The following is a 56885-nucleotide window of genomic DNA, read 5'->3' as shown; positions in this document are numbered from 1 at the left end:
TGGCGCACTCCTCGGCGTCGAGATGTCGCAGCAGGCAAATGTGGTCATTGCACTCGGGACGATCTTGTTGGCGACGCTCGCAAACTTTGGCGGTACAAAGCTCCTCTCACAAATTGCATTCTGGGGATTTGTCGCCGAGATCGTCGCAACGATTGCAATCGGCGGGTGGCTGCTGTTTGCTGCGCGCAAGCACGACCTCTCGGTGCTTTTCACCGACTTCCGCCCGGCCGATCTGCAGAGCGAGCAACCTTTCATCATTCCCTTCGCGCTCGCAGCATTTATGGGCATCTTCCTCTTCTACGGGTTTGAAGCGTGTGGCGATGTCGCGGAAGAAGTGAAGAATCCAGGCCGGACGATTCCACGCGCCATGCGCATGACGATCTACATCGGTGGAATCGCGTCAATGTTCATCGCCATTGGATTGGTGCTTGCGATCCCGGACTATGCCGCGATTCTCAATGGCACGGCAGATGACCCGATTGGCGAGCTGTTCCTTGCGGTGTTTGGCCCAGTGGGCTTCCGCGTCGTGATGGCGGTCGTGTGTATCTCATTCGTTTCGTGCGTGATTTCGCTGCAGGCTGCCGCAAGCCGACTGTTGTTCTCGATGGGACGCGACCAGGCACTGCCAGGGTGGAAGCTCCTCGGTACGTTCAATGAGCGCTTCCGGGTTCCGCCGTACGCGCTCATCGTTGCTGCCGTCATTCCGGCTGTTGTGATCGTCGGTTCGCTTCTCTCCGAAAACGCGCTGCTTGCGATCATCTCGTTCGCCTCGTTTGGGGTCTACCTCGGGTTCCAGATGGTCGTCTTTGCTGCGCTCTATGCCCGCACGAAGGGCTGGGCGGGACGCGGCAAGTTCAAGCTCGGTGCGTGGGGCTGGATCGTCAATGTCCTCGCGCTTGCGTGGGGCGTGTTCGGCATGGTGATCCTCGCCTGGCCTGCAGGTGACGAGACGACACCGTGGTTCGACAAGTGGATCGTGCTCGTCTCCGCCCTCGTCGTTGTCGGTGTCGGTGTCATCTATCTCGTGGTGGCAAAGCCGCACCTGCGCTCGACCGCACCGCACGGCGACCACCACACAGGGCAGATCCCAGTGCAGCGCGCAGACTAGGGCGGGCTGAGCCCACTCGTGGCGTCACTGCTGTGCGCTCGAGAGATACGTTGAAACGCCGCCAAGGTAGGTGGCCTCGACCGTCGCGTCGTCGAGCGTTGCGGTGTCGAACGGGGATGCGCTGAGGACGACGAAATCCGCGAGTTTGCCCGTCTGGAGGGAGCCACGATCCGCATCGACACCGCACGCCACGGCGGCATTCACCGTGTACATCTTCACCGCCTCATGCGGTGAGACACGCTCGTCGGCAGAACCGAAGACAGTGCCCTCATCCGTGAGACGGTCAACGAGCGATCGAATGGCTCGCAGCACATCGTTGTCGGCGACCGGAAGATCGCTCGACCCGGCAACGAGCACACCTGCCTCCACGAAGGACTTCGCCCGGTACAGGTAGGGGGTGCGCTCTGGCCCCATCCGATCCATGAACTGTGTGCCGAGTGGGCCCGTGAAGGATGCCTGGGGCGTAACGGCAATGCCGAGCTCCGCCAGTCGCGTCACCTGCTCAGGGCGGGTGACGCCTGCGTGCTCGATACGGTTCGGCACCTCGCGGCGGCCATAGCGCTCCTGTGCCTCAGCGATGATGTCCATCGCCACGTCCACCGCTCGGTCGCCGATCGCGTGCATGGCGATGTTCCAGCCGGCGCGGTACGCACCCAGGACGCGCTCGCGGTACTGCTCGGGGGTATCCAACAGATAGCCGCGCCCGTGCGGATGCCCGCAGAAGTCCTCCGTGACCGCCGCCGTCGCGCCGATCAGCGAACCGTCCGTGAACACCTTCACGTGGCCGAGCGAGACGACCTCGTCGCCAACGCCCGACTCGAGGCCAAGATCGAGACCAAGCGCCGAACCTTCGCCCGCGAAGTCATCCGCATTCGCGGACACTTCGTGAAGCGCGTCAAGCACCGGCATCAGTTGCGCGCGGGCGTGGAGCCGGCCACTCCGGGCCGCGAGGCGATACGCCTGCAGCTCCATTGGCGAGTGCCCGATCCAGCCGCCGCCGACGCCCGCCTCCGTGAAGCTCGTGATGCCGACCGCCGCATAGCGTGTGGTCGCCCGGTCGAGCGCATCCGCGATCGTCTCAGCCGAATAGGGGAGGAGGAGCCCCTGGATGACCTCCTGCGCAGTCTCATCCACCACCCCAGTCGGCTCGCCCGCGGCATCGCGCACGATCTCGCCGCCCTCAGGGTCGGGGAACGATGCATCGAGGGCGCCGGCCAGCTTGAGCGCGGCGCGATTCACGATCGAGCGGTGCCCAGAGCAGTGCCGGATGTAGACGGGATGCCCCTGCGCGGCCTCATCGAGACGGTCGATGCTTGGCAGCTCGCCGCCCGTGTGCTTGTGGTTGTAGCCCGTCGCGTGAATCCACGCGGTGTCGTCGTCGAGGCGCTCGGCCTCCGCCCGGATGAGCGCATACAGCTCGTCGAGCGAGCGCACCTCGCCAAGATCGACCGCCGCAAGGCCCAGGCCCCACCACGTCGTGTGGCAGTGCGCATCGATGAAGCCGGGGACGATGACTTTCCCAGGCAGCGAGATCGTTTCGCGGGCGTCGATGCCGTCGAGCTCCGAGTCGAAGCCAATGATGCGGCCGCGCCACACGCCCATGGCGCTCGCGGTGGGCCGCTCCGAATCCATCGTGTGGATCTCGGCATCACGAACAATGAGGTCGATGAGCATGATCTTCCTTCCTTGCCGTCGACGCTGACGGCAGCTCTGAGGAGTCCACCCGGAGTGCGGGGATGCATACGGGCGGGGACGACGTCGGGCAAGCCCCAACGTCGTCCCCACCGTATCGAGTGACCCTGCGTGCCTAGTGTTTGAAACCCGGCAGGGGAACCGAGAGGCGCGGGATGAACAGGCCCGCGATCGCCGTCGCCGCCGAGACGAGGAAGAGCATCGTTGCGGCCGGCCACCAGTGGTCGCCCGCGCCAGCAACGAGCGCCGTCGCGATAAGCGGGAAGAAGCCCGAGAGAACGCCCGCGAGGTTCTGTGCCATGCCCGCACCCGTGTAGCGCAGCTTCGCCGGGAAGAGACCCGTGAGTGCCGTACCGGATGCGGCGTAGGGAATCGAGAGCGCCGAGACGGCGACCGCCATGCCGATGATGAGCAGCACCGGGTTCATGCTCTCGATGAGGAGGAAGCACGGCCAGGACAGCACCGTCGAGACGACGGCACCCCAGACGATGACCTTCGTGGCGCCAAGCTTCTCGGCGACGCGGCCGCCGATGACGAGCGTCGGGATCTCGAAGGCTGCGGCGACGATCGTGCCGAGAATGAGGAGGTTCTTGTCGTAGCCGAGGATCTTCGTGCCGTACCAGGTGACGAAGCCCGCGACGAGGTAGAAGCCGCCGACACCGAGAAGCGCGGCCATCGCACCGACGATCGTGTGCTTCCAGTAGCGCTTGAACACCGAGCGCACGGGCGTGAGCTCAACTTCACCGGTCTCGAGCAGCTCCTGGAAAACGGGCGACTCCTGTAGCCGTGAACGCAGCCACACCGCGAGGAAGAGCAGCGGGAAGGAGAGCAGGAACGGGATGCGCCAGCCCCAGGCGTCGAAGGTGTCCGCGCTCATGAGGACGCCGACGACAAAGAAGCCGCCCGAGGAAAGGATCGTGCCGATCGGTGAACCAATCTGAGGGAGTGCGGCGTAGCGGGCACGCTGGTGAACGGGTGCGTGCTCGACGACGATCGTCATTGCGCCCGACCACTCGCCGCCAACGAAGAGGCCCTGCGCGACGCGGAGGAGGACCAGCAGCATTGGCGCCCAGAATCCGAAGACGGCGGCCGGCGGGAGGAGGCCGATAAGGCCCGTCACGAGGCCAATGCCGATGACCGTGATCATGAGAGTCTTGCGGCGGCCGATGCGGTCGCCCATGGCGCCGAAGATGATGCCGCCGATCGGGCGGACAATAAGGCCGATGCCGAAGGTCGCGAAGGATGCGAGCGTCGCGCCGACCGGGTCCTTCGTGTCGAAGTACTGGACGTTGAAGACGATGGCCGAGGCGACGGTGAAGAGGAAGAAGTCGTACCACTCCATCGCGTTGCCGATGAGGGCGCCCATCGCAACCTTGCGGGCTTCGCGTGCCGTGAGTTCGTGGTGGCCCTGGGCGACGTGCTGCTCGGCGGCGTTGACCGAGTTGGCACGGCGCTCGCCCGGCGCCGCAGTCTCGGTGACGGGTGCGGGGAGATGCTGTGTCATATCGTTCCTCTTCGTTGAAGAAGGTGGCAGATGTGGGCATCTGCCGGTGGGGTTGAGGCAGTTTGTCAGGTCTTGGCCTTGAAATTCAAGTTTTGCGTGTCATTTCGGATTGTTTTTGTGGGGTTTGAATGCAAAATGACCGACGGTTATTTCTGTGCTGATGAGAGCGTAGCCTCGAGGCATGCGATCGATTTACAAGCGCCCCGAAGATATTGCCGCCATGGTTCCCGCGGGAGAGCTCACGCGGAAGGCGCTCGACGCTGTCGAAGCGGCCATCCGCTCCGGCATTACGACACTCGAGCTTGACGCGATCGCCGAAGAGACAGTCCGCGCCGGTGGTGGCATCCCGAACTTTGCGCTCGTGCCGGGCTATCGCCACACGGTGTGCGCCTCAGTGAATGACGCGGTCGTCCACGGCATTCCGAACCGTCGGCCGCTTGAACCCGGCGACCTCGTGAGCATCGATGCTGGCGCGAAGCTCGGTGGTTGGAACGGCGACTCGGCCCGCACCTTCCTCGTCCCGGGCGGCTCGCCGGAACGTATTGCTGAGGCGACGCGTCTGAGCGATGTGACCAAGGCGAGCATGTGGGCGGGCATCGCCAAGCTTGCGAGTGCCAAGCACCTTTCGGAAGTGAGCGGTGCGATCGAGGACGTCATCGTTGCTCGCGAAGACGAGGATGGGCTTCCGCTCGGTATCCTCGAGGAATATGCGGGCCACGGGATCGGCCGAGACATGCACGAGGCGCCGGAGATCCTCAACTACCGCACGCGCGGGCGCGGGCCGGTCGTGAAGCCGGGGCTCTGCGTGTGCATCGAGCCGATGGTTACGAGCGGCTCCGAAGAAGTTGGGGAGGACCTCGACGGCTGGACTGTGCGCACGCTCGACGGCTCCCTCGGCGCCCACTGGGAGCACACGGTGCTCGTGCACCGCGATGGGATCTGGGTGTCGACGGCGCCTGAGGGTGGCCGCGAGGGGCTCGCGCCGTTCGGTGTTGTGCCCGTGTTGCCTGCTGGCGCCTGAGGCCGTGTGCAGAAATGGCAAGATTTGGGCCTTCGAGGCGCACCACGCCTCGAAGGCCCAAATACTGCCATTTCTGCACAGTTGCGGCCGGGCCCCCGTCGCGCGCGACCGGCCGCGAGCGTTACGAAAAGGGCAAATTTTGGGGGGTCCAAGCTTCACTGAAGCTTGGACCCCCCCAAAAAAACATTTGCCCACAGAATCGGCTGCGCTACTGCTCGCGCTCCGACTTCGGGATGTGACGGTGGCTGCCGTTCGGCTTCTGACGCTTGCCGTCGTGCTCGGCGTGCCACTTGGCTGCCTCAACCGCAGGTGTCGTCGCGATGATCGGCATGACGCCGGTGAAGCCCTCACGGACCGCGGCAATCTCGTAGACGCGCTTGCGTACGAGGAACCAGCCGCCGATGAGGAGCGGGATGACGAGCAGCATCGACGCGAGCGTGTACGTGCCGACCGGGTAGTCGAGCGCAATGAGGACCGTCACCGCGGCAATGAAGGCAAGTACGAGCCAGTCCGTCGCACGGCCGCCCCAGGCGCGGTACTCCGGCCGCTCGTAGAGGCCGCGACGCGAGAGCGCAACGAACTTCTGATGGGCGAGCGCAATCGCGGCCCACGCCGCCATCGTGCCGATCGCAGCAATGTTGAGGACGATCTCGAACGCCTCTTCCGGCACGAAGTAGTTGAGCGCGACACCGAAGACCGACACCACCGAAGTGATGATGACGCCACCGATCGGGACACCGGTCTTCGTCATCTTCTGCGCAAACTTCGGCGCCGAACCAGCCACCGACATCGAGTGCAGGATGCGGCCAGTCGAGTACACGCCAGCGTTCATCGAGGAGGCTGCGGCCGTGATGACGACGAGCTGCATGAGCGGCGCCGCCACATCAACACCGATGGAGTCGAAGAAGGTCACGAACGGCGACTCGTCAGCCGAGTAGGCCGTGTACGGCATGAGCAGGCACAGCACGAGTACCGAGCCGACGTAGAAGATCGCGATTCGGGCGATGACCGCGTTCACTGCGCGCGGGACGACGCGCTTCGCATCCTGCGTCTCACCCGCGGTCGTGCCGACAAGCTCAATACCCGCGTAGGCAAACACGACACCCTGGACGACGATGATCGCGGGCAGGACACCGTTCGGGAACAGGCCCCCGGTGTCGGTGATGAGCGAGATACCCGTCGGTGCGCCGCTCGGGGCGCCAAAGAAGATGAAGAAGACACCCACCACGAGGAAGAGGAGGAGCGCCGCAATCTTCACGAGCGAGAACCAGAACTCGAGCTCGCCGAAGATCTTCACCGACAGCAGGTTGATGCCGCCGATGAAGACGACGACAAAGAGCGCCACGATCCACTGCGGTACATCCGCGATCCAGCCGAAGGGCTCGTATCGCGAGAACCAGTCGAAGTAGATCGCGAGGGCCGTGGCATCCGCCACGGAAGTCATAGCCCAGTTGAGCCAGTACAGCCAGCCGGCCGTGTATGCCGCCTTCTCGCCGTAAAACTCGCGCGTGTACGACACGAACGAGCCGGAGGAGGGGCGGTGGACGACGAGTTCGCCGAGCGATCGCATGATGAGGTAGCCGAAGAAGCCACAGATCGCGTAAATGAGGGCGAGCGAGGGGCCCGCGTCGTGGAGGCGCCCACCGGCGCCGAGGAAGAGGCCAGTTCCGATCGAGGAACCGATCGCGATCATCTGGACTTGGCGGGCACTGAGGCCTTTATGGAATCCGTCTTGCTCCGCGGCAAAGGCGTCAGAGGAGTTCGGTCGCTGCGCTGCGGCCGTATCGGTCATCGTTGCTCCAATGTGACGTTGAGGACGTGCCGGCGCATGGATGACGCGACGGTGCGTCTCGAGTGGCTCGTGCGTGCCGGTGCAGGGATGCGGGCTACGCGTGTACGGTCAGGTGGGGTTGCGTATCGCCTCTAATGTTGGCGGTATGCAACCGGAGGTCGCGATAGTAGCAAAATTTGCGCAGGGTTTTGCTGGAACGTCCTGCATCCTGAATGTCGGACGGACGTTCGACGCGCCGAAGGGTGCTGAAGTGTAGCAGCCCCTTGCTGTTACGGGTGGATATGCCCTACAGTTGACAGTCGGCGTGTTCTCGTGCGCAACCGCGCGCCATGAACTGCCGGCTCCGCACGACCAGTGCGGGATGCTGAATGAAGCGACAGTGAGGCTATGGCCAAGAAAGACGGCGTAATCGAGATCGAAGGTTCGGTCGTTGAAGCATTGCCCAACGCAATGTTTCGCGTCGAGCTCTCCAACGGACACAAGGTGCTCGCCCATATCTCGGGCAAGATGCGCCAGCACTACATCCGTATCCTCCCCGAGGACCGCGTGATCGTGGAGCTGAGCCCGTACGACCTCACTCGCGGCCGGATCGTCTACCGCTACAAGTAAGGCTTCGGCCCCGCATCCCCGCTGTAAGGAACGGCTTGCGCGGCAATCCCGCCGTGTGAGCACGAGGCCAGCGATCCATAAAGGAACCGACTATGAAGGTCAACCCCAGCGTCAAGAAGATCTGCGACAAGTGCAAGGTGATCCGCCGCCACGGTCGCGTCATGGTCATCTGCGACAACCCGCGCCACAAGCAGCGTCAGGGCTAGTCGCCGCGGGATAACCCGCATGACGACAACTCAATACTGAATCCGCAGCGGCAAGAACCATCCACGGATGGGGACACCTTCGGAACGAGGCCGGGGCCCCGTCGCTGCACCACACCTCGCATCACCACAGGAGCAATCCCATGGCACGTCTCGCAGGCGTCGACCTCCCGCGCGAAAAGCGCGTCGAGATCGCACTCACCTACATTTACGGCGTCGGCCGCACGCGCGCACTCAAGACGCTCGCCGACACCGAGATCGACGGCAACATCCGCGTCAAGGACCTCAGCGACGACCAGCTCGTCGCTCTCCGCGACTACATCGAAGGCAACTTCAAGGTTGAGGGTGACCTCCGCCGTGAGGTCGCAGCCGACATTCGCCGCAAGGTCGAGATCGGTAGCTACGAAGGCCTTCGCCACCGCCGCGGCCTCCCCGTCCGCGGTCAGCGCACGAAGACGAACGCTCGCACCCGCAAGGGCCCGAAGCGCACCGTCGCCGGCAAGAAGAAGGCTCGCTAGTCCATCGCGCTCGCGATAGCGACTCGCCGAAGATTTCGTAGGAGAGAAACCACATGGCTACCCCCAAGACCGCGCGCAAGCCGCGCCGTAAGGACAAGAAGAACATCGCCGTGGGCCAGGCTCACATCAAGTCGACGTTCAACAACACGATCGTTTCGATCACCGACACCACCGGTGCCGTCATCAGCTGGGCATCCTCGGGTGGCGTCGGCTTCAAGGGGTCGCGTAAGTCGACCCCGTTCGCTGCACAGCTCGCTGCTGAGGCTGCTGCCCGTCAGGCGCAGGAGCACGGCATGAAGAAGGTTGACGTCTTCGTCAAGGGCCCGGGTTCGGGCCGCGAGACCGCGATCCGTTCGCTCCAGGCCGCAGGCCTCGAGGTCGGCTCGATCTCGGACGTCACCCCGCAGGCACACAACGGCTGCCGTCCGCCGAAGCGCCGCCGCGTCTAAGTTCCTTCCGTATCGCCGGTACAGGCGGTCATCTCCTGCCTGTACCGTCGGTTGGAGCTCCGGTTCCAACCGAGCCACAACTCAACACCTCCTGCGGACATGGTCCGCGATCCGCCGAGTGTCATATAGCGGACACTCTGCCGAAAGGAACCCATAGTGCTGATTGCACAGCGCCCCACGCTCACCGAAGAGAACATCTCGGAGTACCGTTCACGCTTCGTCATTGAGCCGCTCGAGCCCGGCTTCGGCTACACGCTCGGCAACTCGATGCGTCGCACGCTTCTCTCATCGATCCCGGGAGCAGCCGTGACGAGCATCCGCATTGACGGCGTGCTCCACGAGTTCTCCACGATCCCCGGTGTGAAGGAAGACGTCACCGAGGTTATCCTCAACATCAAGCAGCTCGTGGTTTCGAGCGAGCACGACGAGCCCATCACGGCATACCTTCGTAAGACGGGTGCCGGCGAGGTGACCGCGGCAGACATTTCTGCTCCGGCTGGCGTCGAGATCCACAACCCGGACCTCGTGATCGCCACCCTCAACGATGACGCCAAGTTCGAGCTCGAGCTCACGATTGAGCGCGGCCGCGGCTACGTCTCGGCGACGCAGAACCGCAACGAGTTCTCGGAGGCCGGTCAGATTCCGGTCGACTCGATCTACTCGCCGGTCCTCAAGGTCACCTACCGCGTCGAGGCAACTCGTGCGGGTGAGCGCACCGACTTCGACCGCCTCGTTGTCGACGTTGAGACCAAGCCCGCCATTTCGCCCCGCGACGCCGTGGCATCGGCTGGCCGCACCCTCGTCGAGCTCTTCTCGCTTGCGCGTGAGCTCAACGAGCAGGCCGAAGGTATTGAAATCGGCCCCGCTCCGGTTGACGCAGTGCTCACGAACGAGCTCTCGATTCCGATCGAGGACCTCGACCTCTCGGTCCGTTCGTACAACTGCCTCAAGCGCGAGGGCATCAACACCGTCGCAGAGCTCGTCGCCCTCTCGGAGACGCAGCTCATGAACATTCGCAACTTCGGCCAGAAGTCGGTCGACGAGGTGCGTGACAAGCTCACGGAGATGGGCCTGTCTCTCAAGGACTCGGTTCCCGGGTTCGAGGGTGCGCACTTCTATGGCGCCGGCGACGACAGCGGCGAGTACATCTAAGACCTCGGCACCGTCACGGTCCGAATAGCAACGAGAGAGAACCACAATGCCTAAGCCCAACAAGGGTCCGCGCCTCGGAGGCGGCCCTGCCCACGAGCGTCTCCTGCTTGGAAACCTGGCTGCGCAGCTGTTCACGCACAAGCGCATCCAGACCACCGAGACCAAGGCGAAGCGCGTTCAGCCGCTCGCCGAGCGCCTCATCACCTTCGCGAAGCGCGGCGACATCCACGCTCGCCGTCGCGTGCTCAAGATCATCGGCGACAAGTCGGTCGTCCACGAGCTCTTCGCTGAGATCGCGCCGCTAGTTGCCGACCGTCCGGGCGGCTACACGCGCATCATCAAGACCGGTTATCGCAAGGGTGACAACGCTCCGATGGCTGTCATCGAGCTCGTCCTCGAGCCGGTGACCCCGAAGGCCAAGGCTGCGAAGCCGGCCGCTGAAGAGGCTCCGGCTGCTGCTCCTGCTGAGGAGCCGGTCGACGAGATCTCGGAGGAGGCAGTCGTCGAGGCCGAGCAGGCTGAGGCCGAGCTCGCCGCTGATGAGGCTGCTGAGGAGTCGGCTGACGCTGAGGCTCCGGCCGAGGAGTCGAAGGACGCCGAAGAGACCAAGTAGTCTCCGCATCCACGCCAAAGGGCCCTGGGATTCGTTCCCGGGGTCCTTTCGCGTGCGCGGCCTGCGTTCCCGGTCTCCCGCTGTGGGGCTGCCCGTGTGTAAGCGTCCCCGCATCCGAGGTTCTTGCATCTGGGAGTCCCGGAGCTGCTGGCACCCAGGCTGGGCCTCCTCGCATCCATAAATAGGTCGCAACGTGTTCGTCCGGTCAGAAGTTTTGCGACCGGACGAACAGTTTGCGACCGATTATCTGGGGTTAGTGAACGCGGAAAGGTCGGCTCGGGGCGGGGACGGGACCTGCACGGGACCGGCCCTCTGCCGTCCGGGGCGGCAGTGGTTCGGATGGGGTGGCGGCGTGCAAGGTGTGGAGCGGTGATGGACGGGGCGGCGCCAGCCAGCGGAGGGGGCCGGGCGCGCAGGTGAGAGTGTCCGGTGATTCAGATGGCAGGATGGACGGCATGAATGAGACCGTCCGCCTGCGTTTGGGAATTGCGTACGACGGCACGGCCTTCAGCGGCTGGGCGACGCAGCCGAATCTGCGCACGGTGCAGGGGACGCTCGAGGATGCCCTCCGCATCCTCTACCGCGACCTCCCGCAGGGGCCGCTGCTGACCTGCGCGGGGCGAACGGATGCTGGCGTCCACGCGCTCGGCCAGGTCGCCCACCTTGACCTCGAGCGGGAGCTCTGGGAGGGAACCGTCCGGCGCGACTCCGGCGCCGACCCGGCCGCGCATTTCCTGCGCCGCATCATGGGCATCCTGGGCCCGGACTCGGACGTGGTCATCACGAGCTGCGAGGTCGTTACGCACGACTTTGATGCCCGCTTCTCGGGCACCTGGCGCCGCTACGAATATCGCCTCGCGGACGCATCCACGCCCTTCAACCCGCTCGATCGCCACCGCACGGCACGCGTGCACCATGAACTCGACCTCGGTGCCATGCAGGCAGCCGCCGCCATCGTGACGGGTCTCCACGACTTTGCCGGATTCTGCAAACCGCGTGAGGGCGCAACAACGATCCGCATGCTCACCGAGTTCACCTGGCGCCGCGACGACGGCGGCGTGCTCGTCGCGCACCTGCTCGCTGACGCCTTCTGCCACTCCATGGTCCGCTCACTCGTTGGGATGTGTGCAGCCGTCGGACATGGCCGCCTCAACCTAGCGGCCGTCGAGCAACTCCTGCAGGCGGATGCCCGGGGAAGCGGCTTCGCGGTGCTCCCGAGTCGCGGCCTCACGCTCATGGAAGTCGGCTACCCGCCCGCCGAGGAACTTGCATCCCGCCAAGAACAGACTCGCGCCAAGCGCCCCTCCCTCCGCGTCGTGTAGCTCACCCTTTCGCCCTCTCTCCCGCATCCCACGCCGCCACACCGTGCGGCCCCACTGCGTGCACATTTCTTTGCCAAATGGTCGGTTCGCTCGCACATATGGAGCCGCACCAACCATTTGGCGCAGAAAAGGTGGGCGATGGGGCGGCGGCGCGGGTGGTGCGGATGGGGTGAGGGGTGACGTGGGAGGGGGAGGCGAGCGGGGAGGGGGATTGCGCAGCGCGGACGTCGTGGCCTAAGCTGATGTGGTTGCGTGTCCATACGCGCATCGAAGTGAGCCCTCGAAAGCGACGTTCGCCCACCACATCCCGGTAGGCAACCATCGCGACTGAGCGGGATTCACGGACCACTCACTCCGAATGAAAGTTGCATGATTATGCGTACCTTCAGCCCGAAGGCGGAGGACATCCAGCACGACTGGATCGTCATCGACGCCACGGACGTCGTGCTCGGTCGCCTCGCGACCCACGCAGCGGCGCTCCTCCGCGGCAAGCACAAGCCCACCTTTGCTCAGCACGTCGACATGGGCGACTTCGTCGTCATTGTCAACGCTGAGAAGGTTGCCCTCACGGGTCAGAAGCTCCAGAAGAAGATGGCCTACCGCCACTCGGGTTACCCGGGCGGCCTCCGTGCCACCAGCTACGAGGAGCTCCTCGAGAAGCACCCCGTCCGCGCCGTCGAAAAGGCGATCCGCGGCATGCTGCCGAAGAACTCCCTCGGCCGCGCCCAGATGAAGAAGCTCAAGGTGTACGCCGGCGCTGAGCACCCGCACGCCGCGCAGCAGCCGAAGCCGTACGTGTTCGACCAGGTCGCCCAGTAGCGGTCACGAGAACGAAGGACAACACAGTGGCAACCATCGAAGACACCATCAAGCAGCCCGAGAGCTACTCGACCGAAACCCCGGCCGCCGAGGCCCCCGTTCAGGCCGAGCGTCCTGCGCTCACCGTTTCGGGCCAGGCTGTTGGCCGTCGCAAGCAGGCAATCGCCCGCGTTCGCGTCGTCCCCGGCACCGGCGTCATCACGGTTAACGGCCGTGAGCTCGCCGACTACTTCCCGAACAAGCTGCACCAGCAGCTCATCAACGACCCGTTCACGCTCCTCGGCCTCGCCGGCAGCTACGACGTTATCGCCCGCATCCAGGGTGGTGGCCCCTCGGGTCAGGCTGGTGCTCTCCGCCTTGGCATCGCTCGCGCGCTCAACGAGATCGACCGCGAGAACAACCGCCCCGAGCTCAAGAAGGCTGGCTTCCTTTCGCGTGACGCTCGCGTCAAGGAACGCAAGAAGGCCGGTCTCAAGAAGGCCCGTAAGGCGCCTCAGTACTCGAAGCGCTAATCCAGGAGAATTTCTCTCATGGGTCGGCTCTTTGGTACCGACGGCGTTCGTGGCCTTGCGAACGACCATCTCACGGTCGAACTCGCAGTCAGCCTCGCACAGGCCGCCGCCATCGCCCTCGCACGCACAACGCGCGAGGCGGGGCGGCGGCCTCGCGCTGTGCTTGCCCGCGATCCGCGTGTCTCAGGTGAATTCCTCGGGGCCGCAGTCGCGGCAGGCCTCGCTTCGAGCGGCGTCGATGTGTATGACGCGGGTGTGATTCCCACGCCAGCGGCAGCTTTCTTGACCGCAGATATCGACGCCGACTTTGGTGTCATGATCTCGGCCTCGCACAACCCGGCGCCCGACAACGGCATTAAGTTCTTTGCGCGCGGCGGCACGAAGCTCCCCGACGCGCTCGAGGACGAAATCCAGCAGCTGCTCGAGCAGGGCGAAAAGCTCGCTCCGACCGGCGCTGGTGTCGGTCGCATCGAGCGATTCGCCGATGCTGAAGACCGCTACGTCGTGCACCTCATGGCATCCCTCGACCACGAGCAGGATGGCACCCTCGCGGTTCGCAAGCCGCTCGAGGGACTCAATGTCGTGCTCGACTGTGCCCACGGTGCTGCCGCAGGTGTTTCGCCGGAGGCGTTTGCACTTGCTGGCGCTGATGTCACCGTCATCGGTGATGCGCCGGACGGCATGAACATCAACGACGGTGTCGGTTCGACGCACCTTGACTGCCTCGCTGAGACGGTGGTTCGGGTCGGTGCGGACGTGGGTATCGCGCACGACGGCGATGCGGACCGCTGCCTTGCGGTTGATGCGGAAGGTCGCGTCGTTGACGGCGACCAGATCATGGCGATCCTCGCGCTCGCGATGCAGTCGCGCGGCGAGCTCACCGACAACACGCTCGTAGCGACCGTCATGTCGAACCTCGGTCTCAAGGTCGCCATGCGCGATGCCGGGATCGAGCTCGTTCAGGCGAAGGTGGGCGACCGCTACGTGCTCGCCGAGCTTGGCGCGCGCAAGCTTGCCATCGGCGGTGAACAGTCCGGCCACGTCATCCTCACGAAGTTCGCAACTACCGGTGACGGCGTGCTCACGGGCCTCCACCTTGCCGCCGAGATGGTCGCGCAGGGTAAGAGCCTGCGTGAGCTCGCCGACTGCATGAAGGTGTACCCGCAGATGCTCATCAACGTCCGCGACGTCCGCAAGGAAGAATGCGCGACGGATGAGGAGCTCCTTGCTGCGGTCCGCGAGGTTGAAGCGGAACTCGGCGACACTGGCCGCGTTCTCCTGCGCCCCTCCGGCACTGAGCCGGTCGTGCGCGTCATGGTTGAGGCCGCCGACGAAGCGACTGCCCGCGCCAAGGCCGAGCAGCTCGTGGACGTCGTGAAGGCACGACTCGGCTAGAACGTCTTCGCTCGAACGCCCCGCATCCTCATCCTGGATGTGGGGCGTTCGTCGTCTGAAGGCTCACAGCGCAGGCATCGCGTTCAGGGCACGTACCTGCCTCGATGGGACTACCGCCAGAGCGCCCCAAGTAACACGATCCCCGCAATCGACACGATCGTGAGCAGGTTGAAGAGGATCATGCGGGGCAAGAGGGCGCGCATGAGAGCATCCCGCTCGGCGCGTTCCTCGGTTGACAGACCCGCCGCAAGCGCGATTCGAGCGGGGGATGCCGCGGAGCCGATCGCACCAGCTTGGCTCGTCGCTCCGACGATGCCGGAGGGCGAGAGGCCGAGCACCGTGCCAAGGTGTGCCACGGCGCCCGCGAACATCGCATTGGCGCCCGTGTTTGACCCGGTGAGGAACCCGCCGACCGCGCCGAAGACGGGCACGAGCGCGACCGCCCCGACGCCGAGCCGCGCCGCCGCATCCGCAATCGTCTCGCTCATTCCGCTCGCGGTGAGCAGCCACCCGAGCACCATGTAGCCGGTGGTGAGAAACGCCACCGGCCGCCACGCGTGAAGGGTGCGAGCGACGACCGCGCGGACCTCGGAACGTGGGAACGCAAACCACGCCACGCTGATGGCGCTCACGAGGAGGAGCCACAGCGCCGGTGAAGCGAGGAGGTGGAGCGGGCCAGTAATCTGCGCGAGGCGGAACGCCACGTTGAGCGGCAGGAGCCCGCCAATGAGGATCGCGTAGGGGACTGCCGAGCGTACGAGCGCAGCTGGTGGCTTCGGCGTCCGATCCCCGCCGAGCCGGAAGCGGATGAGGAGCGCGACGACCGTGATGAGGCTCCCTATTGCTCCAGCCAGCGGCGTCCCGACCGTCATATTCGCGAGCAGGATGCCGAAGGCGAGGATGAGCCCCGTGAACGCGCCCTCGACGAGGTGAAGGTGGCCGGGGCGGGCGCTCGGGTGAGCGATCCACACGACGGCGAGGCCCGCGACGACTGCCGACGGCCACACCGTCCACGCCGTATCGATGCCGAGCTGTGTGACGTCGAGCCCGGCAAGCTCCGCCGCAACAATGGTGCCGGGGGAGAGACCGCCCCACACCGTCACGACGAGACCAAGCATCGCCATCGTCGCTGATGACAGCGCGCTGAACCCGAGGTGGCGCAGAATCGGCACCGCAATCGCCACGCCGACGCCGAATCCGGTCACCGATTCGCAGAACGATTCGATACCGAGGACGACAAGCAGCGCGGCGCTTGAGCGGTGGCTTGAGGCGTGTTCGCACCACCTTGCGATGTGGGCGGGCGCGCCAGCCGCGTCGAGAATCCGACTCAGCATGAGGCCGCCGAGGATGATGCAGAGCACCTCGGCGAGTGTCGGGAGCATGCCGAGGAAGGAACCCCACAGCGGGGCGAACGGCTGCGGAAAGAGGAAGGCGGCAACGAGGCATCCGCTCACCAGCGCGAGGAGTGCCGTCACCCGTGCATTGACGCGCGCCGCCGTCCCCACGAGGGCGACGAGCAGTGGCACGCAAGCAGCGAGGGCGAGCACGAATCCGATTCCTTCCGACAAAACATCGAGGATACGCCTGAGCTGGCCTTCGTCTCCAGGCAGGGCCACGACTCGGGAGACGACAAGGCTCACCTGATTGGATGCCTGGAAGCCGATTCCCCCACGAATGATCGGTGCTGAAGGGAATGTGATGAAGACGGTCAAGGGCGTCATTGCCCGTTCGAAGAATGCTCCTGTTGAACTTGTCGAGATCGACGTGCCCGAACCCATCGAGGGTGAGGCGCGCGTGAAGATCCTCGCGTGTGGCGTTTGCCACACCGACCTCCACTACCGCGAGGGTGGCATCGGCGACGAGTACCCGTACCTGCTTGGGCACGAGGCGGCAGGCATCGTCGAAGCCGTCGGCCCTGGCGTGACCGAGGTCGAGGTTGGCGACACCGTCATCCTCAACTGGCGTGCCGTGTGTGGCGAATGCCGCGCCTGCAAGCGTGGACGCCCGTGGTACTGCTTCGCGACGAAGAACGCGACGCAGAAGATGACGCTCCACGAGTCTGGAGAGGAACTCTCGCCAGCCCTCGGCATTGGTGCCTTCATCGAATACACGCTTGTTGCTGCTGGCCAGTGCACGAAGGTCGACCCGAAGACGCGCCCCGCAGCGGCTGGCCTGCTCGGTTGTGGCGTCATGGCTGGCATCGGTGCTGCGATGAACACGGGCGAGGTCAGCTACGGCGACTCGGTCGCCGTCATCGGATGCGGTGGCGTGGGTGCTGCCGCGATTGCTGGCGCGAAGCTCGCCGGCGCAACGAAGATCATCGCCGTCGACATCGACGACCGGAAGCTTGAGACCGCGATGGAGCTCGGCGCGACCCACCGCGTGAACTCGAAGCAGGACGACGCGGTCGAGAAGATCCGTGAGCTCACGGATGGCTTCGGCGCGGATGTCGTCATCGACGCCGTCGGTCGCCCGGAGACGTGGAAGCAGGCGTTCTACGCGCGCGACCTCGCCGGACGCGTCGTGCTCGTTGGCGTCCCGACCCCAGAGATGGAACTCACGGTGCCGCTCCTCGACGTCTTCGGCCGCGGCGGCTCACTGAAGTCGAGCTGGTACGGCGACTGCCTGCCCGAGCGTGACTTCCCGATGCTCATCGACCTCTACGAGCAGGGCCGTCTCCCGCTCCATGCCTTCGTTTCGGAGGAGATCAAGATCGACCAGGTCGAGGCCGCATTCGAGAAGATGGGCGCCGGCGAAGTGCTTCGCTCGGTTGTCGTGATGGAGGAGAAGTAGTCATGACTGCACGTATCGACCACGCCGTCACAAGCGGCACCTTCACGCTCGACGGCGAGACCTTCGACGTCGACAACAACGTCTGGGTGATCGGCGACGACAGCGAGTGCATCGTCTTCGACGCGCCGCACGATGTGGACGCTGTCGAGCAGCTTGTCGGTGGCCGCACCGTGACGCACATCCTCTGCACGCACGCGCACGACGACCACATTCGGCACGTGTTTGAGCTTGCGGAGCGTGTGAGCGCGCCGATTCTGCTGCACGCAGACGATGCGCCCGTGTGGCGGCTCACGCACGAGCGTCAGCCGGATGCTGAGCTCCACGACGGTGACGAATTCACGGTTGGCGGCACGACGCTGCGCGTCATCCACACGCCGGGCCACTCGCCGGGCTCGTGCTCGTTCTACGTGGAGGAGCTTGGCGTGGTGTTCACGGGCGACACGCTCTTTGAAGGTGGCCCGGGCGCGACCGGCCGCAGCTTCTCGAGCAAGGAGACGATCCTCGAATCGATTCGCGAGAAGCTCTTTGCGCTGCCAGCTGAGACGGTCGTGAAGACCGGCCACGGCCCAGACACGACGATCGGAGCTGAGCAGGTACGCCTCGAGGCGAAGTAGCTCGATCAAGAGGGCAAAATGTGGGGGTCCAAGCCGCACTGTGGCTTGGACCCCCACATTTTGCCCTGGGAGCGTGTGCAGAAATGGCAGTATTTGGGGCTTCGAGGCGTGGTGCGCCTCGAAGCCCCAAATACTGCCGCGACTGCACAGACTTGGGCTAGATCTTCCGCAGCAGCACCTTCGACACCGAGTGGTCGGCGTCCTTGCGCAGGATGAGCTTCGCGCGCGAGCGGGTCGGCAGCACGTTCTGCACGAGGTTCGGCTCATTGATGGTGCTCCAGATTCGCTGCGCCTCCGCGCGCCCCTCGTCGTCAGACAGCTCAGCGAACTTCCGGAAGTACGAGTTCGGGTTCGTGAAGGCGCCGCGCTTGAGCGAGAGGAATCGTTCCTCGTACCAGCGTTTGATGTCTTCCGTGCGGGCGTCGACGTAGATCGAGAAGTCGAAGAAGTCGCTCACCGTGAGCGCCTTGCCCGGGCCCGGCTGCTGCAGCACGTTGAGTCCCTCCACAATGAGGATGTCCGGCTGCGAGACGACGACTTGGGCGTCGGGGACGATGTCGTACACGAGATGCGAGTAGAACGGTGCACGAACCTCAGCCTGACCGCTCTTCACCGCCGCGAGAAAGCGCAGCAGCGCCCGACGGTCGTAGGCCTCCGGGAAGCCCTTCCGGTGCATGATGCCGCGCCGTTCGAGCTCCTCATTCTGGTAGAGGAAGCCGTCGGTCGTCACGAGTTCGACGCGGGGTGTGTCCTCGAAGTGGCGGAGGAGTTCACGGAGGAGGCGCGACACCGTCGACTTGCCGACGGCCACCGAACCAGCCACGCCGATGATGAAGGGCGTCGGCGCAGCCCGCTCGCCGAGGAAGGCGCTCGTTTCGCGGTGGAGGGAACGGGCGTTCGTCGCGTGGAGGTTGAGGAGCCGGCTCAGTGGGACGTACACCTCGCGCACCTCGTCGAGGTCGATCGGGTCGCCGAGGGAACGCAGACGCACAACGTCCGATTCCTGCAGCGTGAGCGGCGTCATCGGGGCAAGGGACGCCCAATCGGCGCGGGGAATCTCGACGAACGGGGTCGAGGGGCCCGCCTGCTCGGAGCGCTCACGGTTTGGCATAGCCGTGCCAGCCTAATCGAGCTTCGTCGAGTTGCGCGCGGACGTGAGTGAGCTGCGACCACTCGAATTGCACGAGCCACCAGTCTTGGCCAAGGTGGCGGACGCGCTTCCAGCCTTCGGCTGCGTCGGCGTGAACGAAGTCGATGCCGGACTCTTCGCCATCGGGGCCGAGTTGCATCAAGTACTCCTCCGTCATGAGGAAACTGCCGCCAAGCTTCACCCGCCGAGGCTGCGCACTCCAGTCGCACTCCTCAACGTTCATGAACGGAGCATCCGTCGGACACGTCTCCGATTCGAGTGCCTCGCTGAGATGACGGGCCACAGCATCGTCGCGGGCTGGGCTGACGAGCGGCGCAAGCGACTGGGGGGGGGGAGGAACGTGAGAATGACGGCGATCGCGGGCAGCACGATGAGCTCACACCGCCAGGAACGCCAGAGAATCGCGAGCACCGCGAGGACCACGTACGACAGGGCGCTGAGCACGAAGGCGGCAATGAGTACCGCGAACACGTCGAACAGATTGGCGCCCAGGCGGATGCCGCTCAGCAGCAAGACGACAGCCCAAGCAATCGAGCAGAGCAGGATCATGGCGATCGCGCCGAACCGGATCCGCCGATCCAGCACACTGCTCGGCCTGGAGTGTGCTTTCGCCGCCCCCTGCGTGTGCGTCATTGGCCCCCATTCCCCAGTCTCGCCCGATACCCCCGGCAACGGCCGAGCCGTTCCGTGAAAATGTTCGATGCATGCTGAGCCGCTCAAGGGGCTCACGCTCCAGCATCGTATGCTGAGTGCCATGTGTGGAATCGTTGGATACGTCGGCCCGGGATCCAGCCAGGAAGTGCTCATTGGTGGTCTCCGCCGACTTGAGTACCGCGGCTACGACTCGGCAGGCATTGCAGTTATTACGGATGAAGGTTCGGTCGAGCTTCGCAAGCGCGCCGGAAAGCTCAACGTCCTCACGAGCGACCTCGACGCTCACCCGATGCCCGATGGCCACACCGGTATCGGCCACACTCGCTGGGCAACCCACGGTGGCCCGACCGACGAGAACGCGCACCCGCACCTCGCAGACGGCGGCAAGCTCGCGCTCATCCACAACGGCATCATCGAGAACTTTGCCGAGCTGCGCGAAGAAGCGCTCGCGGCAGGTTTCGAGTTCAAATCGGAGACCGACACCGAGGTTGCCGCTGCGCTCATCGGCTTCGAGTACGCGAAGACGAACAGCCTCGAGCTCGCCTTCCGCAACGTCGTCAGCCGCCTCGAGGGTGCCTTCACGCTCCTCGCGCTCCACGCGAACGAGCCGGGCCTCGTCCTCGGCGCTCGCCTCAACTCGCCGCTCGTGATCGGCCTCGGTGAGGGCGAAAACTTCCTCGGTTCGGACGTTGCTGCCTTCGTCGAGTACACGCACAAGGCGATCGCCGTCGGCCAGGAGCAGATTGTTGCGGTTCGCGCCGAGAGCGTCGAGATCACCGACTTCGACGGCAACCCGGCCGAGGCCGAGACCTTCGAAGTGAACTGGGACGCATCCGCCGCTGAAAAGGGCGGCTGGTCGAGCTTCATGGCGAAGGAAATCGACGAAGACCCGATCGCGGTCGAGAACACCCTCCGCGGACGCATCGTCGACGGCCGTGTCGAGTTCGCCGAGCTCGCCGAACTCGATGACACCTACTTCCGCGAGATCGACCGCGTCGTCATCATCGCGTGCGGTACCGCCAGCTACGCCGGCATGGTCGGGTCGTACGCGCTCGAAGCTTGGGCCCGCTTCCCGGTGACCGTCGAGCTCGCCCACGAGTTCCGCTACCGCAACCCTGTCCTCAACGAGCGCACGCTCATCATTTCGATCTCGCAGTCGGGCGAAACGATGGACACCCTCATGGCGGTGCGCTACGCCCGCGAGCGTGGCGCGAAGACGGTGTCGATCTGCAACACCCAGGGTGCGACGATTCCGCGCGAATCGGATGCTGTGCTCTACACGCACGCCGGCCCCGAGGTTGCTGTCGCCTCGACGAAGGCGTTCCTCGCCCAGATCACGGCCCTTTACCTGTTCGGTCTGCACGCTGGCCGCATCCGCGAGACGCTCGACGAGTCGTACGAGCGTGAGCTCGTCGCCGAGTTTCAGACGGTGCCGGACAAGATCCGCACGGTGCTCGAGTCGCGCCCCCGCATCCACGAGCTTGCGAACTGGATGGCCGACACCCGCTCGGTGCTGTTCCTCGGCCGCCACGTCGGCTACCCGATCGCGCTCGAAGGTGCGCTCAAGCTCAAGGAGATCGCCTACATTCACGCTGAGGGCTTCGCCGCTGGCGAGCTCAAGCACGGACCGATCGCGCTCATCGACCACGGTCAGCCGGTGTTTGTCGTCGTCCCGAGCCCGCGCCACGACGACTCGCTCCACCCAAAGGTCGTCTCGAACATCCAGGAGATCCGTGCTCGCGGCGCCCGCGTCCTCGCCATTTGCGAGCAGGGCGACGCTGCGGTGCTGCCCTTCGCGGACGAAGTCATCGCCTTCCCGCCGACCGACCACTTCTTCGAACCGTTGCTTGCAGTCGTGCCGCTCCAGAGCTTCGCACTCGAGCTCTCGGCCGCGAAGGGTCTCGACGTCGACCAGCCGCGCAACCTCGCGAAGTCGGTCACGGTCGAGTAGTGGACGCTGCACCGGCGCATCTTGCTGGGATCGGCGTCGACACAGTCGAGCTGTCCCGATTCGCCGCGGTGCTTGACGGCACACCCCGCTTCCTTGAGCGCGTCTTCGCACCGGGGGAGCGGGGTTTGTCGTGTCGGTCGCTCGCGGCGCGCTTTGCCGCCCGCGAGGCGGCGATCAAGGCGATCGGCGGCCTGGATGGCCTCACGCTCCTCGATCTTGAGGTGGTACGGGAGCCGAGCGGCGCGCCGCGCTTCGCCCGCGGCGAGCGGTTGGATGCCGTCCTCGCGAGCCGCGGCATCGGCGCCCTCCACCTCTCCCTGAGCCACGACGGAAATCAGGCCATCGCCTTTGTGGTTGCAGAGTGGGCGAAGTCGTAACCTGAGAGGCGACGCTGCGCCTCGCAGCAGAAGGAGCCACTGTGATCGATCCGCGCTGTCCCGCCGTTGAAGTGGACCTGGATGCGATTCGCCGCAACACGCGAGTGTTCTGTGAGCGTGTCAACACGCCCGTTCTCGCCGTCGTGAAGGCGAACGGCTACGGTCACGGGCTCATCGCCACCGCCCACGCCGCCGTCGATGGTGGCGCGAGCTATCTCGGTGTCGTGGATGCTGAAGAAGGCGCCATGCTGCGCGCGGCTGGGTTCCGCCAGCCGATCATCGTGTGGATACTCTCGTCAGGTATGAGCTGGCTCTCGGTGTTCGCGGCCGAACTCGAACTCGCGGTCTCCTCGCTCGCGCAGCTCGCGCTCATCGTGAACGCCGCCGCCGATGAACGCCGCGGACGCCGTGCGAAGCCCGTGCGCGTGTACGTGAAGATCGACAGCGGCCTTGGGCGCAACGGTGCGGCTGAACGCGATTGGCCGCAGATGTTCGACGTGATCGCCTCGGCCGAACGCCGTGGGCTCATCGAACTTGCGGGCATCATGAGCCACTTCGCGGGCGCGGGCGCCGAGACGGATGCGGCTCAGCTCGCTGCGTTCGACCGCGCGCTCGAGTGCGCCACGGCTGCCGGCCTCAGCCCGCGCGTCAACCACATCGCCGCCACCCGTGCGGCGCTCCAGCTTCCGGAAGCCCGGCACGAGCTTGTCCGCCTCGGCGTCGGCATGCACGGCATGTCCGCGTTCGACGACGGGGAAGATCCGATGATGCCGCTCGAGCCGGCCATGCGCATCACGGCACCCGTCTACGAGCATCCCGATGGCAGCTGCGTCATCGAGCTCGGCACCGTGGATGGCCTGCACGAGGTCTCCGCAGGCAGCATCACGCTCGCTGATGACCACGGCCACGAGTGGCAGGTGGACGAGGTGGGCGAGGTGCACACACACCTGACACGCCTCGGTGAGATGCCGAAGGACTGCACGGCCCGGCCGCGTGTCGTCGTGCTCGACCCGGATCGTGGGGAAGCGAACGCGGATGCGTGGGCTCGCGCCGCCAGCACGATCAATTACGAGATCACGACCCGCTTCGCTCCGTCCATGCCGCGCCACTATCTGCCCGAGGCGCCCGCCTGCCACGAGGATGCGCACCCTTGGCCACCTCTCGAAGACCCTGACGAGCCAGTGTTCGCGCCGCGCCGCCGCGTGCAGATCGACCTGAAGCGTGCTGAGGAGCGGTTGCGCGAGATTGCCCGCCGTGCGCGCCGTCGCCCGGATGACGAGATGGCCCGCTATGTGGACGTCTCGGCTGGCGCGTACGGCCACGGAGCGCACAAGCTCCTCCCGCTCATCCGACGCGCTGATCTGCAGCCGATCGTCCGCACCCTGAAGGACGCGATTGCGCACGAGCAGCATGACGGTGAGCAGCTCGAGATCGTGCCGATCGCACCGGAATCGACGCGCGCCGTCTACGGCTTCGACCCCAAGGATCCCTGCTCCTCGCTCATGCGCCTCACGAGCGAACTCACGCACGTGAAGCGTGTCGCGAAGGGCCAGGGCGTGTCCTATGGATGCGTTTGGACGGCCTCCGAAGACACGACGCTTGGCCTTGTGCCGCTCGGCTATGCGGATGCGATTCCGCGCGCAGCCTTTGGCCGGGCCCAGCTGCGGGTCGCCGGGCAACTTGCGCCGATCGTGGGCAGGATTGCGATGGACCAGGTGGTCGTCGACCTCGGCACGATCGACGTGTGGCCGGGCGCCCGCGTGAGCGTCTTCGGGCCGGGGCACGACGAAACCTCGCTCGCAGAGTGGGCCCGCTGGTGCGGCCTCTCGATGGCGACCGTCACCTCGACCTTCGGCCCGCGCATTGAGCGCAGCTGGATTGGACGCCGCGCATGAGTGAACTGCGCGGCATTCTGCCCACGAGCGAGGCGGCGCACGAGTTCGGGCGCGGCCTCGCGGCGCTGCTTCGTCGCGACGATGTGCTCGTGCTCACCGGCCCGCTTGGCGCGGGTAAGACGACCCTGACGCGTGGCCTCGGTGAGGGGCTTGGCGTGCGTGGCGGCGTGCAGAGCCCGACCTTCGTGCTGGCCCGCACGCATCCGAGCCTCGGTGACGGGCCCGAGCTCATCCACGTCGACGCGTACCGCCTGCGTGACGCGCTCGAACTCGAAGACCTCGACCTTGACTTCGCGAACAGCGTCACGGTCATCGAGTGGGGGAGCGAGCTCATCGGCGAGGTGCGGGATGCGTGGCTCGAGATCGTGCTCGAGCGTCCCCACGGTGCGGTAGACGGTGACGAGGGCGTGCTGGATGCGGACGCCCCGCGCATGATCGAGCTCAAGCCCGTCGGCGCCCGCTGGCAGGATGAAGCCCTCCTCGCCGAGCTTGCGGCGCTCCTCGCCAAGGGCAGCGAGCACTCGCCCGCGTAGACTCGCAAGCATGTTTCTTGCCATCGACACCTCCGCCGGGTGCGATGTCGCGATCGTGTCGAGCGAGGGCGTCATCCTCGCCGAATACCGCCGCGACGATACTCGCCACCACGCTGAAGCCATCGGCCTCGGCATCGCACACTGCCTCGAGACGGCTGGGGTCGCCCCGAGCGAGATCACGGAGGTGGTGACCGGCATCGGGCCGGGCCCCTTCACCGGGCTTCGAGTCGGCGTTGCTGCCGCTCGCGCCGTTGCGCTCGCGAACGGTGTGCCGTGCACGAGCGTCCCGAGCCATGACGCGATCGCGATTGCGGCCCGTGACGAACATCCGGATGTGGTGCTCGTCGTGACGACGGATGCCCGCCGTCGGCAGCGCGCCGTGAGCCGCTACGCGCCCGCATCGGCTGCCGCGACGGCTCAGCCGACGCTCGCATCCCCCGACGAAATCGAGGTTGCGGAGGGCGAGGTGCGCGTGGATGCCGACACCGTCCGCGCCGCGGAACTCGTCCGAGCCCTGCGCGCACGTCGTGTCGAAGGCATCCCTGCCGCCGATGACGCCCTGCTCTACCTCCGCGAACCGGATGCCGTGCCCGCGGCCGGCCCCAAGCGGGTGACCGCCTAATGCCCACCTTCGTCATTCGCGAGGCACGCCAGGATGATCTGGCCGAACTCATGCGCCTCGAGCGCGAGAGCTTCCCGCTGGACGCCTGGAGTGACGCCACGATGCGTCGCACGATCGCAAGCCCCCACTCGCGCATGCTCGTCATCGACACGAGCGAGCCCGGCACGGAGCCTGCCCTTCGCGGCTACGCGAGTGTGCTTGCCGCCCAGGGATCCGGTGAAGCCGATGTCGAAACGATCAACATCGACCCGGTCGTCCGCCGCGGCGGCTGGGCAACCCGACTCCTCGCGGAGCTCTCCACTTGGGCTGCAGAGCGCGGCGCGAAGCAGCTTTTCCTCGAAGTTCGCGCGAACGGGGACGCTGCCATCCGGCTCTATGAGTCGCTCGCGTTCGAAGAGATCGGCCGGCGAGCAAACTACTACCGCGCGGAGGGCCAGGATGCGATCGTCATGCGTGCGAGCATCCAGGACGTCATCGCGCGCGCCGAGCAGCGCCTGACTGCCCGAGCAACTGAGCCCGAACGCGAAGCAATGGAGGACATGCAGTCATGAGTGTTGCGGAACCGCTGGTCCTCGGCATCGAATCCAGCTGCGACGAAACCGGCGTCGGCATCGTCCGCGGGCGCACCCTCCTCGCGAACGCCGTCGCGAGCTCCATGGACGAACACGCGCGCTTCGGTGGCGTCGTGCCCGAGGTTGCGGCCCGCGCCCACGTTGAGGCGATCGCGCCGACCCTTCGCGCTGCGCTCGACGAGGCGAACGTCACGCTCGATGAGCTTGACGCGATCGCGGTCACGGCAGGCCCCGGGCTCGCCGGTGCACTCATGGTCGGCATCGGCGCGGCCAAGGGCCTCGCGCTCGCGACCGGAAAGCCGCTCTACGGCGTGAACCACCTCGTGGGGCACGTTGCGGCAGAGCTGCTGCGTGATGATGCACCGGAGCTCGAACTCCCAACCATCGCGCTGCTCGTCTCGGGTGGCCACACGTCCCTCCTCCACGTGCGGGACCTCGTGAATGATGTCGAACTCCTCGGCGAAACGATCGACGACGCGGCGGGCGAAGCCTTCGACAAGGTCGCTCGCCTCATCGGCCTCGGCTACCCGGGCGGCCCTCAGATCGACCGCATTGCCGTGGACGGGGACCCGAACGCGATCGCCTTCCCGCGCGGTCTCATGCGGGCGCGCGACCTTGAACGCCACCGCTTCGACTTCTCCTTCTCGGGCCTGAAAACCTCCGTCGCCCGCTGGGTTGAACAGCGTCAGGACGCGGGGGAGGACGTCCCCGTCGCGGATGTCGCCGCGAGCTTCCGCGAGGCCGTCGCCGATGTGCTCACCACGAAGGCAGTCGACGCGTGCCTCAGCCGCGAGGTGCCGCGCCTCGTCCTCGGCGGCGGCGTCGCCGCGAACGCTCGCGTGCGCGAACTAGCCGCCGAGCGCTGCGCGAAGCACGGCATCGAACTGCGCATCCCGCCGCTCAGACTCTGCACGGACAATGGCGCGATGATCGCCATGGCGGGATCGCTCCTCGTGAGCGCGGGACGAGCTCCCTCGCCCCTTGATTTTGGCGCCGATTCGACGCTCCCCATGACCGCAGCGCAGGCCACCCTCCCCGGCCTGCAGGACGAGACCGGAATCGTTGCATGAGTACGAACCACAACGTGAACCCCGATTTCCCGGAGTCGGGTGACGAGGCCGCCTTCAAGCCCGTCGAACTGCCGCCGATCAACCGTGATCCCCTCGAGGATGAGTCGAATGCGGCGTACGTGAAGTACACGCCGGGCCTCGACAAGGAGCCGATCTTTGGTGACCTCCTGCCCGATAGTGCACCGCTCAAGCGCCGCTCGAGCTTCATTGACCGTGAGCGTCCCGCCGCAACGGATGAGGTGTCAAACGAGAGCTACCTGGCGGCGACGCCGGGCCTCGAGGATGAGCCGCCCGCATCGACGGCGAGTGCCGCAGCATCCGCGCCGACGGCCGATACGGAGCCCGAGCCGGCACCGCTCCCGCGCGCCAACGACCTCTCCGCCGACCGCCGCGAAGCCCTCGCCCGCAAGCAGGCTGCCGAACGCGAAGCCGACGAAGCGCGCCGCGAACGCGAACGCGAAGAACAGCTCGTGGAGCCCCGCGAACGATGGGCCGATTCGGCAAAGCCGAAGCGGTCGGGTGCCTTCCCCGCCATCCTCTCGCTCGTGTTCGCGCTCGGCGCCGTGGCCTCTGTCGTCGTCATCGTTCTGGGCCTCCTGACCTCGATCTCGGCAGATCTGCAGGGCTGGATCGGTGCGGGTCAAGGTGCGCTTGCGGTGCTGTTCGGACTCATTGCGGTGCCGACGCGCTCCCGTGGACTGGCCATCTTCTCCATCCTGCTCGGCATCCTCGGTGGTACTTGCGCTGTACTTCTCGGCCTTGGCATCGTGTCGCTTTCTTTGGCTGTCTAGGATCGTTGCGATCCGATGACATCCACGTGAGGTAATCGATCCGGTGAATGCCGCGATCAACCTCGTCGACGCTGCCCCGGAAGGACGCCCCATGTCGAGCCATTCGCCCTACGACCAGAACTTTGGCCCGAACCCCTACATGGACACCCCGCAGGGGCAGGGCGGCCAGAACTGGGGGAGCGTCCCACCCACCCAGCCGCAGCACCGGCAGCAGATGCCGCCGCAGCAAGCGCCCTACGGTGGCGCTCCGCACGGTGCTCCTGCCGGTCATGGGTACTCGGCGCCGGCCGCGCCATATGCCGGGGCTCCCGGCTACGGGGCGAACACGCAGGGTGGATACGGCGCGCATACTGCCCCGGGTTACGGCGCTCCGGGCGGTCACGGTGCCCCGGGAGCCTACGGTGCTCCCGCATCCGGTCCCGCTCCACACGGTAACCCCAACTACACTCAGACCCCGTACGGCGTGATGACCCCTGGTCAGGCGCACGGAACAGGTCAGGCCATGGCCATCATCGGCCTCGTCCTCGGGGTCCTCTCGATCCTCGTCGCGCTGCTGTGGTCGTTCCCCTCGCTGCTGCTTGCAGGCGGTGGGCTCTCGTGCGCCTTGGGCAGTCGCAAGAGTCCGACGACCTCCAAGGGGCTCATGATCGCGGCGCTCATCACGAGCGGTATCGGCTTCGCGCTCGCAGTGATCGGCGCGCTCCTCAACCTCATCCTGAACTAGCTCGTCGGCGCGGCAGCCCGAGTGCGCGGGGGCGATGCATGAGCGGGGCGAAACGTTCCCAATCCGTTGAAGAATCCACCTCAGGGTGTGAATTCTCTGCCTGGAGTGAGCTTTTGCCCGCCCGCGCTGTTCAGCCACCGGCGCGCAACCTACCGTGGAAGTGAGCACAGGGCTCGGATCACGGCATGGAGGAATCATGAACGAGGCAGACACCTCGCGGCCCCGCACGGGCGATGACGCAACGCGTGCGTCGTCGACACCGGCTGCTGAGGAGAAAGCTTCGGAGCCTCGCGAGCAGGATGCCATGCCGACCGTCCCGCAGGAGCGCATCGAAGCCCCCAGCGCGGGCGAGCAGGAGGCCCAGCAGAGCGAGGCCGAGCAGCCCGCGACGGATACCGCAGCATCCGACACCGCCACCCGAGAACTCCGCGACGACGAACTTTTCGACGTCATCGTCGTGCCCTCCAACAACCGCGTGGAGGGCGAACTCCTCCCGAACGCCCGGGTCTCGAGCTACCAGCCGAAGTTCACCGGCAACTACCCCTCCTCGGGCTACTCCGGAGAAGGCGCCTCAGCCCATCGTGCCCCGCACGGCCGGGAACTCGTGCCGGTGCGTAAGGCCCCGGCGCCCGCCAACGAATCCGTCGTGAGCGTCTCACCCGTGTCGTTCGCCGCACTTCTCGCCGGCAGCATCTCGATCGTTGTTGCCTGGGTCGGCGTCATCATCTTCCCGCCATTTGTGGTGCTCGGCGCAGTCGGATGCGTCGTGGCGATCGTGCTCGGATTCCTTGGTGTCGCGCTCGAGCCCAAGGGCAAGCCCTTCTCGATTTCTGGGCTGTCGCTCGGCAGTATCGGCTGCGTCGGCATGATGGTCGTCATGAGCCTCGTACTCGCAGCGTTCATGTTCATGCTCTGGCTTGCCACCGTTCTGGCTGCCACCTCCTAACGATTTCTCCCGCCCAATCTCTGCCCCGCGAGCACGTCATACGAGGAAGGACCAGCACCGTGAGCACGACCGACAACTCGACGCCTGAGTTCGGCTCGAACCCCTACTACGGAGAGGGTTCGAATGCTGGCGCGTGGGGCGAGGCCTCCGCCGTCAACCCCGCATCGCAGCCGCTCCCGGAGGCTCCGTCATACGGCGCGCCGGATGCTGGCACGGGGTACGAGACGCCAGGTGCATCACACGGATACGGCACCACCCCTGAGCCCTACAGCTTTGGCGACGGCATGTCTGCGCCCGGTTACGACCCGTCTGCTGCGGGCGCGCAGCAGCCGATGCCGGGTGCCGCACCCTACGGGACGGGGCCGCAGTACACCGATCCATCAAATGCTGGTACCGGGATGTCCGTGACCGGCATGGTGCTCGGCATTGTGAGCATCCTCGCGTCGTGGATGTCCGTGATTGGCCTGCTCATCGGCGTTGGCGGGCTCATCTTCTCGATCCTGGCGCGCAAGCGAGAACCAGCAGGACGTGGCATGGCGATCGCCGGCCTTGTCACAAGCTGCGTCGGCATCGGGCTTTCCCTGCTGACGACCTTGTGGAACCTGCTGGGTCTGTTCCTCGGTATCGTGCCGCTCCTGTTCATCTAGGGCGTGCCGCGGCGCGACTCACCAGCCGTCCACCTGAGCGCCGATACGCTCGTCTTGACCGAAATGAGGAGGCAACACCATGACCGAGCAATGGGGATCTGAACCCAAGGCCGACTTCGGCGGTGCCGCGCCCGAGGCACGTGGTTCCCAGCCCGCCCCCGACGCCGCCGCCCCTCAGCAGCAGACTGCGAATCAATCAATGCCGATCCCGCCGCGTCCCATGTCTGAGCAGCGCTCGGCCGGCCTGGCTGGTGCATGGTGGGCGAACGGGGCGCCGCCCGCTCCCGCGAACGACGACGCCGCCACGGTCCCGCTTGGTGGGTCTGAGCGCGCGAAGCTCGACGCTGAGCTCCACGAGAGCTCGCCCGAGGCTGCGCCTGCTGTGACGCGGCACGAGCCGCAGGCGGAGGCGCCGCAGATGGATGCCCCGGCTCCAGCTCCGGCTACCCCGGCTCCAGCTCCGGCTTCGAACTCCCCGGTGGCGTCTGAAGCTCAGGTGAGTGGATCGGCTGCCCCCAAGGTTGGGGCCGCGGCAGCAAGCGAGCAGGCTCCGAACCCTATGGGTGAGTCGGATGCTGCGGATCGCTCGGCTGCGCCTGCTTCGGCAGAGGTTGCTCCGGTGTCGGCACAGGCCGAGGCAACGGCATCGTCCGAGCACACAGAACAGCTTGAGCCCGCGATCGGTTCGCAACCCCCAGCCTTCGGTGCTTTTGGCGAAGATCAGTCCTTCAATGCACGTGGCGCGCAGTCGCAGTTTGGTGCTCCCGCGCCTGCCCCGGCGCAGGGGCAGTTCGGTCAGCCTGCCCCGGCGCCGGGTCAGTTCGGTCAGCCAGCACCCGCCCAGGGGCAGTTTGGTCAGCCCGCTCCGGCACAGGGGCAGTTTGGTCAGCCTGGCCCGGGATTCCCGGCCCCGAGCCACCTCCCGAACTACACGCCCGCACCTGGTCAGGCGCCCAAGCGCTCGAAGCTCGTTGGCATCATTGCGCTCCTCCTCGGTCTCATCGCCGTCGTGCTCGTGTGTTTCATTGAGGGCGTCGAGTTCGTGACCGCTGGCCTCATCGTCGGCCTCATCGCCCTCGTCCTCGGCATCCTCGGGATCAAGAAGTCCTCGAAGGCGCTCTCGGGCATCGGCCTCGCGCTCGGATCCATCGCCATCATCGGCTCGATCCTCACCTACCTCATCCTCGCCTTCGTCTAAGCGACGGCGACCACGCGCCAGTCTCGGCCTACGCGGCCGAGACTGGCGTTGTGCGTTCGGCGAGGATGGCACGGCGACGCTCGCCAATACGCGTGAGGATGAGGGTCGCTTCGCCATCGCCCTTCGGCTGCAGGCGCTGACGGAACGCTGCAGGATCCACATCCACGCCGCGCTTCTTGATCTCGACCCGGCCGATGCCGCGCGAACGCAACTCTCGCTTGAGCTTCGCAGCATCCAGTGGCAACTCCTCGAGCACCCGGAAGCTCTGCACGAACGGGGACGTTGCCGGGCTGTCGTTTGTGATCCACGCGATCGACGGTGAGATCATGCGGCCCTCGAGCTCGGCAGCGACGAGGCCGATGAGCTCGGCGCGGATGACCGCGCCATCCGGCTCATGCAGGTATTCGCCGAGCGGACCAAGCTTCGCATCCGGGGCAGGGCCGCTCGCAGTGAGCTCGTGCGCGGGACCCTCACCGCGGGGGAGAAGCAGCGCGCTTCGGCCGACGCCCTCCCGTTCAGCGCCGCCACGCCAGACGGTCGCCTCGACGACATCCCCGCCGACCGACACCCACTGGGCCTCACCATCTGACGGCAGCGCTTCGTGCGGGATACCCGGGCCAAGCTTCACGCCGATCGGGCGATCGTCGCCGAGACCGAACGCGAAGTCGAGCGAGGGCGACCAATCGGCCGGATTGTGGCTGCGACGATCGCGGCTTCGCTCCGTGTGGCGGCGGGCAGGGTCGAGCCATGCGGCCTCGCCCTCCTCAAGAGCAAACGCCTCGGCGGTGCCGTGGAAGACCTCCGCGTTCGGGAAGACGGCAAGGTTGTGTGTGGCGATGGCGGCGGTCACCTCATCGGCATCGAGAGATCGCACGTCGAACCCGAGCGTCGCGAAGGCCATGGAATCGGCGCCGATGCCGCAGCCGAGGTCAGCGATCTTCGTCACGCCGGTGGCGCGGAAACGGGCCGCGTGATGGGCAGCCACCTGCAGGCGTGTGGCCTGCTGCAGGCCCGCATCCGTGAAGAGCATCCGCGCAGCGAAGGGGCCAAACTTGGCGGCAGCCTTGCGGCGGAAATTCGCCTGGGTGAGGACCGCCGCGACGAGCTCGGGGGAGTGGCCCTCAGCGCGCAGGCGGCTCACGAGCGCCACGACATCGTGCTCCTCGACCAGCGGCGGCAGCTCATCGAGCAGGCGCATGGCGTCGGGGGTGAGCAGGGTGAGGAGTTCGTCGCGATCCATCGCCTCTACGCTACCGGCGGACAGGCAGCGCTCGCGTTGCACCGACTCATCTGCGCGCTCTACACTCATCTAGCACTCTCCATGTGAGGGTGCTAATTCAGAACAACCCCGCCAGGAAGAGGTCAAGCGTGTCGGTGAACATCCAGCCGCTCGAAGATCGCATCGTCATCAAGCAGCTCGAGGCCGAGCAGGTCACGGCGTCGGGTCTTGTTATCCCCGACACGGCCAAGGAAAAGCCCCAGGAGGGCGAGGTCGTCGCAGTTGGCCCGGGTCGCATTGACGACAACGGCAACCGCGTTCCGCTCGACGTTCAGGTCGGCGACAAGGTCATCTACTCGAAGTACGGCGGCACCGAGGTCAAGTACGGCGGCGCTGAGTACCTCGTGCTCTCGGCTCGCGACATCCTCGCGAAGATCGTCTAAGACGCTTTCTTCAGGGCCCGCGGCAGTTGCCGCGGGCCCTTTTGCGTGCTGCGGCTGTGCATACATGGCAGTATTTGGGGCTTCGAGGCGTGGTACGCCTCGAAGCCCCAAATACTGCCACGACTGCACACGGGTAGCTGTCGCCGCGGGCAAATTTCGGGGGTCCAAGCCCCACTGGGGCTTGGACCCCCGAAATTTGCCCGCGAAATCGCGAGCCGCCGCACCCCGTACCCTGTTCTGGTGCAGACAGCGGATGACGAGCGTGGCAAAGGATTCCTGCAGGCCTTCGGCGCCTACGGCCTCTGGGGCGTGCTCGTGCTGTACTTCGCGATGCTCGACCCGAGTTCGCCCATCGAAATCATCGGCTGGCGCATTCTCTTCAGCATTGCCGTTGCGCTCGTGCTGCTCGCGGTGCAGCGCCGACTCGGCTCCCTCTGGCGCCTCATCACGCAGCCGCGCATCGCGGGCACCTTCGCTGTGGCCGGTGTACTCATCGCTGGCAACTGGCTCACCTTCGTCTTCACTGTCTCGAGCGGCAACGCCCTCGAGGCGACGCTCGGCTACTTCATCAACCCGCTCGTCGCCGTCATCCTTGGCATGGTGTTTCTCGGGGAGCGGCTGCGCCCCGTGCAGTGGCTCGCGGTCGGCATCGCCGTCGTTGCGGTCATCGTTCTCACGATCGAGCTCGGACGCCTCCCGCTCGCGGGCCTGATCCTCGCGCTGAGCTTCGGGCTCTACGGGCTCGTGAAGAAGCGGGTCTCAGGCCGTGTGCCGGTGCTTGAGGGCTTCACGATCGAGACGCTCCTCATCTCGCCGATCGCGCTGGTGTGTCTCGCGTGGGCGGCGCTCGCGGGCGGTGGCATCACCTTCGGCCAGGTGTCGGCGCTGCACACGACGCTCCTCGCGCTCGCGGGCGTCGTCACGAGCGTCCCACTTCTGCTGTACGGCTCGGCCGCGAAGCACCTGAGTCTTGTCGAGCTCGGCCTCATGCAGTACCTTGCGCCGTCGATCATGTTCGTCATGTCGGTGCTCGTGCTCGGCGAAGCAATGCCGCCCGAACGCTGGATCGGCTTCGGGCTCGTGTGGCTCGCACTCGTGTTCTTCACGGCTGACGCGCTCCACACGGGCGCGAAGGGTCGTCGCGCGAAACGGCTCACCAAGATCGACGTCACCGCGCTCGATTAGGGGACCTCCACACGCCCGCTCGTGTGAGCTCGCCAAGAGGGTGACCCGCGGAGTCCGGTTCCCCGTTAGGATCGACCCACCACGTCTGTCCACCCCGGTGGATTGACGTCGGAAGCCTGTTCGCCGCTGATCAATGCTGCCGGTTCTCTATGGTGAGCCGGCTTCGACAGCTGGCGCGCGCGAAGAACCAAGAGCTGATCGGAGCCACATGAGCGAGCTGCACGACCCATTCGCCTTTACCGGACTGACCTACGACGACGTGCTGCTGCTCCCTGGGCACACCGACGTCATCCCCTCGGAGGTCGACACGACCTCGCAGCTCTCGCGCAACATCACGCTTCGCGTCCCGCTGCTCTCGGCTGCAATGGACACAGTCACCGAGCACCGCATGGCGATCGCGATGGCCCGCCAGGGTGGCATCGGCATCCTCCACCGCAACCTTTCGATCGACGACCAGGTCGACATGGTCACGCGCGTGAAGCGTTCGGAGTCGGGCATGGTCGTCGACCCGGTGACGACGCGCCCCGACGCGACGGTCGCCGAGGTGGACCGCATCTGTGGTGAGTACCGCGTTTCAGGTCTGCCGGTCGTGGATGACGAGGGCACCCTCGTCGGCATCATCTCGAACCGTGACATGCGCTTCGTGCCGGAGTCGGAGTTCCGCACGACGCTCGTGAAGGACGTCATGACGAAGGCTCCGCTCGTGACGGCCCCGGTGGGTATCGACGGTGAAGAGGCGTTCCAGATCCTCGGCCAGCACCGCATCGAGAAGCTGCCCCTCGTTGACGAGCACGGCAAGCTCAAGGGCCTCATCACGGTGAAGGACTTCGACAAGCGCGACAAGTACCCGCTCGCCACGAAGGACGATTCGGGCCGCCTCCGCGTGGGTGCTGCGATTGGCTTCTTCGGCGACGGCTGGGAGCGTGCAATGCGTCTCGTCGAGGCGGGCGTCGACTGCCTCGTCGTCGACACGGCGAACGGCCAGTCGAAGGGCGTCCTCGAGATGATCCAGCGTCTCAAGGCGGAACCGGCTGCGAAGAACGTCGACATTATTGGCGGCAACATCGCGACCCGTGAGGGCGCGCAGGCGCTCGTGGATGCGGGTGCGGACGCCGTCAAGGTAGGCGTCGGCCCTGGCTCGATCTGCACGACCCGCGTCGTCGCGGGTGTTGGCGTGCCCCAGGTGACCGCCGTCTACGAGGCGGCCAAGGCCTGTGCCCCGGCTGGCGTGCCGGTCATCGCCGACGGTGGCCTGCAGTACTCGGGTGAGATCGCGAAGGCCCTCGTTGCTGGCGCTTCGACGGTCATGCTCGGCTCGCTCCTCGCCGGTACCGACGAGTCGCCCGGCGACCTCATCTTCATCAACGGCAAGCAGTACAAGACCTACCGAGGCATGGGTTCGCTCGGCGCGCTGCAGACGCGCGGCAAGCGCACCTCGTACTCGAAGGACCGCTACTTCCAGGCGGATGTTCCCTCGGACGACGAGCTCATCGCCGAGGGCATTGAGGGCAAGGTCTCGTACCGTGGCGCCGTGAAGCAGGCCGTGTTTCAGCTCACCGGTGGCCTCCGCCAGTCGATGTTCTACGTCGGTGCACGCACGGTTCCGGAGCTCAAGGAGAAGGGCAAGTTCGTCCGCATCACGAGCGCTGGCCTCAAGGAATCCCACCCGCACGACGTGCAGATGGTGGTTGAGGCGCCGAACTACCGCCGCTAAGTGTGTACGGCTCCGCCGCGGGATGCGCGCTGGAGCCTGAAGCGCCGACGGTTTGGTTAGCTGCTGAGCGTTGTGCTCGGTGACTGATCGAACCGTCGGCGTTTTGTGTTGGATGCTGCAGCGGACCATCGAATGTCGGTGGTCCCCGGGTAGGCTTGGGGCGTGACTGAGATCGAGATCGGCCGGGCCAAGCGCGCACGTCGCGTGTACTCCTTTGACGATGTGGCAATCGTGCCTGCGCGTCGCACGCGCGACCCAGAAGACGTGAGCGTCAGCTGGAAGATCGACGCCTTCGAGTTCCAGATCCCGTTCCTGGCAGCGCCCATGGACTCCGTCATGTCGCCCGAGACCGCGATCGCCTTCGGCAAATTCGGTGGCCTCGGTGTGCTCGACCTCGAAGGCCTGTGGACTCGTTTCGACGACCCAGAGCCACTCCTCGCAGAGATCGCCGACCTCCCTGCCAAGCAGGCGACGGCCCGCATGCAGGAGATCTACCGCGAACCCATCAAGGGCGGCCTTATCCGTGAGCGCCTTGGTCAGATTCGCGAGGCCGGCGTCCCGGTTGCCGGTGCGCTGAGCCCCCAGCGCACGCAGCAGTTCTACGACGACGTCTTGAAGGCCGGCGCCGACCTCTTCGTCATCCGAGGCCAGACGGTCTCGGCCGAGCACGTCTCGCAGAACCAAGAGCCCCTCAACCTGAAGAAATTCATTTACGAGCTCGATGTCCCCGTGATTGTCGGCGGCGTCGCCACCTACACCGCGGCCCTCCACCTCATGCGCACCGGCGCCGCAGGCGTGCTGGTGGGTTTTGGTGGGGGAGCAGCCTCGACGACACGTCGTGTCCTCGGCATCCACGCGCCCATGGCCACGGCCATCTCTGATGTTGCCGGTGCCCGTCGCGACTACATGGACGAGTCCGGTGGCCGCTACGTGCACGTCATCGCAGATGGTGGCGTTGGCACTTCGGGTGAGATCGTCAAGGCCATCGCGTGCGGCGCCGACGCCGTCATGATTGGAGCGGCACTCGCCCGCGCCACCGAGGCACCAGGCCGCGGCTGGCACTGGGGTTCCGAAGCACGCCACGCGCACCTTCCGCGCGGTAACCGCGTCGAGGTTGGCCAGGTAGCGCCGATGGAAGAGGTCCTGTTCGGGCCGGCAGGTTCCGCGAACGGCATCTCAAACCTTGTTGGTGCGTTGAAGCACTCGATGGCCACGACCGGCTACTCAGAACTCAAGGAGTTCCAGCGGGCCGAGATGATCGTCGCCCAGTACGCGACCACCAACTAGTCACCATTCTCAACGAGGAGCAGTACCCTTCCCTGGTCCTCGAACAACACGAGTCCGGGTGCCCAAAGCACCCGGCCCTCGTGTTTCGGGAGTAACCAAGCCACGACAATCCGCCAGGAGGTCATCTGATGACGACGGCACCCACCATGAACTCCGCCCGCCTCGGCCCAGCCGAGCGCGAGCAGAACCTTGCAGCGCTCAAGAGCAAAGACCTCGACATTCTCGTCATCGGTGGCGGCATCGTCGGTACCGGTGCCGCCCTCGACGCCGTAACCCGTGGCCTGTCCGTGGGCCTTGTCGAAGCACGCGACTGGGCATCCGGCACCTCGAGCCGTTCGTCAAAGCTCATCCACGGCGGCATCCGCTACCTCGAAAAGATGGACTTCGGGCTGGTGCGTGAAGCGCTCCTCGAGCGAGGCTTGCTGCTCCAACGCATCGCGCCCCACCTCGCGAAGCCGGTGCGCTTCCTGTATCCGCTCGAGAAGCGATTCCTTGAGCGCTTCTACATCGGCGCGGGCATGATGCTGTACGACATCTTCTCGTACACCGGCGAGCTGCGCCCCGGCGTCCCCCACCACCGCCACCTCTCAAAGCGTCAACTGCAGCGGATGACGCCGAGCCTCAAGAAGGATGCCTTCGTCGGCGGCCTCACCTACTACGACGCCACCGTCGACGACGCACGCTACGTGGCTGAGCTTGCGCGGACCGCTTCGAAGTACGGTGCCCACGTCGCATCGCGGGTGCGCGTGGAAGGTTTCCTCAAGGTCGGCGAGCGCGTCGTCGGCGTGCAGGCCGTCGACGTCGAGACCGGCGAACAGTTCGAAATCCGCGCCAAGCAGGTCGTGAACGCAACCGGTGTGTGGACTGACGACACGAACCGCATGGTGGGGGAGCGTGCCTCGTTCCGCGTGCGCGCGTCGAAGGGAATCCACCTCGTGGTCCCCCGCGACCGATTCCAGTCGACGAGCGGTCTGCTCCTGCGCACTCCGAAGAGTGTCCTCTTCGTCATTCCGCGTGGACGCCACTGGATCATCGGCACCACCGACACCGACTGGAATCTCGACAAGGCACATCCGGCAGCCACCGCAAAGGACATCGACTACGTCCTTGAACAGGTCAACCGTGTCCTCGCGGTCAAGCTCACTCGAGATGACGTCGAGGGTGTCTATGCGGGCCTCCGACCGCTTCTCTCGGGCGAATCCGACGACACGAGCCAGCTGTCGCGCGAACACATCGTCGCGCACTCCGTGCCTGGGCTCGTGCTGGTTGCCGGCGGCAAGTGGACCACCTACCGCGTGATGGCAAAGGACGCAATTGACGCTGCAGTTGCCGCCCTCGGCGACAAGATCCCGGCCTCCACGACGAAGGACATTCCGCTCCTCGGTGCCGTGGGCTACAAGGCCGCCTGGAACCGCCGCGGCAAGATTGCCCGTGCCTTCGGTGTCCACCCGGTGCGCATTGAGCACCTCCTCAACCGCTACGGCGTCATGGCCGACGAAATCCTCGACATGATCAAGGCTGAGCCGGAACTTGCTGAAGCAGTTCCCGGCGCCGACGATTACATGCTCGCCGAGCTCAAGTACGCAGCCTCGCACGAGGGTGCCCTGCACCTTGACGACGTACTCGCCCGCCGCACGCGCATCTCGATTGAGGCGTGGGACCGCGGTGTTTCGGCAGCCCCCGTCGCCGCTGAACTGATGGGCGAGGTGCTTGGTTGGGACACTGCCCGCCGCGAACGCGAGATCGAGACGTACCTCAAGCGCGTGGCGGCTGAAATCGCCAGCCAGGAGCAGCCCGACGACGAGTCAGCCGACCGCGTCCGCCTGGAAGCGCCGGACATTGCCTCGGTGCTTGGCCACGCGGGTGACAACACCCCGCACGGCACGAAGTCTGTGCAGCTCGACGCCACCCGCGCTGGCGAGCAGGACGCCGAGTAAGGCCGAGATTCCGTGCACGACGATCGAGGACGAGCGCCTGCAGCGAGCACCAGTGTGCTCGCACACGCCATGAAGCCCAAGTGGCTCCTCATGCTGACGCTCGTCCTCGCCGTTGCTGCGATCTTCGCGGCCCTCGCGCAGTGGCAGATCTCATCTGCCATCGCCTCCCTGGCGCACCGCAGCACCCACACTGTCAATGAGCAGCCGACACCTCTCGGCGAACACCTCAAACCGCAACAGTCGCTCTATGAACGCTCGATTGGCGCTGTGGTCAGCTTCGAGGGTGTCCTTGATGCGGCCGATGTTGAGGTGTTGCCGAACCGTCTGCAGGGCGCGACTGACGGATGGTGGATCATCTCCAGAGCCCACGTCAGTGATGATGGTGATGGGCTGGCTGGCGATGCAGCCAAGCCGACCGAATTGCCCGGCCTAGCGGTGGCCCTCGCCTGGGCACCAGACGAACCAACCGCCGTCGCTGCAGCGGAGACACTGCGTACGCAGATTGCCTCCGGTGCCGCTGACGCGCGGCCCTTCACCGGCATCCTCGAATACGGACAGGCCCCTGCCGCTCCCGATAACGGCCGAGACCCGCTCGGTCTTGAGCAGATGAGCCCTGCCTACCTCGTGAACCGATGGGAGACGCCCAGCCCGAGCGCCTACAGTGCGTATGTCACCGTGAAAAGCGGCGTGGAACTGCCAGCCGGAACCGAGGCGATCCAACAGCAGCTCGTCGACGCCGGTGGTGAACTCAACTGGCTCAACATCTTCTACGCCGCTGAGTGGATCATTTTCGCTCTCTTCGCGTTCTATCTCTGGTGGCGGCTCGTGCGGGACGACTACGCCCGCGAACACGTCAGTGCACCCAGCCGGGCCGAACTTGAGGCTGAGATCCGCCGCGAACGGCTCCGTGCCCTTCGCGCGGCTCGCGAGGGCATCGATCCGGGCACATACTCCTAGAATGAACGGCATGACTCACGCGATTCGCCTCGAAAACATCCCGAAGATTCATCGTGCGCGTCGCTTCTACACCGTGACTGCCTACGTCACCGGTGTGCTGCTGCTGCTCCTTGTCGCAGAAATGGTGTTCAAGTACGCCTTCCATCTCGAGCTGGAACTTGGCGGCCCCTTTGGCTTCTTGGCCTTTGTGCAGGAGGGAACCACGGTCGCGCTCAACCTCAGCCTCTGGGTGCTCATCGTTCACGGCTGGTTCTACGTTGTGTACCTCATCGCCGCGTACTTGCTCTGGATGCGGATGCGCTGGCCACTCTGGGTGCTGCTCGCGATGGCAGGGGGTGGCGTCGTTCCCTTCCTGTCGTTCGTGACGGAGTACGTTATGGGACGTCGAGCTGACCGCGAAGTCGCGGCCGCAGCTGCCGACCATCAGGCCCAGGCCGACGAGGACGCCGAGCTGCGCGAATTCGAACAAAGCCTGAGCAGCGTTGAACGTGCCGCGCTCGATGCCGAGGTGCGCAGCGAAGCTGCACGACGTGCCCAGGCGAACGAGGGGCCCCGCACGACTCACAAAACCTACTAGCCAAACATTCATCTGCGCCCTGTGCGCCCAACCGAGAGGCACTATGACCGAGGACACCGCCGTCGTGAATGGCACTGATCACCGCCCCGTGCTCGTGGTCGACTTCGGCGCCCAGTATGCGCAGCTCATCGCACGTCGCGTGCGCGAAGCCCGCTGCTACTCCGAGATCGTGCCGCACACGATCACGGCCGCTGAAGTTGCCGCGAAGCAGCCCGTAGCGATCATCCTCTCGGGTGGTCCGTCGTCCGTGTATGCCGAGGGTGCACCCTCGCTCGACAAGGGCATCCTCGAGCTCGGTATCCCGACGCTCGGCATCTGCTACGGATTCCAGACCATGGCCACCCAGCTCGGTGGCGAGGTCGCCCGCACCGGCCACCGCGAATACGGTTCGACGGCCGTCACCCTCACGGATGCTTCGTCGACCCTCCTCGAGGATCAGCCCACCTCGCAGACGGTGTGGATGAGCCACGGAGACTCGGTCTCGAAGGCGCCGGAGGGCTGCACGATCCTCGCCTCCACCGCCGACACGCCGGTCGCCGCCTTCGCCGATGAGGAGCGCAAGCTCTACGGCGTGCAGTGGCACCCCGAAGTGCTCCACTCCGAGCATGGCCAGGAACTCCTCGAGTCGTTCCTTCACCGTTCGGCAGGCCTTCCCGGTGACTGGACGCCGGGCGAGGTCATTGAGGAGCAGGTCGAGCGCATCCGTCAGCAGATTGGCCCCGACGCGAAGGTGCTCTGCGCACTCTCGGGCGGCGTTGACTCGGCTGTCGCAGCCGCCCTCATTCACCGCGCTGTCGGCGACCGCCTCACCTGCGTCTTCGTCGACCACGGCCTCCTCCGCAAGGGCGAGCGCGAGCAGGTTGAACAGGACTACGTGAAGGCGATCGGCGTGCGCCTGGTCACGGTGGATGCTCGCGAGCAGTTCCTTGGCGAACTTGCCGGTGTCACCGACCCGGAGATGAAGCGCAAGATCATCGGTCGCGAGTTCATCCGCGTCTTCGAGCAGGCAGAGACCCAGCTCGTTGCCGAATCGCAGGAAGACGGCGGCGACGGTATCCGCTTCCTCGTGCAGGGCACGCTCTACCCGGACGTCGTGGAATCCGGTGGCGGCTCCGGCACGGCCAACATCAAGTCGCACCACAATGTGGGTGGTCTGCCAGAAGACCTCAAGTTTGAGCTCGTTGAGCCGCTTCGCACCCTTTTCAAGGATGAGGTCCGCGCGGTTGGTCGTGAACTTGGTGTGCCCGAGGTCATCGTGGCCCGCCAGCCGTTCCCGGGCCCGGGTCTCGGCATCCGCATCATCGGTGAAGTCACGCAGGAGCGCCTTGACCTGCTCCGCGAAGCAGACGCCATCGTCCGCGAAGAGCTCACCGCTGCCGGCCTCGATGAGTCGATCTGGCAGTGCCCGGTCGTGCTCCTCGCCGACGTGCGCTCGGTGGGGGTGCAGGGCGACGGCCGCACCTACGGTCACCCGATCGTGCTGCGCCCCGTCTCGAGTGAAGACGCTATGACGGCCGACTGGACGCGTCTCCCGTACGACGTCACGGCTCGTATTTCGAACCGCATTACGAACGAGGTCGACGGCATTAACCGCGTCGTGCTCGACGTCACCTCGAAGCCGCCGGGGACCATCGAATGGGAGTAAGCCTCACTGAGGCTTTGTAGAACGGGCGTCCCAAACACTGTGCAGATGTCACAGTGACGCGGGGCGCCCGTTCGGCGTATCGTCGTCCCATCGGATGCCACCTGCGGTGACATTCGCTCACACACTGGGGTCTGAGACCCCCGTCTCACCCCGGAAGGAGCGCAGTGCCACAGCTGCCCACCATTGGCCGCAAGACTGGACTCGTCATCGCGATCTTCACCGCCATCTGCTTTGCGGGTTCTGGCCCGTTCGTGAAACCGCTCCTGAATGTTGGGTGGTCGCCGCTCGCGGCCGTGTGGATGCGTGCCACGGGTGCTGCGGTCATCCTCTTGCCGATCGCGCTCATCGTGACCCGCAACGACCTCATGGTGTTCGTGCGTCGATGGAAATGGCTTGTCGGTTATGGTCTGAGTGCGATTGCTTTGACGCAGGCGTTCTACTACTCGGCAGTGGCCCTCATGCCGGTGAGCGTGGCGCTCCTGCTGCAGTACCTCTCGCCAGTGCTCCTGCTCTTCATTGCGTGGGCACGCACGAAGCACCGTCCCGCGACGCTGTCGTTGCTGGGGGCCGGGCTCAGCGTGGCCGGTCTACTCTTGGCCCTCGACCTCGCCTCGGCGGGCGGCATCAACCCGCTCGGTGTGCTCGCGGGTGTGGCGGCGGCGGTGTGCGTGTGTGGGTATTACCTCATTGCGGAGGCACTCCCGGATGACCTGCCGCCGGTCGCGCTCGCGGCGGGCGGCCTCACGGTCGCCTCGCTCACCGTGGGCCTTGTCGGGGTAACGGGGCTCGTGCCGATGGAGTTTCACTTCGGCACCGTGGACATTCTTGGTGGCCTGCCCTGGTGGGTGTCGATGGGTGTGGTGATCCTCTTTGGCACCGTCTTTGGCTACATGGGCGGCATTCTCGCGTCGAAGGCGATCGGTTCGCGCCTCGCCTCGTTCCTCGGCCTGCTTGAGGTGCTCGTCACGATGATCCTCTCGGCCCTCATGCTGAGCGAGACGCCGTCGATCGTGCAGCTGCTGGGTGCGGTGCTTGTCGTGGGCGGTGTTGTGTGTGTGCGTCTCGCGCCGGATACGGTCACGCTCGAGGCGCCGCTTGGCCCAGTCACCGCACCGATCACCCTGCCGATTACGCTGCCGCCGCCCTCGGCCGCTGCTCAGGCGCTCGCGCTGCAGGAGGCGGAGCAGCAGCCTGGCACGCACGCGATTACGATGCAGACCGGTCTCATCGGTATCGTCCGCGTCGACCCCGAGCGCATCAGCCACGACCACGACCCCGAGCCGACGACCGGCACGATCACGGGCCTCATCCCACTGCCGGAGGATGTCGACACCTCGCGAGACGACGAGTCCTGAACTCATCGGGTAATCTCCTCGCGGCGGCATTCGACCACCTCAGAACCGCATCCAGAAATGTGTGGGGCCAGTCCGCTTGGACTGGCCCCACACATTCATTTGGAACGAACTAGTCGTTGCCGCGCAGGATGGCGATGATCCGCAGGAGCTCGATGTAGATGTAGACGACCGTTGACACGAGCGAGTACGCCGCAATCCAGCCGTAAGCGCGGGGTGCGCCACCACGGACGCCGCGCTGCACGTACTCGAAGTCCGTGACGAGCATATAGGCGCCCATCAGCACGGCGAAGATCCCGATGATGACGCCGAGCGGGATGCCGAACACCTCGATCGAGCGCAGGCCCCAGGTGCCGAACTGCTGGCCAGCACCAAACATCATGAGGCCGAAGTTGAGCAGTGAGAAGATGAAGTAGGCGAGGCCCGCGATCATGAAGAACTGCGTGAACTTCGGCGAAGTGCGGACCTTGCTGTTGAGGAAAAGTAGCAGTACAACGCCGATCACGACGGCCGTCGCGAGGCCCGCCTGGAACACGATGCCGGCGTACTGCGCCTCCAGGAGCGACGAGAATCCACCCACAAGGAAGCCCTCGAACACACCGAAGGTGAAGGTGAGTGCGGGTGAGGGCTTGCGCTTGAAGGCGAGGACGATGCCGGTCACGAGCGCGCCGAGCGCGCCGACAATCGCGAGCAGCGGCACGAACCATGCGAGGGCAGCCGATGCGAGCAGGACGGCAAACACGCCAGCGGTCTTCGCGATAACGTCCTCGTAGGACATGCGGTCCATCTGGTCACGCGTGGCAGCAGGTGCCTGGAACTGCTGGTACAGCTGCTCGGGGCTCGGTGCCTGCTGGTAGCCGTACTGCTGCTGTCCGTACTGCGGTGCCTGACCGTAGGCCGGCTGCTGGCCGAACTGAGGCTGCTGGCCGTACTGCTGCGGGGTCGGCACAGCTGGGGTCGCCGTGGCGCGACCATTGAAGAAGTCATTGTTCTTGAGGGCTGAGTTTGCCATCATCACTCCGAGGTAGGTGGGCGGACGCCCGGCACACAGGGGCCGAACATGTGTTGGAGGCTAGCAAGGCAAGCTGATACGAGCATCGGCCTTGCGACGTTGTTCGCCGCCAACGTATGGCAGATCTATCGGGAGGAGGAGTCTTCGGCGAGCAGGCTCTCTGCGGCGTCTGCAGTGCGCTCGCCTCGCCGGGCGAAGAGTGACGCGATGAGGCGGTGTCCGATGAGGAACGCACCGAGCACGATCGTCGTCACGATGATGAACGGGAACTCGGCGGTATTGCCGCTGAGCACTCGGAGTGCGAGGCCACCCGCGACGGTGACAAGCCACACGACAACTCCGGCAGCCCACACACGGCGCGGATCCTTCTTCAATGTCTCGAGCGAGATCCACGAGACAAGGAGCGCCACGAGGAACGGCCACACCGTTGAAAAGACGCCACCGAGTGAAAGGTCTTCCCCGTGCGAGTTTCGGCCGAGCACCGCAAACAGCAGCACCAGCGCCGCATCAATGAAGTAGAACAGGCCCTTGGGGGCTCGGCGCACATTCGCTGAAGTCATGCCTCCACCGTACGTGCTTCCGTGCCGCGCTGGCGATCAGCCATTCGGCGTGAATCGGTACCCCATGCCGGGTTCCGTTCGGAACCACTCGGGAGCGGACGGATACCGCTCCAGCTTGTGTCGAAGCTGCGATAGGTACACGCGCGAGTAGTGTTTCTCTTCTTCGTAGCCCGGTCCCCAGACGCGAGCAAGGAGTTGCCGCTGGCTCAGGAGCCGGTCGGGATTGCGGGCGAAGAGCTCAAGAATCTTCCATTCGATCGGCGTGACCCTCACAGCCTCGCCATCCAGCGTCACTCGCGTCTCGGCGAGATCGATGACGAGGCGGCCGTCGGAAGTCACCACGCGAGACGTCTCGTCGACGGGCACGCTCGCGGTGCCCGCTCCACGTCGAAGTGCTGCGCGGAGCCGCGCGAGGAGCTCATCCATGGCAAACGGCTTGTCAACGTAGTCATCGGCGCCCGCATCCAGCGCCAGGATTTTCTGCGCGCCGTCGTGTCGGGCCGAGACGACGAGGATCGGCACATTCGACCAGCCGCGAAGTCCGCTGATCACGGCAACGCCATCCATGTCGGGAAGGCCGAGGTCAAGCAGCACAGCATCAGGGTGGTGGTTGGCAGCCAGGACCAGGGCAGTGGCGCCGTCCTTCGCCAACATGACGTCGTAGCGGCGTGCCTTGAGATTGACGGCAAGTGCGCGAGCGATCTGTGCGTCGTCTTCGACGATGAGGACACAGCTCATGATGCGTGACGCTCCTGTTTCGGTCGGCGACGCTCGCCCATTCCCCGGGCCTGGTCACGATCATAGGGATCCGTATTGTCCGGGAGATCTAAGACCACCGTGAGGCCACCACCCGGCGTCGCCTCTGCCGTGAGGTTGCCGTCCATGGCCTCTGCAAATCCCTTGGAGACCGCGAGTCCGAGGCCAAGACCCTCGGTCGTCGTCGCATCCCCGAGTCGTCGGAACGGGGTGAAGATATGTTCCTGTTCATGTTCGGCGACGCCGGGACCACGGTCGATCACATGGAACACGACATGACCCGGACGCGTGCCCACCTCGAGACGAATCGGCGCGTCGGGTGCGTAGCGAACGGCGTTTTCCAAGACATTTGCAAGGATCCGTTCCACGAGGCCCGGGTCGGCGAGGCACACGGCCTCGGTCTCGCCAGTCAAACGTACCTGCGCGTCTGAGGGGAGGCTTGCGAGCACCTGCAAGCACGGCTCAACAGCTGCGAACGGGATGCGGTGGACGGGCACCATACCGGTCGAAATACGGCTCATGTCGAGCAGATTGGCCACGAGATCATCGAGGCGGTCGGCACCCGCTTCGATCGTGGCGAGCAACTCGGCTCGGTCATCAGGGTCGAGCTCGATGTCATCCATGCGAAGACTGGAAATGCCAGCCTTGATCGCGGTGAGCGGCGTGCGCAAGTCGTGCGAGACCGCTGCCAAGAGGGCGGTGCGCATGTCATTACCCGCACTGAGTTCTCGCGTTTCCATCTGGACGCGCTGGAGTTCGCGATGTTCGACGACTCGTGCGAGTCGGCCTCCGTACGCTTCGAGCAACTGCTCATCGGCCGGCGCGAGCTCTGACGCCGTTGATCGGAGCTCGAGGTCACCCGCGAGACTCAGACGTCGGGGTGCGTCGGCGCCGACGGGTTCGCCGGCGTTGCCGAGCACGACTTCCTGGTCTTCCTTGTGCTCTGGCCGACGGACGAGCTCGACCGCGCCGAGGTTCAGCGCATCACGAAGGCGAACGAGAAGCGACGGAACATCTTCGTCCGCAGTGAGGAAGCTGCTGGAGAGCTCCGCGAGAATGGATGCCTGGCGGTTGGCTTCATTTGCCGCTCGAGCGCTCCGAGCCGATCCGTCGACAACCCACGCGACGGCTGCCGCGACACCGACGTAGACCACGAGCGCGAAGATGGACTCCGGCTCGGAAATGGTGAGCGTGCCGGTGGGTGGAGTGAAGAACCAGTTCACCAAGAGAGCCCCGAGCAGTGAGGTGGAGATTGCAGGCAGCATGCCGCCAACGAGTGCAACAGCGACGCTCAGAGTGATGTAGCTCAAGAGGTTGATGCTCTGGGGGAAGGTCTCGCGACCGATCGCGAGGAATCCTGCGGTGAGCAGGGCCGACCCGACGAGGGAGAGGATCCAGCCGAGGATGCGGCGGCGTCGGCCGAGCGCGGAGGGGTCGCGGGCAGCGCGCGCTCGACCGCGTCCGACAGCGTCGTGCGTGACGATGTGCACGTCGATATCGCCTGCAAATCGCACGATGCGCGCACCAACGCCTGCACCGAAAAAGCGCTCGATGGGGGAGCGCCGCGATTGCCCGATCACGAGCTGCGAGGCGTTGATGGAACGCGCCGTGGCAAGCAGTGCACGCGCTGGATCTGCGCCCCGGACCGCGTGCCAGCTGCCGCCGAGTTCATGGACGAGCGCGCGTTGACGGTCAAGAAGCGCCGCGGATCCGCTCGCGAGCCCGTCGTCACGCAGCACATGCACGGCGTGTAGTTCACGGCCTGCACGCCGGCCCACGATGCGAGCGCCGCGGCGGATGAGGGTTTCTGACTCAGGGCCGCCGGTAATCGCAACTGCGATGCGCTCGCGGGCGGGCCAGCTGGCCTCGATATTGTGCTCACGCCGATAGGCGATCATTCGGGCATCGACCTGGTCCGCGAGCCAGAGCAGCGCGAGTTCGCGGAGGGCAGTGAGGTTGCCGACTCGGAAGTAGAAACCGAGCGCCGCATCCACCTTGTCCGCGCTGTAAACCTCGCCGCGCGCGAGGCGTGCCCGGAGAGCTTCCGGAGGAAGGTCGACGAGTTCGACGTCATCGGCGGCGCGAAGCACAGAGTCCGGTGTGGTCTCTCGCTGACGCTGGCCGGTGATGGATTCGACAACGTCGTTCAGGCTCTCGAGGTGTTGAATGTTCACTGTTGAAAGCACATCGATGCCCGCCTCGAGCAGGGTCTCAATGTCTTGCCACCGCTTCGTGTGGTGCGCCCCGGGGCCCGGCCGGGCGCCCTCGGGGTTATCTCCCTCCGGAATAGAGTGCGCAAGCTCATCAACGACCGCCACATCAGGTCGGCGTTCAAGGAGTGCCGCAAGGTCCATATCCTCAAACACCGCGCCACGGTGGGGAATCTGGATTCGGGGCAAGACTTCCAGATCCCCAACCGCGGCGCGTGTTCGAGCTCGCCCGTGGTCCTCAATCAGGCCAACGACGACGTCTTTCCCAGCGTCGCGAAGCTCGCGCGCCTCTTGCAGGCAGGCGTACGTCTTGCCGACTCCGGGTGCGAAGCCGAGGTAGACCTTGAGGTGGCCGCGACGGGCAATGTCCTCCATAGAGAGAAGGCTACTTGCCTGCAGCTGCGGCCAGGGCAGCGTTGAGTTCGAGTACATTCACGCGAGGCTCACCGAGGAAGCCGAGCGGAGGCTGTTCGCTCGCCACATTGACGAGTCCCGTGACCGTCTCGACACTGAGGCCACGCGCGTGTGCCACCCGGTTGATCTGGATGCGCGCGTACTCGGGGGAAATGTGTGGGTCAAGACCCGATCCCGAAGCAGTGACGGCGTCGAGTGGGACTTCACTCGGGTCGACGCCGTTCTCTGCTGCGACGGATGTGCGCAGTGCGTTGACCGAGGCGATCAATTCCGGATTGCTCGGCGAGAGGTTGGACGCACCCGAGCTGAGGGCGTCGTAGCCGTCACCCGCAGCGGACGGGCGACCGTGGAACCACTCGTCGTTGGTGAACTGTTGACCGATGAATCGCGATCCAATGACCGCTCCATCTGCGGAGGTGAGGAGCGACCCGTTGGCCTGTGCCGGCACGATCAGACCGACTCCTGCGATGAGCACGGGATACGCAATTCCAAGGATGACGGTGAGAGCGAGTAGCGCCCGGAGCGCTGTCCAGAGGTTAGCGAGGGAGTTACGAATGCTGAAATTCATGGAATGTCACTCCAATGACGTGCTTAGGCCATGCCGGGAATCAGGCTGATGAGCAGGTCGATGATCTTGATACCGATAAACGGGGCGATGAGACCCCCGAGCCCGTAAATGAGGAGGTTGCGTCCGAGGAGTGCACCTGCGGACACTGCCCGATAGGCGACCCCGCGAAGAGCGAGCGGGATGAGGGCGATGATGATGAGAGCGTTGAAGATGACGGCCGAAAGAATGGCCGACTCGGGACTCGTGAGCCCCATGATGTTCAGCGCCTTCAGCCCCGGGAACGCCGTCATAAACATCGCCGGGATGATAGCGAAGTATTTCGCGATATCGTTCGCGATCGAGAAGGTCGTGAGTGCGCCACGAGTGATGAGCAGCTGCTTTCCGATTTCCACGATTTCGATGAGCTTGGTCGGATCGGAATCGAGGTCGACCATGTTGCCGGCCTCCTTTGCTGCCGAGGTGCCCGTGTTCATCGCGACCCCCACGTCGGACTGCGCGAGAGCCGGTGCATCATTTGTGCCGTCACCGGTCATGGCCACGAGATGTCCGCTCTCTTGTTCCTTGCGGATGAGTGCGAGCTTTTCTTCGGGAGTGGCCTCGGCAAGGAAGTCGTCGACGCCGGCTTCGGCCGCGATGGCCTTCGCCGTGAGTGGATTGTCCCCGGTGACCATGACGGTGCGAATGCCCATAGCGCGCAACTGCGTGAATCGCTCGCGCATACCCTGCTTCACGATGTCCTTGAGGTGGATGACGCCGAGCACTTGCCGGACACCGCACGTTTCTGAGGCGACCACCAGGGCCGTCCCGCCGGAGGACGAGATACGTTCGACGAGCGGGATCGTTTCCTCGGGGACACTCGCTCCCGTCTCATGCACCCACTTCACGAGTTCGCTCGCCGCGCCCTTCACGATGGTTCGGCCATCGGCAAGTTCCACCCCGGACATGCGGGTCTGCGCCGTAAATGGGATGAAGGTTGCGCCAGCGGTTGCTTCCGCACCGAGCGGTTCGAGCTGGTACCGCTGTTCCGCGAGCATCACGATGGAGCGGCCTTCTGGTGTCTCATCGGCGATCGAAGAAAGATGTGCTGCAGCCGCAAGTTGGGCCGTCGTGACCGAACCGACGGGCAGCACCTCCACCGCCTGACGGTCGCCATAGGTGATCGTTCCGGTCTTGTCGAGCAGCAGCGTCGAGACGTCGCCCGCCGCTTCGACCGCACGGCCCGACAAAGCGAGCACATTGCGCTGCACGAGTCGATCCATGCCGGCGATGCCGATCGCAGACAGGAGCGCACCGATGGTTGTCGGGATGAGACACACGAGGAGGGCCACCAAGACCGTCACCGATTGCTCTGCCCCCGAGTAGAGGGCCATGGGTGCGAGGGTAAGCACCACGAGCACGAAGATGATCGAGAGGACTGCGAGCAGGATGCCGAGTGCAATCTCGTTCGGTGTCTTCGCTCGTGTGGCACCCTCCACGAGGCTGATCATCCGGTCGAGGAAGGTGGACCCGGGCTTCGAGGTGATCCGCACTACGATGCGGTCCGACAGCACACGAGTGCCGCCCGTCACCGCGCATCGGTCGCCACCGGATTCCCGAATTACGGGCGCAGATTCTCCCGTGACTGCCGACTCGTCGACGCTTGCCGCGCCTTCGACCACGTCACCGTCGCCGGGAATGACATCACCAGCGATGACTTCCACGAGGTCGCCGGGTGCGAGCTCTGATGCGCCGATTTCTCGGATTTCGCCATCGGCGCCGATGAGACGGGCCATCGTAGCAGTCTGGGTGTTCCGAAGCGAGGCTGCCTGCGCCTTGCCTCGGCCTTCGGCAACTGCTTCCGCAAGGTTGGCGAACAGCACCGTGAGCCAAAGCCAGACCGAAAGGGATACCGCAAACACGCTCGGGTGGATGCATGCGAGGACCAGGGTGAGGACAGCCCCGACCTCGACGATGAACATGACCGGGGTCTTCACCATCGTGCGCGGGTCGAGCTTACGCAGGGCGAGCGGCAGGGCCGCGAGCAGCTGGCGTGGGCCAAAGGGCTGCTGGCTCCGGTTCGGTTTCTTTGGGCTGTTGTCGCGCTTGGCAGCACCAGCCTGCTCCTCGACGAGCGGGAGCGGTTCGGGTAGGGACGCAGTGTTGTGGATCACGAGAGTGCCTCTGCAATCGGGCCGAGTGCCAGCGCGGGGAGGAACGTGAGTGCGCTGACGAGGAGAGCTACGCCAACCATGAGGCCGGCGAACATCGGGGTGTGGGTGGGCAGGGTTCCCGGACTCTCGGGCGTGTGACCCTGCTCAGCGAAGGAGCCAGCAAGTGCAAGCGCTGCAGTGATGGGCACGAAGCGACCAAAGAGCATCGCCAGCCCAATGCCGACGTTGTAGAACGGCGTATTCGCGTCCAATCCTGCAAAGGCCGAGCCGTTGTTGTTGGCACCGGAGGTGAAGGCGTAGAGCACCTCGGTGAGTCCGTGCGGTCCGGCATTCAAGATCGATGTGCGTGCATCGGGGATTGCGAGTGCGAGACCGGTGCCGATGAGCACAAGTGCTGGCATTGCGAGAATGTAGATCGCAGCGAGCTTGATCTGCTTCGGACCGATCTTCTTTCCGAGGTATTCCGGCGTGCGTCCGACCATGAGGCCGGCGATGAAGACCGCCAGGATCGCCACGATGAGCATGCCGTACATACCCGTGCCGACGCCGCCGGGCGAAATTTCGCCGAGCAGCATGTTCAGTGCGAGCAAGCCGCCGCCGAGCGGTGAGTAACTCGAGTGGAACGAGTCCACAGCGCCCGTCGACGTCATGGTGGTGGTCGTTCCGAAGAATGCGGATGGGATCACGCCGAGCCGTACTTCGCGGCCCTCCATGTTCAGCGGATTCGACAGTTCCGCCCAGATCAAGAGTGCGAGCGATGAGAGGTACAGGAAACTCATCGCGCCGAGCACCGCGAATCCCTGACGACGATCGCCGACCATCGTGCCGAAGGTGCGGGGAAGCGCGGTCGGGATGAGCAGAACGAGAAAGATCTCGATGAGATTGGTCCATGCGCTCGGGTTCTCAAAGGGGTGGGCCGAGTTCGCATTGAAGAATCCGCCGCCGTTCGTGCCGAGCTCCTTGATGACTTCCTGGCTTGCTACTGGACCAGTGGGGATCGTCTGCGTTCCCCCGTTGAGCGTGGCCGCCACCGTCGGGTCAGCAAAGTTCTGGGGAATGCCGGAAATGAGCAGAACGATCGCGAACACGACCGCGATAGGCAGCAGCACGTGCAGGCAGCCGCGCACGAGGTCCACCCAGAAGTTCCCGATGCGGTCGGTCTTGTTGCGGCTCAGACCGCGGATGAGCGCAACCGCGACCGCGAGGCCGACGGCTGCCGAGACGAAGTTCTGCACGGCAAGGCCAGCCATCTGCACGAGATGGCCCATCGTGGATTCGCCGCCGTAGGACTGCCAGTTGGTGTTTGTCGTGAAGGAGACAGCGGTGTTCCAGGCCTGGTCCGGGGCGACCGGTTCATGCCCGATCGAGAGCGGCAGCCACTGCTGCAGGCGTTGCAGGCCGAACAGGCACAGCACTGAGAGAGCCGAAAATGCGAGCAGGCCTCGCAGATATCCGCGCCAACTCTGCTCGGCAATCGGATCGATGCCGCAGACGCGGTAGATGACTCGCTCTATGCGAAGGTGGCGTTCGCTCGTGAACACACGAGCGAGATAGTCGCCGAGCGGCACATGACACGCTGTGAGGGCGACCACAACAAGCAGGATTTGTCCGATGCCTGCGAGGACGGTTTCATTCACGAGAAACGCTCCGGATCAACGAGGGCGATGACGAGATACGCGAGCGCGCAGACGCCGAGGATCAAGCCAATGACGAGTTCGGGGTTCATAGACGGTCAGCTCCCTCTCCGAGGAAGGCAACGAGGCTGAAACACAGGACCGTCAGCGCGATGAAGACGAGATCCAGCACGGTGTTCTCCTTGTCATGTGGGGCAGGGCCGCGCAGCGTACGAGCGCGATGCGGGGCGCTGGTTGTGGGGCCAGCGATTCCAGCGTCATCCGTCCGCACCGTGTGACCGGGTGATCTTGACGGCTTCTTGACGCCTCGTTGACAGGTCTTGACACGCTGTTGACTCTCGGCGACGGAGAGGTTCACCGTCGGGTCATGCGACGGTCGTTTCGGTTCGGCACACTCCGTGCATGCTCGAACTAGGTCATGGACGCCCTCGACTGATCGGTCACCGAGGCGCTCCCTATTACCGTCCGGAGCACTCCGCTTCGGGCTATCGCATGGCTCTCTCGCAAGGATGCGACGCCATTGAGCCGGATCTTGTGCCGAGCCGCGATGGCGTGCTTGTGATCCGTCACGGAGAAGCCTTGGCTTCATCAACCGATGTGGCCGACCGGCCAGAATTTGCGTCGCGTCGACGCCGCAAGGTGGTGGATGGACGTGAACTCCACGATTGGTTCACCGAGGATTTCACCTGGGAGGAACTTGCGACCCTGCGGTGCCGTGAACCCTATCCGGAGCAGCGGCCCAAGAGTGCGGCATACGACGGCAAGTATCCGCTCATGCGTCTCGACCACCTCATGCGGTTGCTGGAAGCCGATCGTGACGAGCGCGGTACTGCGAGCCTTGTCATCGAATTGAAGACACCGAGTGCCTTCGCCAAGGAGGGCTACGACTTGGTGGGGATGCTCATTCGCAAGCTGGAGGAGATGGGTTCCTCGGAACTCTTGGAAGGTCTCATCATCGAAAGCTTTGACCGCGAGGCGCTTCGTGAACTGCGGTGGGCGATGCCGTTAAAGCTGATGCCATTATTTGCAGGGAACGCGGACGACGAGGCGGCGCTTGATGAGGCTTCACTCGACGATCTCACGCATTGGGCGGACGGAATGAGCATCGCAACTTCGACACTCGGGGTTCGCACACGGGCTGACCTTGATGGGGCGGCTGCCGGTTCTGCCCTCGTTGCGGCGGCGCACGAGCGTGGGCTCGAAGTGTTCACGTACACCCTTCGCCCCGAAGACAATGCTATGCCGCCAGCCTTTGTCGGCGATCCGGAAACGTACTGGCGTGGCCTGCTCGCGACGGGTGTCGATGGGGTGTTCGCCGACGCCCCAGATCTCGTGCGGCCGTTACTCGATGACTATGCGACCCCGGAGCGGGCGGCGTTGTTTGCATCCACGCAGCACGCCGATTGACGTGCCCGTGGTGCTTGGCTCAGAGCTGGATGTCGGTGGTCCCGCCTAGACTCGACCCCGCCATGACGCTTCTGCCACCACTTCCAGGTCCTGCCGCATCGTCCCTTGTCGAAGGGCTCAATCCCCAGCAGCGCGAGGCCGTCGAGTATCGCGGCCCCGCGCTCCTCATCGTGGCTGGTGCCGGGTCTGGCAAGACGCGTGTGCTGACGCACCGCATCGCCTCGCTCATCGCAACGCGAGAGGCCTGGCCGAGCCAGATTCTCGCCATCACCTTCACCAACAAGGCAGCTGCAGAGATGCGTGAACGCGTTGAGGGGCTCCTTGGCGAGGGTGCCGAGGGCATGTGGATCTCCACGTTCCACTCGGCGTGCGTGCGGATCCTCCGGCGCGAGGCCGAGAGGTTTGGTTATGGGCAGGGCTTCACTATCTACGATTCCGCTGACTCGCGGGCGCTCCTCAAACGCATCGTGAAGTCGCTCGAAGCAGACGTGCTTGGCCTCACGCCAGCCGCTGCCCAGGGCACGATCTCGAAGCTCAAGAACGAGCTGATCGACGTTGACGGGTTCTCCCGGCAGGTGTCCGGGGGCGACCCAAAGGAGCAGATGCTGCTCGAGGTGTATCGCCAATACGATCGCGAGCTCCGTCGCGCGCACGCTTTTGATTTTGACGACCTCATCGGCCAAACCGTGTGGCTGTTCCGCGCGCACCCCGAGATCGCGGCGCACTACCAGCGCCGGTTCCGCCACATCCTCGTCGACGAGTACCAGGACACGAACCACGCCCAGTATTCGTTGATCCGTGAGCTCACTCGCCCTGTCGAGCCGCAACACGTACCAGCAGACACCCGGATGCAGCTCGCACCAGACGGCAGTATCCCGCCTGCTTCACTCACGGTCGTCGGCGACTCCGACCAGTCGATTTACGCCTTCCGCGGCGCAGACATCACGAACATCACCAACTTTGAGCGCGACTATCCCAGCGCCAACACGATTCTGCTCGAACAGAATTACCGCTCCACGAACACGATCCTGAAGGCAGCCAACGCTGTCATCGGCAATAACTTCGACCGCATCGCGAAGAACCTCTGGTCTGCGTCCGGTGAGGGCTCGCTGATTGTTGGCTTTGCCGGGTATTCGGGCCATGATGAGGCACAGTTTGTGGCCGACGAGATTCACCGACTCCACGATGAAGACGGCCTAATGTTCAGCGACATGGCGGTGTTCTACCGCACGAACGCACAGACCCGTGCGCTCGAAGAAATCCTCATCCGTTCGGCAGTGCCGTATCGATTGATCGGCGGCACGAAGTTCTATGAGCGGGCAGAAATCAAAGACGTCATGGCGTACCTCATGGCAGTGGCAAACCCTGCTGATGAGCTCGCACTGCGCCGGATCCTCAACACTCCCAAGCGCGGGATCGGTCCGATGAGCGAGACCGCAATTTGGGATTTCGCCGAGCGTCAGGGCATCACCTTCCGTGAGGCGATGCGACGTGCCAAGGAGCTTGGCCTTGGCCCAAAGGTGACGAACGCGATCCTCGGCTTGGCTGAGATTCTTGACGATGCGTCGGAATCGCTCGACCCGGATCGGCCAACGGGAGCAGCCACCGTTGGTGAGCTCCTCACGGCGCTGCTGCGCAAGACCAAGTACCTCGACAAGCTCTACGAAACGGGCAACCCGCAAGACGAAGCCCGCGCCGAGAACGTAGAAGAGCTCATCTCGGTGGCGAAGGAATTCGACAAGACGCATCCTGACGGCACACTCGTCGACTTTCTCACGGAAACGGCCCTGGTGGCGGCCGCGGATGAGCTTGATGATGAGTCGGGTGCCGTCTCCCTCATGACGCTTCACACGGCGAAGGGTCTCGAGTTCGACGCGGTCTTCGTGACCGGTGTTGAAGAAGAGCTGCTGCCGCATCGGATGTCGGCGGGGGAGCCGGGCGGGCTGCAAGAAGAGCGGCGCCTGTTCTACGTCGGGATCACGCGTGCTCGTAAGGTGCTGCACCTGTCGCTCGCCTCGATGCGCAATACCTTTGGCGAGACGAATCCGTCGATGCCGAGCCGCTTCCTTGATGAGATTCCGGCCGAGCTCATCGATTGGCGTCAGGCGCCGGGCGAGGCGCAGGGCGGTTTGGGCTTCGGGCGGTCCCTCGGCGGCGGATCTCGCGAACTTGACTCGGGCTTTGGCTCGTCCGGTGGCTATGGCGGTTATGGCCGTGGTTCTTCGGCCGGGTCGTCGGGGGGACAGGGATTCTCGAGCGTTCGCTTTAAAGATCCCGATGCCGGTCGAGAGTTTGGCAAGCCGAAGCCCAAGAAGAAGTGGGTGAACGACATCACCGGCCAAGTCCGCGACAATTCGGGGCTGCAGCTCGAACGCGGTGACCGTATTCGCCATGTCGACTTCGGTGAGGGCACGATTCGCGCGATGCTCGGGAGCGAGAAAAAGCGGATCGCTGAAGTCGACTTCGACAACGCCGGCCGCAAGAAGCTCCTCATCAACCTCGCCCCGATCGAGAAGCTCTAGCGCGTCCCGCGCCCGCCCGTCCCCGCCGCTCAGGTCGCAGTTTCGACCTCAGGTCGCGCGACCTAGGGTCGAAACTGCGACCTGAGCGGG

53 protein-coding genes (1 of these 53 running past the window's edge) are annotated in these 56885 nt (G+C 65.2%); 37 read left to right on the top strand and 16 right to left on the bottom strand.

What is annotated here, in order from left to right:
• Positions 1-1108, top strand: the 3' portion of a protein-coding gene (locus ZAL01S_RS04515; protein WP_066080364.1) for an APC family permease. It extends 419 nt beyond the left edge of the window; only the last 1108 of its 1527 coding nucleotides appear in the window; the start codon falls outside the window, past its left edge; the stop codon is at positions 1106-1108.
• 24 nt (positions 1109-1132) lie between these two features.
• Here ZAL01S_RS04515 and ZAL01S_RS04510 read toward each other — a convergent pair whose 3' ends face one another.
• Positions 1133-2782, bottom strand: coding sequence for an amidohydrolase (locus ZAL01S_RS04510; RefSeq protein ID WP_066080361.1), 1650 nt, complete (start codon positions 2780-2782; stop codon positions 1133-1135).
• A 133-nt stretch (positions 2783-2915) separates the two neighbouring features.
• Positions 2916-4166 carry an MFS transporter gene (locus ZAL01S_RS04505; RefSeq protein WP_455570076.1) on the bottom strand — a complete coding sequence of 417 codons (1251 nt, stop codon included), beginning with the start codon at positions 4164-4166 and terminating at the stop codon, positions 2916-2918.
• A 319-nt stretch (positions 4167-4485) separates the two neighbouring features.
• Between ZAL01S_RS04505 and map the strand changes: the two genes are divergently transcribed.
• Positions 4486-5325 (top strand): type I methionyl aminopeptidase, encoded by an 840-nt coding sequence (gene map, locus ZAL01S_RS04500; RefSeq protein WP_066080358.1) that lies wholly within the window; start codon positions 4486-4488, stop codon positions 5323-5325.
• A gap of 208 nt (positions 5326-5533) precedes the next feature.
• On the opposite strand, the gene ZAL01S_RS04495 is transcribed toward map, so the two are convergent.
• Positions 5534-7117 carry an amino acid permease gene (locus ZAL01S_RS04495; protein WP_083523063.1) on the bottom strand — a complete coding sequence of 528 codons (1584 nt, stop codon included), beginning with the start codon at positions 7115-7117 and terminating at the stop codon, positions 5534-5536.
• A gap of 387 nt (positions 7118-7504) precedes the next feature.
• On the opposite strand from ZAL01S_RS04495, the gene infA reads away from it, so the two are divergent.
• The 10 genes from infA (at position 7505) to glmM (ending at position 14709) form a co-directional block, all read left to right on the top strand.
• Positions 7505-7726 (top strand): translation initiation factor IF-1, encoded by a 222-nt coding sequence (gene infA, locus ZAL01S_RS04490; protein ID WP_066056559.1) that lies wholly within the window; start codon positions 7505-7507, stop codon positions 7724-7726.
• A 92-nt stretch (positions 7727-7818) separates the two neighbouring features.
• Positions 7819-7932: a 50S ribosomal protein L36 gene (rpmJ, locus tag ZAL01S_RS04485; RefSeq protein WP_038503151.1), complete on the top strand. Its 114-nt coding sequence runs from the start codon at positions 7819-7821 to the stop codon at positions 7930-7932.
• A gap of 140 nt (positions 7933-8072) precedes the next feature.
• Entirely contained in the window at positions 8073-8447 is a 375-nt protein-coding gene (gene rpsM, locus ZAL01S_RS04480) for a 30S ribosomal protein S13 (RefSeq protein WP_066080355.1), read from the top strand.
• Between the two features lie 53 nt (positions 8448-8500).
• On the top strand, positions 8501-8896 hold the full coding sequence (rpsK, locus tag ZAL01S_RS04475) for a 30S ribosomal protein S11 (RefSeq protein ID WP_066080351.1): 396 nt from the start codon (positions 8501-8503) through the stop codon (positions 8894-8896).
• 156 nt (positions 8897-9052) lie between these two features.
• A complete protein-coding gene (locus ZAL01S_RS04470; RefSeq protein WP_066080349.1) occupies positions 9053-10048 on the top strand; it encodes a DNA-directed RNA polymerase subunit alpha in 996 nt (331 codons plus the stop codon).
• Between the two features lie 46 nt (positions 10049-10094).
• On the top strand, positions 10095-10661 hold the full coding sequence (gene rplQ, locus ZAL01S_RS04465) for a 50S ribosomal protein L17 (protein WP_066080346.1): 567 nt from the start codon (positions 10095-10097) through the stop codon (positions 10659-10661).
• A gap of 455 nt (positions 10662-11116) precedes the next feature.
• A complete protein-coding gene (truA, locus tag ZAL01S_RS04460; protein ID WP_066080343.1) occupies positions 11117-11983 on the top strand; it encodes a tRNA pseudouridine(38-40) synthase TruA in 867 nt (288 codons plus the stop codon).
• 375 nt (positions 11984-12358) lie between these two features.
• Positions 12359-12802: a 50S ribosomal protein L13 gene (gene rplM / locus ZAL01S_RS04455; protein ID WP_066080560.1), complete on the top strand. Its 444-nt coding sequence runs from the start codon at positions 12359-12361 to the stop codon at positions 12800-12802.
• Between the two features lie 26 nt (positions 12803-12828).
• A complete protein-coding gene (gene rpsI / locus ZAL01S_RS04450; protein WP_066080339.1) occupies positions 12829-13314 on the top strand; it encodes a 30S ribosomal protein S9 in 486 nt (161 codons plus the stop codon).
• 18 nt (positions 13315-13332) lie between these two features.
• Positions 13333-14709, top strand: a complete 1377-nt coding sequence (gene glmM / locus ZAL01S_RS04445) for a phosphoglucosamine mutase (protein ID WP_066080337.1) — start codon at positions 13333-13335, stop codon at positions 14707-14709.
• 110 nt (positions 14710-14819) lie between these two features.
• Here the strand turns inward: glmM and ZAL01S_RS04440 are convergent, their stop codons facing one another.
• The gene (locus ZAL01S_RS04440; protein WP_159421581.1) at positions 14820-16277 is read right to left on the bottom strand and encodes an L-lactate permease; all 1458 of its coding nucleotides are present in this window, start codon (positions 16275-16277) and stop codon (positions 14820-14822) included.
• Positions 16278-16404: 127 nt separating this feature from the next.
• Here ZAL01S_RS04440 and ZAL01S_RS04435 point away from each other — a divergent pair, with 127 nt between their 5' ends.
• Together ZAL01S_RS04435 and ZAL01S_RS04430 are read left to right on the top strand one after the other, a co-directional pair.
• Positions 16405-17502 carry an S-(hydroxymethyl)mycothiol dehydrogenase gene (locus tag ZAL01S_RS04435; protein WP_066080558.1) on the top strand — a complete coding sequence of 366 codons (1098 nt, stop codon included), beginning with the start codon at positions 16405-16407 and terminating at the stop codon, positions 17500-17502.
• 2 nt (positions 17503-17504) lie between these two features.
• Positions 17505-18116: an MBL fold metallo-hydrolase gene (locus tag ZAL01S_RS04430; RefSeq protein ID WP_066080330.1), complete on the top strand. Its 612-nt coding sequence runs from the start codon at positions 17505-17507 to the stop codon at positions 18114-18116.
• A 157-nt stretch (positions 18117-18273) separates the two neighbouring features.
• Here the strand turns inward: ZAL01S_RS04430 and coaA are convergent, their stop codons facing one another.
• The 3 genes from coaA to ZAL01S_RS04415 are packed head-to-tail and all read right to left on the bottom strand — an operon-like array spanning position 18274 to position 19899.
• The gene (gene coaA / locus ZAL01S_RS04425; protein WP_066080327.1) at positions 18274-19227 is read right to left on the bottom strand and encodes a type I pantothenate kinase; all 954 of its coding nucleotides are present in this window, start codon (positions 19225-19227) and stop codon (positions 18274-18276) included.
• Entirely contained in the window at positions 19214-19489 is a 276-nt protein-coding gene (locus tag ZAL01S_RS04420; protein ID WP_159421580.1) for a hypothetical protein, read from the bottom strand. The genes coaA and ZAL01S_RS04420 overlap by 14 nt, the downstream gene beginning before the upstream one ends.
• Positions 19486-19899, bottom strand: coding sequence for a hypothetical protein (locus ZAL01S_RS04415; protein ID WP_066080321.1), 414 nt, complete (start codon positions 19897-19899; stop codon positions 19486-19488). Before ZAL01S_RS04415 ends, ZAL01S_RS04420 begins: the two co-directional genes overlap by 4 nt.
• A gap of 121 nt (positions 19900-20020) precedes the next feature.
• Here ZAL01S_RS04415 and glmS point away from each other — a divergent pair, with 121 nt between their 5' ends.
• The 12 genes from glmS (at position 20021) to ZAL01S_RS04355 (ending at position 31246) form a co-directional block, all read left to right on the top strand.
• A complete protein-coding gene (gene glmS, locus ZAL01S_RS04410; RefSeq protein ID WP_066080555.1) occupies positions 20021-21871 on the top strand; it encodes a glutamine--fructose-6-phosphate transaminase (isomerizing) in 1851 nt (616 codons plus the stop codon).
• Positions 21871-22248 carry a holo-ACP synthase gene (locus tag ZAL01S_RS04405; protein WP_066080318.1) on the top strand — a complete coding sequence of 126 codons (378 nt, stop codon included), beginning with the start codon at positions 21871-21873 and terminating at the stop codon, positions 22246-22248. Before glmS ends, ZAL01S_RS04405 begins: the two co-directional genes overlap by 1 nt.
• A gap of 41 nt (positions 22249-22289) precedes the next feature.
• Positions 22290-24143: an alanine racemase gene (locus ZAL01S_RS10280; RefSeq protein WP_066080315.1), complete on the top strand. Its 1854-nt coding sequence runs from the start codon at positions 22290-22292 to the stop codon at positions 24141-24143.
• Complete coding sequence (tsaE, locus tag ZAL01S_RS04395; protein WP_066080312.1) at positions 24140-24676, top strand: tRNA (adenosine(37)-N6)-threonylcarbamoyltransferase complex ATPase subunit type 1 TsaE; 537 nt, start codon at positions 24140-24142, stop codon at positions 24674-24676. The genes ZAL01S_RS10280 and tsaE overlap by 4 nt, the downstream gene beginning before the upstream one ends.
• A gap of 10 nt (positions 24677-24686) precedes the next feature.
• Complete coding sequence (tsaB, locus tag ZAL01S_RS04390; protein WP_066080309.1) at positions 24687-25298, top strand: tRNA (adenosine(37)-N6)-threonylcarbamoyltransferase complex dimerization subunit type 1 TsaB; 612 nt, start codon at positions 24687-24689, stop codon at positions 25296-25298.
• Positions 25298-25849, top strand: a complete 552-nt coding sequence (rimI, locus tag ZAL01S_RS04385) for a ribosomal protein S18-alanine N-acetyltransferase (protein ID WP_066080306.1) — start codon at positions 25298-25300, stop codon at positions 25847-25849. Before tsaB ends, rimI begins: the two co-directional genes overlap by 1 nt.
• Positions 25846-26940, top strand: a complete 1095-nt coding sequence (tsaD, locus tag ZAL01S_RS04380) for a tRNA (adenosine(37)-N6)-threonylcarbamoyltransferase complex transferase subunit TsaD (protein ID WP_066080303.1) — start codon at positions 25846-25848, stop codon at positions 26938-26940. The genes rimI and tsaD overlap by 4 nt, the downstream gene beginning before the upstream one ends.
• Positions 26937-27731, top strand: coding sequence for a hypothetical protein (locus ZAL01S_RS04375; protein ID WP_066080300.1), 795 nt, complete (start codon positions 26937-26939; stop codon positions 27729-27731). The genes tsaD and ZAL01S_RS04375 overlap by 4 nt, the downstream gene beginning before the upstream one ends.
• Before the next feature lie 91 nt (positions 27732-27822).
• Positions 27823-28455, top strand: a complete 633-nt coding sequence (locus tag ZAL01S_RS04370; RefSeq protein WP_159421579.1) for a single stranded DNA-binding domain-containing protein — start codon at positions 27823-27825, stop codon at positions 28453-28455.
• Positions 28456-28651: 196 nt separating this feature from the next.
• Positions 28652-29401, top strand: coding sequence for a hypothetical protein (locus tag ZAL01S_RS04365; RefSeq protein WP_066080294.1), 750 nt, complete (start codon positions 28652-28654; stop codon positions 29399-29401).
• Positions 29402-29460: 59 nt separating this feature from the next.
• Positions 29461-30048 (top strand): DUF4190 domain-containing protein, encoded by a 588-nt coding sequence (locus tag ZAL01S_RS04360; protein WP_066080291.1) that lies wholly within the window; start codon positions 29461-29463, stop codon positions 30046-30048.
• 79 nt (positions 30049-30127) lie between these two features.
• Entirely contained in the window at positions 30128-31246 is a 1119-nt protein-coding gene (locus tag ZAL01S_RS04355) for a DUF308 domain-containing protein (protein WP_066080288.1), read from the top strand.
• 28 nt (positions 31247-31274) lie between these two features.
• Here the strand turns inward: ZAL01S_RS04355 and ZAL01S_RS04350 are convergent, their stop codons facing one another.
• Positions 31275-32486, bottom strand: coding sequence for a class I SAM-dependent methyltransferase (locus tag ZAL01S_RS04350; RefSeq protein WP_066080552.1), 1212 nt, complete (start codon positions 32484-32486; stop codon positions 31275-31277).
• A gap of 128 nt (positions 32487-32614) precedes the next feature.
• Here ZAL01S_RS04350 and groES point away from each other — a divergent pair, with 128 nt between their 5' ends.
• The 9 genes from groES to ZAL01S_RS04305 all read left to right on the top strand — a co-directional run bounded on the left by groES (position 32615) and on the right by ZAL01S_RS04305 (position 43565).
• Positions 32615-32908 (top strand): co-chaperone GroES, encoded by a 294-nt coding sequence (groES, locus tag ZAL01S_RS04345; RefSeq protein ID WP_066080285.1) that lies wholly within the window; start codon positions 32615-32617, stop codon positions 32906-32908.
• A gap of 240 nt (positions 32909-33148) precedes the next feature.
• Complete coding sequence (rarD, locus tag ZAL01S_RS04340) at positions 33149-34093, top strand: EamA family transporter RarD (protein WP_066080282.1); 945 nt, start codon at positions 33149-33151, stop codon at positions 34091-34093.
• A gap of 208 nt (positions 34094-34301) precedes the next feature.
• A complete protein-coding gene (guaB, locus tag ZAL01S_RS04335; protein ID WP_066080550.1) occupies positions 34302-35807 on the top strand; it encodes an IMP dehydrogenase in 1506 nt (501 codons plus the stop codon).
• A 162-nt stretch (positions 35808-35969) separates the two neighbouring features.
• Positions 35970-37094, top strand: coding sequence for a GuaB3 family IMP dehydrogenase-related protein (locus tag ZAL01S_RS04330; protein WP_066080279.1), 1125 nt, complete (start codon positions 35970-35972; stop codon positions 37092-37094).
• Between the two features lie 128 nt (positions 37095-37222).
• Positions 37223-39031, top strand: coding sequence for a glycerol-3-phosphate dehydrogenase/oxidase (locus tag ZAL01S_RS04325; protein ID WP_083523061.1), 1809 nt, complete (start codon positions 37223-37225; stop codon positions 39029-39031).
• Positions 39032-39100: 69 nt separating this feature from the next.
• Positions 39101-39988 carry an SURF1 family cytochrome oxidase biogenesis protein gene (locus tag ZAL01S_RS04320; RefSeq protein ID WP_217995467.1) on the top strand — a complete coding sequence of 296 codons (888 nt, stop codon included), beginning with the start codon at positions 39101-39103 and terminating at the stop codon, positions 39986-39988.
• Positions 39989-39998: 10 nt separating this feature from the next.
• Positions 39999-40565, top strand: a complete 567-nt coding sequence (locus tag ZAL01S_RS04315; protein ID WP_083523074.1) for a DUF3817 domain-containing protein — start codon at positions 39999-40001, stop codon at positions 40563-40565.
• 43 nt (positions 40566-40608) lie between these two features.
• Positions 40609-42210: a glutamine-hydrolyzing GMP synthase gene (gene guaA / locus ZAL01S_RS04310; protein ID WP_066080273.1), complete on the top strand. Its 1602-nt coding sequence runs from the start codon at positions 40609-40611 to the stop codon at positions 42208-42210.
• 164 nt (positions 42211-42374) lie between these two features.
• The gene (locus ZAL01S_RS04305; RefSeq protein WP_066080270.1) at positions 42375-43565 is read left to right on the top strand and encodes a DMT family transporter; all 1191 of its coding nucleotides are present in this window, start codon (positions 42375-42377) and stop codon (positions 43563-43565) included.
• A 109-nt stretch (positions 43566-43674) separates the two neighbouring features.
• On the opposite strand, the gene ZAL01S_RS04300 is transcribed toward ZAL01S_RS04305, so the two are convergent.
• From ZAL01S_RS04300 to ZAL01S_RS04265, 8 genes are all read right to left on the bottom strand, one after another.
• On the bottom strand, positions 43675-44574 hold the full coding sequence (locus ZAL01S_RS04300; RefSeq protein WP_159421578.1) for a Bax inhibitor-1/YccA family protein: 900 nt from the start codon (positions 44572-44574) through the stop codon (positions 43675-43677).
• Positions 44575-44699: 125 nt separating this feature from the next.
• Complete coding sequence (locus ZAL01S_RS04295; protein ID WP_066080263.1) at positions 44700-45134, bottom strand: DUF3054 domain-containing protein; 435 nt, start codon at positions 45132-45134, stop codon at positions 44700-44702.
• A 36-nt stretch (positions 45135-45170) separates the two neighbouring features.
• The gene (locus ZAL01S_RS04290) at positions 45171-45872 is read right to left on the bottom strand and encodes a response regulator (RefSeq protein WP_066080260.1); all 702 of its coding nucleotides are present in this window, start codon (positions 45870-45872) and stop codon (positions 45171-45173) included.
• On the bottom strand, positions 45869-48475 hold the full coding sequence (locus ZAL01S_RS04285) for an ATP-binding protein (protein ID WP_083523060.1): 2607 nt from the start codon (positions 48473-48475) through the stop codon (positions 45869-45871). Before ZAL01S_RS04285 ends, ZAL01S_RS04290 begins: the two co-directional genes overlap by 4 nt.
• A gap of 10 nt (positions 48476-48485) precedes the next feature.
• The gene (gene kdpC / locus ZAL01S_RS04280) at positions 48486-49082 is read right to left on the bottom strand and encodes a potassium-transporting ATPase subunit KdpC (protein WP_066080257.1); all 597 of its coding nucleotides are present in this window, start codon (positions 49080-49082) and stop codon (positions 48486-48488) included.
• A 23-nt stretch (positions 49083-49105) separates the two neighbouring features.
• Complete coding sequence (gene kdpB, locus ZAL01S_RS04275) at positions 49106-51232, bottom strand: potassium-transporting ATPase subunit KdpB (RefSeq protein WP_370664269.1); 2127 nt, start codon at positions 51230-51232, stop codon at positions 49106-49108.
• The gene (gene kdpA / locus ZAL01S_RS04270) at positions 51229-52869 is read right to left on the bottom strand and encodes a potassium-transporting ATPase subunit KdpA (RefSeq protein WP_083523059.1); all 1641 of its coding nucleotides are present in this window, start codon (positions 52867-52869) and stop codon (positions 51229-51231) included. Before kdpA ends, kdpB begins: the two co-directional genes overlap by 4 nt.
• A complete protein-coding gene (locus tag ZAL01S_RS04265) occupies positions 52866-52958 on the bottom strand; it encodes a potassium-transporting ATPase subunit F (RefSeq protein WP_066080254.1) in 93 nt (30 codons plus the stop codon). Before ZAL01S_RS04265 ends, kdpA begins: the two co-directional genes overlap by 4 nt.
• A gap of 310 nt (positions 52959-53268) precedes the next feature.
• On the opposite strand from ZAL01S_RS04265, the gene ZAL01S_RS04260 reads away from it, so the two are divergent.
• Together ZAL01S_RS04260 and ZAL01S_RS04255 are read left to right on the top strand one after the other, a co-directional pair.
• The gene (locus ZAL01S_RS04260; protein WP_083523058.1) at positions 53269-54273 is read left to right on the top strand and encodes a glycerophosphodiester phosphodiesterase family protein; all 1005 of its coding nucleotides are present in this window, start codon (positions 53269-53271) and stop codon (positions 54271-54273) included.
• A gap of 62 nt (positions 54274-54335) precedes the next feature.
• Positions 54336-56795: an ATP-dependent helicase gene (locus tag ZAL01S_RS04255; protein WP_110467126.1), complete on the top strand. Its 2460-nt coding sequence runs from the start codon at positions 54336-54338 to the stop codon at positions 56793-56795.
• Positions 56796-56885 lie beyond the last annotated feature (90 nt).

This window comes from [Zimmermannella] alba NBRC 15616, from assembly GCF_001570905.1.
GTDB classification, from domain to species: domain Bacteria; phylum Actinomycetota; class Actinomycetes; order Actinomycetales; family Microbacteriaceae; genus Pseudoclavibacter; species Pseudoclavibacter albus.
This window is presented reverse-complemented; position numbering and strand designations above follow the sequence as displayed.

Excerpts from the sequence above, each read along its gene's own strand:
- ZAL01S_RS04510 (WP_066080361.1), bottom strand. The coding sequence starts at position 2,782 with ATGCTCATCGACCTCATTGTTCGTGATGCCGAGATCCACACGATGGAT.
- ZAL01S_RS04505 (WP_455570076.1), bottom strand. The coding sequence starts at position 4,166 with ATGGGCGCCCTCATCGGCAACGCGATGGAGTGGTACGACTTCTTCCTC.
- map (WP_066080358.1), top strand. The coding sequence starts at position 4,486 with ATGCGATCGATTTACAAGCGCCCCGAAGATATTGCCGCCATGGTTCCC.
- ZAL01S_RS04495 (WP_083523063.1), bottom strand. The coding sequence starts at position 7,117 with ATGACCGATACGGCCGCAGCGCAGCGACCGAACTCCTCTGACGCCTTT.
- infA (WP_066056559.1), top strand. The coding sequence starts at position 7,505 with ATGGCCAAGAAAGACGGCGTAATCGAGATCGAAGGTTCGGTCGTTGAA.
- rpmJ (WP_038503151.1), top strand. The coding sequence starts at position 7,819 with ATGAAGGTCAACCCCAGCGTCAAGAAGATCTGCGACAAGTGCAAGGTG.
- rpsM (WP_066080355.1), top strand. The coding sequence starts at position 8,073 with ATGGCACGTCTCGCAGGCGTCGACCTCCCGCGCGAAAAGCGCGTCGAG.
- rpsK (WP_066080351.1), top strand. The coding sequence starts at position 8,501 with ATGGCTACCCCCAAGACCGCGCGCAAGCCGCGCCGTAAGGACAAGAAG.
- rplQ (WP_066080346.1), top strand. The coding sequence starts at position 10,095 with ATGCCTAAGCCCAACAAGGGTCCGCGCCTCGGAGGCGGCCCTGCCCAC.
- truA (WP_066080343.1), top strand. The coding sequence starts at position 11,117 with ATGAATGAGACCGTCCGCCTGCGTTTGGGAATTGCGTACGACGGCACG.
- rplM (WP_066080560.1), top strand. The coding sequence starts at position 12,359 with ATGCGTACCTTCAGCCCGAAGGCGGAGGACATCCAGCACGACTGGATC.
- glmM (WP_066080337.1), top strand. The coding sequence starts at position 13,333 with ATGGGTCGGCTCTTTGGTACCGACGGCGTTCGTGGCCTTGCGAACGAC.
- ZAL01S_RS04430 (WP_066080330.1), top strand. The coding sequence starts at position 17,505 with ATGACTGCACGTATCGACCACGCCGTCACAAGCGGCACCTTCACGCTC.
- coaA (WP_066080327.1), bottom strand. The coding sequence starts at position 19,227 with ATGCCAAACCGTGAGCGCTCCGAGCAGGCGGGCCCCTCGACCCCGTTC.
- ZAL01S_RS04420 (WP_159421580.1), bottom strand. The coding sequence starts at position 19,489 with ATGAACGTTGAGGAGTGCGACTGGAGTGCGCAGCCTCGGCGGGTGAAG.
- ZAL01S_RS04415 (WP_066080321.1), bottom strand. The coding sequence starts at position 19,899 with ATGACGCACACGCAGGGGGCGGCGAAAGCACACTCCAGGCCGAGCAGT.
- glmS (WP_066080555.1), top strand. The coding sequence starts at position 20,021 with ATGTGTGGAATCGTTGGATACGTCGGCCCGGGATCCAGCCAGGAAGTG.
- tsaE (WP_066080312.1), top strand. The coding sequence starts at position 24,140 with ATGAGTGAACTGCGCGGCATTCTGCCCACGAGCGAGGCGGCGCACGAG.
- tsaB (WP_066080309.1), top strand. The coding sequence starts at position 24,687 with ATGTTTCTTGCCATCGACACCTCCGCCGGGTGCGATGTCGCGATCGTG.
- rimI (WP_066080306.1), top strand. The coding sequence starts at position 25,298 with ATGCCCACCTTCGTCATTCGCGAGGCACGCCAGGATGATCTGGCCGAA.
- tsaD (WP_066080303.1), top strand. The coding sequence starts at position 25,846 with ATGAGTGTTGCGGAACCGCTGGTCCTCGGCATCGAATCCAGCTGCGAC.
- ZAL01S_RS04375 (WP_066080300.1), top strand. The coding sequence starts at position 26,937 with ATGAGTACGAACCACAACGTGAACCCCGATTTCCCGGAGTCGGGTGAC.
- ZAL01S_RS04370 (WP_159421579.1), top strand. The coding sequence starts at position 27,823 with ATGTCGAGCCATTCGCCCTACGACCAGAACTTTGGCCCGAACCCCTAC.
- ZAL01S_RS04365 (WP_066080294.1), top strand. The coding sequence starts at position 28,652 with ATGAACGAGGCAGACACCTCGCGGCCCCGCACGGGCGATGACGCAACG.
- ZAL01S_RS04355 (WP_066080288.1), top strand. The coding sequence starts at position 30,128 with ATGACCGAGCAATGGGGATCTGAACCCAAGGCCGACTTCGGCGGTGCC.
- ZAL01S_RS04350 (WP_066080552.1), bottom strand. The coding sequence starts at position 32,486 with ATGGATCGCGACGAACTCCTCACCCTGCTCACCCCCGACGCCATGCGC.
- guaB (WP_066080550.1), top strand. The coding sequence starts at position 34,302 with ATGAGCGAGCTGCACGACCCATTCGCCTTTACCGGACTGACCTACGAC.
- ZAL01S_RS04325 (WP_083523061.1), top strand. The coding sequence starts at position 37,223 with ATGACGACGGCACCCACCATGAACTCCGCCCGCCTCGGCCCAGCCGAG.
- ZAL01S_RS04320 (WP_217995467.1), top strand. The coding sequence starts at position 39,101 with ATGAAGCCCAAGTGGCTCCTCATGCTGACGCTCGTCCTCGCCGTTGCT.
- ZAL01S_RS04315 (WP_083523074.1), top strand. The coding sequence starts at position 39,999 with ATGACTCACGCGATTCGCCTCGAAAACATCCCGAAGATTCATCGTGCG.
- guaA (WP_066080273.1), top strand. The coding sequence starts at position 40,609 with ATGACCGAGGACACCGCCGTCGTGAATGGCACTGATCACCGCCCCGTG.
- ZAL01S_RS04300 (WP_159421578.1), bottom strand. The coding sequence starts at position 44,574 with ATGGCAAACTCAGCCCTCAAGAACAATGACTTCTTCAATGGTCGCGCC.
- ZAL01S_RS04295 (WP_066080263.1), bottom strand. The coding sequence starts at position 45,134 with ATGACTTCAGCGAATGTGCGCCGAGCCCCCAAGGGCCTGTTCTACTTC.
- ZAL01S_RS04290 (WP_066080260.1), bottom strand. The coding sequence starts at position 45,872 with ATGAGCTGTGTCCTCATCGTCGAAGACGACGCACAGATCGCTCGCGCA.
- ZAL01S_RS04285 (WP_083523060.1), bottom strand. The coding sequence starts at position 48,475 with ATGGAGGACATTGCCCGTCGCGGCCACCTCAAGGTCTACCTCGGCTTC.
- kdpC (WP_066080257.1), bottom strand. The coding sequence starts at position 49,082 with ATGAATTTCAGCATTCGTAACTCCCTCGCTAACCTCTGGACAGCGCTC.
- ZAL01S_RS04265 (WP_066080254.1), bottom strand. The coding sequence starts at position 52,958 with ATGAACCCCGAACTCGTCATTGGCTTGATCCTCGGCGTCTGCGCGCTC.
- ZAL01S_RS04260 (WP_083523058.1), top strand. The coding sequence starts at position 53,269 with ATGCTCGAACTAGGTCATGGACGCCCTCGACTGATCGGTCACCGAGGC.
- ZAL01S_RS04255 (WP_110467126.1), top strand. The coding sequence starts at position 54,336 with ATGACGCTTCTGCCACCACTTCCAGGTCCTGCCGCATCGTCCCTTGTC.